48 protein-coding genes (2 of these 48 cut by a window edge) are annotated in these 57,671 nt (G+C 70.1%); 16 read left to right on the forward strand and 32 right to left on the reverse strand.

What is annotated here, in order from left to right; all coding sequences use genetic code 11:
- The 12 genes from CLV67_RS16470 to CLV67_RS16525 all read right to left on the reverse strand — a co-directional run.
- A protein-coding gene (locus tag CLV67_RS16470) for a hypothetical protein (RefSeq protein ID WP_106319223.1) crosses the window boundary here: on the reverse strand, positions 1-54 show its beginning. Its footprint begins 960 nt before the window's first position; 54 of the gene's 1,014 nt are visible here — the first part of the coding sequence; it begins with the start codon at positions 52-54; its stop codon lies beyond the left edge, outside the window.
- Complete coding sequence (locus CLV67_RS16475) at positions 51-1,937, reverse strand: hypothetical protein (protein ID WP_239166927.1); 1,887 nt, start codon at positions 1,935-1,937, stop codon at positions 51-53. The genes CLV67_RS16470 and CLV67_RS16475 overlap by 4 nt, the downstream gene beginning before the upstream one ends.
- 20 nt (positions 1,938-1,957) lie before the next feature.
- Positions 1,958-3,052, reverse strand: a complete 1,095-nt coding sequence (locus CLV67_RS16480) for a glycosyltransferase family 4 protein (RefSeq protein WP_106319225.1) — start codon at positions 3,050-3,052, stop codon at positions 1,958-1,960.
- Positions 3,049-3,909, reverse strand: coding sequence for a glycosyltransferase family 2 protein (locus CLV67_RS16485; RefSeq protein ID WP_106319227.1), 861 nt, complete (start codon positions 3,907-3,909; stop codon positions 3,049-3,051). The genes CLV67_RS16480 and CLV67_RS16485 overlap by 4 nt, the downstream gene beginning before the upstream one ends.
- A 93-nt stretch (positions 3,910-4,002) precedes the next feature.
- Positions 4,003-4,689, reverse strand: coding sequence for an L-type lectin-domain containing protein (locus tag CLV67_RS16490; RefSeq protein ID WP_249037952.1), 687 nt, complete (start codon positions 4,687-4,689; stop codon positions 4,003-4,005).
- A 154-nt stretch (positions 4,690-4,843) separates the two neighbouring features.
- Positions 4,844-5,962: an aromatic ring-hydroxylating oxygenase subunit alpha gene (locus CLV67_RS16495; protein WP_106319830.1), complete on the reverse strand. Its 1,119-nt coding sequence runs from the start codon at positions 5,960-5,962 to the stop codon at positions 4,844-4,846.
- Between the two features lie 5 nt (positions 5,963-5,967).
- A complete protein-coding gene (gene solA, locus CLV67_RS16500; protein ID WP_106319231.1) occupies positions 5,968-7,110 on the reverse strand; it encodes an N-methyl-L-tryptophan oxidase in 1,143 nt (380 codons plus the stop codon).
- A gap of 20 nt (positions 7,111-7,130) precedes the next feature.
- Complete coding sequence (locus CLV67_RS16505; protein ID WP_106319832.1) at positions 7,131-9,449, reverse strand: GcvT family protein; 2,319 nt, start codon at positions 9,447-9,449, stop codon at positions 7,131-7,133.
- A gap of 2 nt (positions 9,450-9,451) precedes the next feature.
- A complete protein-coding gene (locus CLV67_RS16510; protein ID WP_106319233.1) occupies positions 9,452-10,408 on the reverse strand; it encodes an ABC transporter substrate-binding protein in 957 nt (318 codons plus the stop codon).
- Complete coding sequence (locus CLV67_RS16515) at positions 10,405-12,282, reverse strand: ABC transporter permease (protein WP_239166925.1); 1,878 nt, start codon at positions 12,280-12,282, stop codon at positions 10,405-10,407. Before CLV67_RS16515 ends, CLV67_RS16510 begins: the two co-directional genes overlap by 4 nt.
- On the reverse strand, positions 12,279-13,325 hold the full coding sequence (locus CLV67_RS16520; RefSeq protein ID WP_106319235.1) for a quaternary amine ABC transporter ATP-binding protein: 1,047 nt from the start codon (positions 13,323-13,325) through the stop codon (positions 12,279-12,281). Before CLV67_RS16520 ends, CLV67_RS16515 begins: the two co-directional genes overlap by 4 nt.
- The gene (locus CLV67_RS16525) at positions 13,322-14,809 is read right to left on the reverse strand and encodes a GMC family oxidoreductase (protein WP_106319237.1); all 1,488 of its coding nucleotides are present in this window, start codon (positions 14,807-14,809) and stop codon (positions 13,322-13,324) included. Before CLV67_RS16525 ends, CLV67_RS16520 begins: the two co-directional genes overlap by 4 nt.
- Before the next feature lie 144 nt (positions 14,810-14,953).
- On the opposite strand from CLV67_RS16525, the gene CLV67_RS16530 reads away from it, so the two are divergent.
- The 5 genes from CLV67_RS16530 to CLV67_RS16550 all read left to right on the forward strand — a co-directional run bounded on the left by CLV67_RS16530 (position 14,954) and on the right by CLV67_RS16550 (position 23,673).
- The gene (locus CLV67_RS16530; protein WP_239166924.1) at positions 14,954-15,874 is read left to right on the forward strand and encodes a glycerophosphodiester phosphodiesterase family protein; all 921 of its coding nucleotides are present in this window, start codon (positions 14,954-14,956) and stop codon (positions 15,872-15,874) included.
- Positions 15,875-16,136: 262 nt separating this feature from the next.
- Positions 16,137-17,567, forward strand: a complete 1,431-nt coding sequence (locus tag CLV67_RS54750; protein ID WP_106319241.1) for a hypothetical protein — start codon at positions 16,137-16,139, stop codon at positions 17,565-17,567.
- 2,413 nt (positions 17,568-19,980) lie between these two features.
- Complete coding sequence (locus CLV67_RS16540; protein ID WP_106319243.1) at positions 19,981-20,814, forward strand: siderophore-interacting protein; 834 nt, start codon at positions 19,981-19,983, stop codon at positions 20,812-20,814.
- 47 nt (positions 20,815-20,861) lie between these two features.
- Positions 20,862-22,043 (forward strand): CynX/NimT family MFS transporter, encoded by a 1,182-nt coding sequence (locus tag CLV67_RS16545; protein WP_239165939.1) that lies wholly within the window; start codon positions 20,862-20,864, stop codon positions 22,041-22,043.
- 157 nt (positions 22,044-22,200) lie between these two features.
- Positions 22,201-23,673: a glycosyltransferase family 39 protein gene (locus CLV67_RS16550; RefSeq protein ID WP_106319247.1), complete on the forward strand. Its 1,473-nt coding sequence runs from the start codon at positions 22,201-22,203 to the stop codon at positions 23,671-23,673.
- A 6-nt stretch (positions 23,674-23,679) separates the two neighbouring features.
- On the opposite strand, the gene CLV67_RS16555 is transcribed toward CLV67_RS16550, so the two are convergent.
- Both CLV67_RS16555 and CLV67_RS16560 read right to left on the reverse strand, forming a co-directional pair.
- Entirely contained in the window at positions 23,680-24,318 is a 639-nt protein-coding gene (locus CLV67_RS16555; RefSeq protein ID WP_106319249.1) for a 4'-phosphopantetheinyl transferase family protein, read from the reverse strand.
- A 48-nt stretch (positions 24,319-24,366) separates the two neighbouring features.
- A complete protein-coding gene (locus CLV67_RS16560; RefSeq protein WP_106319251.1) occupies positions 24,367-24,546 on the reverse strand; it encodes a hypothetical protein in 180 nt (59 codons plus the stop codon).
- A 17-nt stretch (positions 24,547-24,563) separates the two neighbouring features.
- Here CLV67_RS16560 and CLV67_RS16565 point away from each other — a divergent pair, with 17 nt between their 5' ends.
- The 4 genes from CLV67_RS16565 (at position 24,564) to CLV67_RS16580 (ending at position 28,384) form a co-directional block, all read left to right on the forward strand.
- Positions 24,564-24,713, forward strand: a complete 150-nt coding sequence (locus tag CLV67_RS16565; protein WP_203736834.1) for a LuxR C-terminal-related transcriptional regulator — start codon at positions 24,564-24,566, stop codon at positions 24,711-24,713.
- A 3-nt stretch (positions 24,714-24,716) separates the two neighbouring features.
- Positions 24,717-25,169 (forward strand): SRPBCC family protein, encoded by a 453-nt coding sequence (locus CLV67_RS16570; protein ID WP_239165940.1) that lies wholly within the window; start codon positions 24,717-24,719, stop codon positions 25,167-25,169.
- 59 nt (positions 25,170-25,228) lie between these two features.
- Entirely contained in the window at positions 25,229-27,667 is a 2,439-nt protein-coding gene (locus CLV67_RS16575) for a glycogen/starch/alpha-glucan phosphorylase (protein WP_106319255.1), read from the forward strand.
- A 102-nt stretch (positions 27,668-27,769) separates the two neighbouring features.
- The gene (locus tag CLV67_RS16580) at positions 27,770-28,384 is read left to right on the forward strand and encodes an AAA family ATPase (RefSeq protein WP_239165941.1); all 615 of its coding nucleotides are present in this window, start codon (positions 27,770-27,772) and stop codon (positions 28,382-28,384) included.
- A 382-nt stretch (positions 28,385-28,766) separates the two neighbouring features.
- Here the strand turns inward: CLV67_RS16580 and CLV67_RS16585 are convergent, their stop codons facing one another.
- Both CLV67_RS16585 and CLV67_RS16590 read right to left on the reverse strand, forming a co-directional pair.
- On the reverse strand, positions 28,767-29,528 hold the full coding sequence (locus CLV67_RS16585; protein ID WP_106319259.1) for a sulfite exporter TauE/SafE family protein: 762 nt from the start codon (positions 29,526-29,528) through the stop codon (positions 28,767-28,769).
- Positions 29,529-29,538: 10 nt separating this feature from the next.
- Positions 29,539-30,795: an SGNH/GDSL hydrolase family protein gene (locus CLV67_RS16590; protein ID WP_106319261.1), complete on the reverse strand. Its 1,257-nt coding sequence runs from the start codon at positions 30,793-30,795 to the stop codon at positions 29,539-29,541.
- Between the two features lie 124 nt (positions 30,796-30,919).
- Here CLV67_RS16590 and CLV67_RS16595 point away from each other — a divergent pair, with 124 nt between their 5' ends.
- Together CLV67_RS16595 and CLV67_RS16600 are read left to right on the forward strand one after the other, a co-directional pair.
- Complete coding sequence (locus tag CLV67_RS16595; protein WP_106319837.1) at positions 30,920-31,420, forward strand: SigE family RNA polymerase sigma factor; 501 nt, start codon at positions 30,920-30,922, stop codon at positions 31,418-31,420.
- Positions 31,417-32,214, forward strand: coding sequence for a hypothetical protein (locus CLV67_RS16600; RefSeq protein ID WP_106319263.1), 798 nt, complete (start codon positions 31,417-31,419; stop codon positions 32,212-32,214). Before CLV67_RS16595 ends, CLV67_RS16600 begins: the two co-directional genes overlap by 4 nt.
- A 25-nt stretch (positions 32,215-32,239) precedes the next feature.
- Here the strand turns inward: CLV67_RS16600 and CLV67_RS16605 are convergent, their stop codons facing one another.
- The 7 genes from CLV67_RS16605 to CLV67_RS16635 form a co-directional block, all read right to left on the reverse strand.
- Positions 32,240-33,823, reverse strand: coding sequence for an RICIN domain-containing protein (locus tag CLV67_RS16605; protein WP_106319265.1), 1,584 nt, complete (start codon positions 33,821-33,823; stop codon positions 32,240-32,242).
- Positions 33,820-34,416, reverse strand: coding sequence for a pilus assembly FimT family protein (locus CLV67_RS16610; protein ID WP_106319267.1), 597 nt, complete (start codon positions 34,414-34,416; stop codon positions 33,820-33,822). The genes CLV67_RS16605 and CLV67_RS16610 overlap by 4 nt, the downstream gene beginning before the upstream one ends.
- Positions 34,416-35,825, reverse strand: a complete 1,410-nt coding sequence (locus tag CLV67_RS16615) for an Ig domain-containing protein (RefSeq protein WP_106319269.1) — start codon at positions 35,823-35,825, stop codon at positions 34,416-34,418. Before CLV67_RS16615 ends, CLV67_RS16610 begins: the two co-directional genes overlap by 1 nt.
- Complete coding sequence (locus CLV67_RS16620) at positions 35,815-37,359, reverse strand: RICIN domain-containing protein (protein ID WP_106319271.1); 1,545 nt, start codon at positions 37,357-37,359, stop codon at positions 35,815-35,817. The genes CLV67_RS16615 and CLV67_RS16620 overlap by 11 nt, the downstream gene beginning before the upstream one ends.
- Positions 37,356-38,018, reverse strand: a complete 663-nt coding sequence (locus CLV67_RS52690) for a PulJ/GspJ family protein (RefSeq protein ID WP_203736835.1) — start codon at positions 38,016-38,018, stop codon at positions 37,356-37,358. Before CLV67_RS52690 ends, CLV67_RS16620 begins: the two co-directional genes overlap by 4 nt.
- Positions 38,019-38,041: 23 nt before the next feature.
- A complete protein-coding gene (locus CLV67_RS16630; RefSeq protein WP_106319273.1) occupies positions 38,042-39,733 on the reverse strand; it encodes a putative Ig domain-containing protein in 1,692 nt (563 codons plus the stop codon).
- A 75-nt stretch (positions 39,734-39,808) separates the two neighbouring features.
- On the reverse strand, positions 39,809-40,807 hold the full coding sequence (locus CLV67_RS16635) for a polyprenyl synthetase family protein (RefSeq protein WP_106319275.1): 999 nt from the start codon (positions 40,805-40,807) through the stop codon (positions 39,809-39,811).
- Positions 40,808-40,873: 66 nt separating this feature from the next.
- Between CLV67_RS16635 and CLV67_RS16640 the strand changes: the two genes are divergently transcribed.
- Positions 40,874-42,040, forward strand: a complete 1,167-nt coding sequence (locus tag CLV67_RS16640; protein WP_106319277.1) for an acyl-CoA dehydrogenase family protein — start codon at positions 40,874-40,876, stop codon at positions 42,038-42,040.
- 23 nt (positions 42,041-42,063) lie between these two features.
- Here CLV67_RS16640 and CLV67_RS16645 read toward each other — a convergent pair whose 3' ends face one another.
- The 3 genes from CLV67_RS16645 to CLV67_RS16655 are packed head-to-tail and all read right to left on the reverse strand — an operon-like array spanning position 42,064 to position 45,814.
- A complete protein-coding gene (locus CLV67_RS16645; protein ID WP_106319279.1) occupies positions 42,064-43,698 on the reverse strand; it encodes a VWA domain-containing protein in 1,635 nt (544 codons plus the stop codon).
- A complete protein-coding gene (locus tag CLV67_RS16650; RefSeq protein ID WP_146169192.1) occupies positions 43,695-44,765 on the reverse strand; it encodes a hypothetical protein in 1,071 nt (356 codons plus the stop codon). The genes CLV67_RS16645 and CLV67_RS16650 overlap by 4 nt, the downstream gene beginning before the upstream one ends.
- Complete coding sequence (locus CLV67_RS16655) at positions 44,762-45,814, reverse strand: serine/threonine-protein kinase (RefSeq protein WP_170153897.1); 1,053 nt, start codon at positions 45,812-45,814, stop codon at positions 44,762-44,764. Before CLV67_RS16655 ends, CLV67_RS16650 begins: the two co-directional genes overlap by 4 nt.
- A 192-nt stretch (positions 45,815-46,006) precedes the next feature.
- Between CLV67_RS16655 and CLV67_RS16660 the strand changes: the two genes are divergently transcribed.
- Together CLV67_RS16660 and CLV67_RS16665 are read left to right on the forward strand one after the other, a co-directional pair.
- Positions 46,007-47,251 carry a VWA domain-containing protein gene (locus CLV67_RS16660; protein WP_106319285.1) on the forward strand — a complete coding sequence of 415 codons (1,245 nt, stop codon included), beginning with the start codon at positions 46,007-46,009 and terminating at the stop codon, positions 47,249-47,251.
- A 2-nt stretch (positions 47,252-47,253) separates the two neighbouring features.
- Positions 47,254-47,973 (forward strand): peptidase, encoded by a 720-nt coding sequence (locus CLV67_RS16665; RefSeq protein ID WP_106319287.1) that lies wholly within the window; start codon positions 47,254-47,256, stop codon positions 47,971-47,973.
- Positions 47,974-48,015: 42 nt separating this feature from the next.
- Here the strand turns inward: CLV67_RS16665 and CLV67_RS16670 are convergent, their stop codons facing one another.
- Together CLV67_RS16670 and CLV67_RS16675 are read right to left on the reverse strand one after the other, a co-directional pair.
- Positions 48,016-49,404, reverse strand: coding sequence for an Nramp family divalent metal transporter (locus CLV67_RS16670; RefSeq protein ID WP_146169196.1), 1,389 nt, complete (start codon positions 49,402-49,404; stop codon positions 48,016-48,018).
- Positions 49,382-50,221, reverse strand: coding sequence for a shikimate dehydrogenase (locus CLV67_RS16675; protein WP_106319291.1), 840 nt, complete (start codon positions 50,219-50,221; stop codon positions 49,382-49,384). Before CLV67_RS16675 ends, CLV67_RS16670 begins: the two co-directional genes overlap by 23 nt.
- A gap of 88 nt (positions 50,222-50,309) precedes the next feature.
- Between CLV67_RS16675 and CLV67_RS16680 the strand changes: the two genes are divergently transcribed.
- Both CLV67_RS16680 and CLV67_RS16685 read left to right on the forward strand, forming a co-directional pair.
- The gene (locus CLV67_RS16680) at positions 50,310-50,963 is read left to right on the forward strand and encodes a TetR/AcrR family transcriptional regulator (protein ID WP_106319293.1); all 654 of its coding nucleotides are present in this window, start codon (positions 50,310-50,312) and stop codon (positions 50,961-50,963) included.
- 7 nt (positions 50,964-50,970) lie between these two features.
- A complete protein-coding gene (locus tag CLV67_RS16685; RefSeq protein WP_106319295.1) occupies positions 50,971-52,800 on the forward strand; it encodes a bifunctional sugar phosphate isomerase/epimerase/4-hydroxyphenylpyruvate dioxygenase family protein in 1,830 nt (609 codons plus the stop codon).
- A 1,094-nt stretch (positions 52,801-53,894) separates the two neighbouring features.
- Here CLV67_RS16685 and CLV67_RS16690 read toward each other — a convergent pair.
- The 4 genes in view from CLV67_RS16690 to CLV67_RS16705 are tightly spaced (each overlapping or abutting the next) and all read right to left on the reverse strand, a layout consistent with a single transcriptional unit that may run on beyond the window.
- On the reverse strand, positions 53,895-54,992 hold the full coding sequence (locus CLV67_RS16690) for a VWA domain-containing protein (protein ID WP_106319297.1): 1,098 nt from the start codon (positions 54,990-54,992) through the stop codon (positions 53,895-53,897).
- Positions 54,992-55,954: a VWA domain-containing protein gene (locus CLV67_RS16695; RefSeq protein WP_106319299.1), complete on the reverse strand. Its 963-nt coding sequence runs from the start codon at positions 55,952-55,954 to the stop codon at positions 54,992-54,994. The genes CLV67_RS16690 and CLV67_RS16695 overlap by 1 nt, the downstream gene beginning before the upstream one ends.
- A complete protein-coding gene (locus CLV67_RS16700) occupies positions 55,951-56,835 on the reverse strand; it encodes a DUF58 domain-containing protein (protein WP_106319301.1) in 885 nt (294 codons plus the stop codon). Before CLV67_RS16700 ends, CLV67_RS16695 begins: the two co-directional genes overlap by 4 nt.
- Positions 56,836-57,671, reverse strand: the 3' portion of a protein-coding gene (locus CLV67_RS16705; protein WP_106319303.1) for an AAA family ATPase. 157 nt of this gene lie beyond the right edge of the window; 836 of the gene's 993 nt are visible here — the last part of the coding sequence; the start codon falls outside the window, past its right edge; the stop codon is at positions 56,836-56,838.

Raw genomic sequence — 57,671 nt, forward strand, 5'->3', positions numbered from 1 at the left:
GGGGAGGACGCCGGCCAGTCCGACGTAGGCGACCAGCAACAGCCGGTAGGTCATCGGGCTCCCATGCGGATGCGCTGCCCGAGGCTGTCGAAGTCGAAGCGGTAGATCGCGATGTGCGGTCCGTCGTAGACCTTGATCAGCCAGGGCAGGGTGTCGAACTTGGTCAGCTGGGCCCGGGTGAAACCGGGCCGGCCGTCGTGCGGGATCGGCTCGTTCGTCTCGAAATAGATCTTGATCTCGGGGACCTGTTCGGCCATCCGGCGGTCCACCACCAGGTATTCGAAGCGCCAGTCGCGCAGCTGTGCGAGCAGCGCCGGTGGCATCGGCCGTCCAGGTTTCGCCAGATAGAGGTCGTACGTGGGGAAGCTCTCCGAGCCGGTGGTCGGCTCCTGCTCCCCGTAGGACCCGAAGATCAGTCCTGAGTAGCGGTCAGCGACCAGGCGGGCCCCGCGACCGTGGGTCTCGCGCAGCCAGTCGGAGGCGGCGAGCAGCTCCGGTGTGGCGGCCCGGGTGTCGGCGCCGAAGACCGGCGGGCCGGGAAAACGGTACGACGGGTTCATCCCGGCCGCCGTGTTCCCGACCATGACCAGCGCACACGCGGCGAGAAGAAGTGCACCTGATCCGCTGATCCGCCGACGCGAACGCTCCAGCAATGCGATGATCAACGGGGCGGTCGCCACGGCGATGCCGAGGTAGCTGAACGCCCAGGACCGGCGTGCGCCCTCGGCTCCGCTCGGCGTGAGGATGAGCAGCGTCGCCGGGAAGTAGAGGGCGCCGAGCAGCAGCATCGCGCCCGAACACGCCCGGGTGACAGGATCGGTGACGCTCCGTCGGCGCCACCACAGCACGGCCGCGCCGGCGGTGGCGATCAGAGCCGCCCCGGGAGCGGCGAAGGCGGCGTACTGCTCCCACCACGGAGCGACTGACTGGCTGAACAGGGTGCGGCTTCCGGAACTGCCGCCGGCCAGGCCGCTGAACTGGCCCAGCGCCCGGCCCAGGTAGGGCTCGAGGTAACTGCCGGTACGCGGTGAGACGGCGGCCATCCAGGTCGCGACCGAGACACCGGCCAGCGCGGTCAGCACCCACGCGGTCCGGGCGGGCGCCTTCAGGACCGTGCAGGCGATCGCGACGAGCCCGAGCATCCCGGTCAGCCAGAGCGCGGTCAGGTGGTGCGTCGCGGTGATCGCCACAGTGAGCAGCAGCATCACGGCCGACCACCCGGCCCGGGCGCGGGTGCCCGTGGACCGGACGGCACCTAGTGCGGCGGCCAGCGCCCAGACCATCACGCCGATGGCCAGCGACTCGTAGCCGAACTGGGTGTCGAAGTAGAGGAACGAGCTGTTCAGGCTGTAGACGATCGCGGCAGCGGCGGCGATCCGCGGGTCCGGCCACAACTGCCCGGCCAGGACGGCGACACCGAGGGTGAGCAGCACGTGCGCCAGGATCAGCACGAACAGTGCGGCGTGCCAGACGGTGACGCCGGTCAGCGTGGCCAGCGAGGCGACGGTCGCGTGCAGACCGGGGTAGTCGCCGATCACCCGGATGATCGGGTTCTGCTGGAAGAGCACCCCGTCGAGGACGATGTCCTGACTCTGTCCCCAGTGGGCGTACTCGTCGTGGTACAGCGGGCCGGCCGGGTTGCGCAACAGCTTCGGCAGGTACGTGAAACACGCATAGCCGATCAGGACGGCGAGGCGCAGCCGGGCGCTGGAGTCGCGCCGGACCGCCCAGTAGGCGGCCGGCAGGCTGAAGACCAGCATCCCGGCCCAGAACCAGGTGAAGGCGCCGTCCTGCCCCCATTCGGCCTGCCGGTAGGCGACCGCCAGGGCGGTGGCCCCGGCGGCACCGGTGATCGTGAGAGCGATCCCGGCGGCGACCGGCCCGGTCCAGGCACGTGGCGCCGGTCCGGGATCCCGGCCGTCCTGCTGCTCGATCATGGGACTGGTCGTGGCAGCGCTCATCGGGCGCCGGCGCTCGCGCCGACGGTGCGGCGGGCCACCGCGGCGTAGACGTTGCGCGTCGCACCGACCACGTCCGGCCAGGTCGGCAGCATGGCCGGGCGGGTCCGCCCGAGCGCGGCAGCGTCCTTGAGCGCGGCGGCCAGGGCGCTCTCGTCGTCCGGGTCGGCGAACCGGAGCCATGCGCTGTCCCCGGCCAGCCCGGCGACCTCGCGGTGTGCCGGGATCGGCGTGGCCACGGTGGGCAGCCCGGCGGCGAGCGCGTCGGCGACGGCCATGCCGAAGGCCTCGTGCTCGGAGGCGGAGACGGCCGCCGAGGCCTGCGCGAGGCAGGAGTCGAAGGCGGCGTCGTCGAGGCGGCCGTGGAAGACGACCTTGCCGGCCAGCCCCAGGTTGGCGGCGAGCTGGCGCAGGCGGTCACCGGCCGGGCCGGTGCCGACCACATCGAGACGGTGCTCGGGGCCGAGCCGGGTCATCGCCCGGATCACCCGGTCGACGCGTTTGTACTGCTCCAGGCGTCCGACGCAGAGGATGCGGCGGGTACGCGGAGACGAGCCGCCGCGGGCCGGGCGCGGGTCGGTGCCGTTCGGGATGACCACGGCCCGGGTGCCGACCCCGGGGAAGTCGCGCAGCACGAGCTCGCGTTCGGCCGAGGTGACGCAGACGACGGCGGAGGCCCGGTTCATGATGGTCCGGCCGAGCGGCCGGTAGAGCGGGTGCAACGCGGCCCGGAACCGGGTGTGCCCGGTGCCGTGGTAGTGCGGCGTGAACACCAGCGGGGCACGGTTGCCCAGGGCGGCGCAGAGCGCGGCGAGGGCGTGGTAACTGTGCGCGTGCAGGACGTCGTATTCGCCGGCGTGGGCGCGCAGCCAGCGCCACAGCGGCACGGACAGCCGGTAGTTGCCGGCCGGGACGGTGAGGGGGAAACGGCGGACGAGCACGCCGTCGACGGCCTCCACGGACCGGACGGCGTGCTGGGTGATCACCTCGACCTCGTCGCCGGCCGCGATGAGGCCGGCGCAGAGCCGCTTGACGTGGGTCTCCACCCCGCCGATGTCGGGGTGGTAGGCGTTCGAGACGATGCCGATCCTCATCGGGCCTGCCGTTCCGCGACCCGCCGGCTGCCGGCCTTGCGGGGCCGCCATTCGCGGGCGATGGTACGCAGCACGCGGACCCCGTCGGTGAGGGCGTTGAGGTTGCTGACGCCGTGGATCCGGTTGTGCTCGAAGCTGGCGACCTCGGTGATCTTCAGGTCGGCGCGGGCCGCGCGCAGGTTGAGCAGGGTCTCGATCTCGAACCCGTCACCCCAGAGCCGCCCGTCCGCGTTGTCCGGGGCCGGTGACGTGCTGTCCAGGTCGAAGACGTCCAGGCAGTGTGCCCAGAAGGCGTTGTAGCCGTAGCAGAGGTCGCTGTAGCGGGTCCGGAACAGGACGTTGACCAGCATGCTCAGGCACTTGTTGCCGGCCCGCCGCAGACGGGTGATGTCGGCACTGCCGCCGGTCGGCTGGAACCGGGATCCCTTGGCGAAGTCCGCGCCCTCGCGCAGCGCTTCGATGAAGCGCGGGATCTCCAGCGGATCGGTCGAACCGTCGGCGTCGATCATGACGATGATGTCCCCGGTCGCCTCGGCGAACCCGCAGGCCAGGGCATTGCCCTTGCCCTTGCGGTTCTGCACGACCACGCGGATGTCGGGGCGCAGCCGCCGGGCCACCGCCACGGTGTCGTCGGTGGAGCCGCCGTCGACCAGGACGATCTCGTCGACCTGCGGCAGCCGGGCGAAGACGTGCGGCAGGTTCTGCGCCTCGTTGAGCGCCGGGACGATGACGCTGATCCTCGGTTCCGGTTCGGCGCCGTCCTCAGGGTCGTCCGGGAGGTCGGGGATAGCCGGGATGACCGAGATGTCGATGACGGCGTCGGTCTCGTCGGGAAGCACACGGTCGACCGTGGGCATGTCGTTCTCCGATCGGGCATGGTGGCCCGGTCCGGGCCGGGCCGGAGCGTGGGAAGGTGCCGGGGCGCTGGCCCCCCGGCGGATGGCGGGTACTCACGCCTGGGGCGTGGTGACCGTCCACTCGTAGACGTCCTGGCGCGCGGTGAGATGTCCGGTGGAACCGGTGAAGCCGATCCAGCCGCTGCTCGCGCCGGTCCGGTTGGCGAGGGCGACCTTCTGGTCGAGCATCAGTTCCTCGGGAGCGCCGGGGGTGAGGGCACGCACGAAGACCTGCAGCCGCCAGTTGTCGGCGTCGTAACGGACCCGGACCTGGAACGGCTTGCCGTACAGCGGGATCGAGGACTCGGCGGCCGAGTCGTACCGGTCGGGGTTTCCGCCGAGCGAGACCGCGAGATGGTTGCTGCTGGGGTCGGGCTGGTTCTGGTAGATGTCGAACTCGACGGCCACGCTGTCACGGATCCCGCGGTAGCCGAGACCGCCACCCCAGCCGCCGAGAGCGCGGGGACTCTGGCTCTGCGCCACGAACGCGATGCCGTCGGCGCCACCGTGGCCGCCGCGCAGGTGGGCGGTGAACCGGGTCTCGAACGACTCGGTCAGGTCGATCTGCTGCATGCTCCACGCCGAGCCGGTCTGGCGGTAGCCACCGTCGGTCAGACGGATGACCCGCTCGTCGTCGCCGGCTCGCCACATCAGCGAAGCGGTGCCGTTGAGAGCCAGCGGCGGCGTGTACGGAGGCTCACTGTCGGCCGCGAACGCTCCCGGCGAGTTGACCGCGGCCACGATGGAGAGCATGGCGGAGGCCCAGAGACCGCCCCTCGCGACTCTGGACGAGCGGAAACAGCGCACGACTCACTCCACTTCATACGGGTTTGCCCGACTTAGACCTGGCCTAAGCTAGGGCAGTCCGCGCAGCCGTGTGAGCGAGTCCCGTTATTTACCCCCGAGGGTTTTCGTTTCCGAGGCGATCCCGGACCCACCCGTGGAAGGCGGAGATGTGGTGCTCGCTCGGCACCAGCACCCCGCCCGCGGCGTACGCCCGCGACGCCATCCCGGGCTGGCACGCCTCACACGCCTCGAAGTCCTGCCGGTTCACCCGGTCGAAGAGTTCCACCGACGGATCGAGATCCACTCCCGAGTCGATCACATCCGGGCGGAACAGCCAGTCGCACTCCACGATCGTGTGATCAGCCGCGAGCGGGAACATCCGGTGCAGGATGACGTGATCCGGCACCAGGTTGATGAAGACCTGGGGTTTCACGGTGATCGCGTAGTAGCGCCGATCCTGCTCGGTGCTGATCGTCTCGATGGTAGTCACACCGGGGCCACCGTCGACGGTGAATCCCGAGATGTCCGGTCCGAATTCGGCACCGTGACCCACGTAGTACTGCGCCGCGTACCCGCCGGCGAACTCCGGCAGCACGCGGACCAGCTCGGGATGGATCGTCGCGCAGTGATAGCACTCCATGAAGTTCTCGATGATCAGCTTCCAGTTGGCCCGGACGTCGTAGCGGATCCGCCGGCCGACGTGCAGTTCGGACAGCCGGTACCGGTCGATCGCGTCGAGGTCGCCCAGCCGTTCGACGCAGGCGCCCATCACGTCCTCCTCGAAGGAGGGCGGATCGTCGGCCAGGCATACCCACACGTAACCGAGCCACTCCCGGACCTGCAGCGGGCGCAGGCCGAACTCCACCCGGTCGACGTCCGGCATCTTCACCAGGTTCGGCGCCGCGACGAGACGACCATCGAGGTCGTACGCCCACGCGTGGTACATGCAGCGGAAGGTCCGCTTCACCGAACCCGCCTCGTCGCCGCACAACCGGGCCCCGCGGTGGCGGCACACGTTGAGGAACGCCCGGGCGGCGCCGTCACGGGACCGCGTGACCAGCACGCTCTCCCTCCCCACAGTCACCGTGCGGTACTGGCCGGGGTTCGCCACGTCCGAGCCGCGGACGACGCAGAACCACATCCGTTCGAAGATCAGTTCCTGCTCGGCGCTGAAGATCGCGGGGTCGGTGTAGTAGTGGCCGGGGAGGGTGGGCAGCAGCGACGACATCGGCATCACTCCGTCAGGCGCGAGGGGTGGAACAGGTCGATCGGGTGGCGGGTGGAACCGGTGGTCGCCAGATCCGCGACGATCTCGCCGACCACCGGCACGAACTTGAAGCCGTGCCCGGAGAAGCCGCAGGCCACGGTGACCGCCTCGTGGGCCGGGTGCCGGCTGATCACGAAGTGCTCGTCCGGGGTGGTGCTGTACAGGCAGGGCTCGCCGCGCAGCCACTGTCCCGGCAGGTCGGGCAGGATCCGGGCGGCGCCCGCGGCCATCTCGGCGATCTCGTCCGGATGCACGGCGGTGTCCAGACCCTCGGGAGTCGTCTCGGTGCCGCGCCGGAAGAACGCGATCTTGGCGCCGCCGCCGGGGCCGTCGATCGCCGGGAAGCCGTACATCTGATGCCCCTCAGCCGGCTCCCAGATGTAGATCGGGTGACGGTCGGCGAGGAACGGCTCGACCCCGCCGCGCGGCGTGAACCAGTGCTGCACCTGCCGCTCGATCCGGACCGGCACACCCAGGTCGGCCAGCAGCCGCGGCGCCCACGGTCCGGGAGTGATCACCAGCTGGCCGGCCGTGTACTCGCCGGCCGCGGTCCGCACCCGGACACCGCCGCCGGTGTCCGGCGACCATGACTCCATCGGCTCGTCGAAGTGCAGCTCGGCGCCGTGCCGGGCGGCCAGGTCGAGTTGCGCCACCACGGTGCGCTCAGGGCGTACGAAACCCGCCTTGGCCTCGTAGAGAGCGACCTCGTCGTCGTGCGGCGCCATGGTCGGGAACCGTCGGCGCAGCTCGGCCGCGTCGAGCAACTCGTGCTCCAGGCCGTGTGCCCGGGCGCTCTCCAGAGCGCCGGCGACGGTACGGCAGCCGGGCCGCCCCACCATCACACCACCGGTAAGCGTGATCACGTCCTGCCCGGAGTCGGCCGCCAGCCGGTCGAACAGCTCGTACGCCCGGAGCAGCAGCGGAACGTACTCCGACCCCTCGAAGTAGGACTGCCGGGTGATCCGCGACCCGCCGTGACTGGCCCCGCGATCGTGCCCGGGCCCGAACCGCTCCAGCCCGAGAACCCGGTGCCCGCGGGCGGCCAGCTGGTGAACGGTGGCGCTGCCCATGCCACCGAGTCCGACGACGATCACATCGAATGCGGCCATACCGGCTCCCTCGGGTCTGCTCAGCGCCGGAGGCGCTCGTGTTTCGGATCGAACAGCGGCTCGGCCGCCACGGTGGCGAGGAGCAGCCGGTCGAAGTATCCGATCTCCACCTGCGTTCCGGGCTCGGACAGCGCGGACGGCAGCCAGGCGTAGGCGATCGGGGCGCCCACCGACCAGCCGTACGCCGCGCTGGTCACGTGTCCGACCGGGAACCCACCGGCGTAGACCGGTTCGCGCCCGAGCGGCACGTCCCCGGTGTCGGCGAGGATCAGGCAGGTGAGCCGGCGATCCGGCTCACGATCGCCGGGCGGCAGCAGCCCTGCCTGGTACGGGTCGTCCTCGGCCGTCATGTCCCGGCCCCAGGAGCGGTAGCCCTTCTCCAGGCGCAGGCTGTCGAACGCGACCCGCCCGGCCGCGATCAGCTGGTGCTCCCGGCCGGCCTCCCAGAGTGTGTCCCACAGCCGCAGCCCGTACTGGGCCTCGGTGTAGATCTCCCAGCCCAGCTCACCCACATAGGAGAGCCGCAACATGGTGACCGGGACCGTGCCGATGTGCCCGAGCCGGCACTGGAAGTACTTGAACGCCTCGGCCGACACGTCGACGTCGGTGAGCGGGGCGACCAGTTCCCGGGCCGCCGGACCCCACAGGCCGACCCCGCAGGTACCGCCGGTGACGTCGCGCACCGAGACCCCGGGGGTGGCGTGCCTCCGCAGCCAGTCGACGTCGAGCGGACCGTTGCCGCCGACCTGCCAGCGGTTCTCGGCGAGACGGGCCACGGTGATGTCGCTGCGCACGCCGCCCGCCGCGTCGAGCAGGAAGGTGTAGACCACGCTGCCGACCTTGCGGTCGATGTTGCCGGCGACCAGCCCGGCCAGGAACGAGACCGGGCCGGTCACCTCGATCCGGGTCAGCGGGGTCATGTCGTACAGGGCGACCCGCCGGCGGGTGAGCCGGGCCTCGGTCTCGGCGATCGGGGAGAAGTGCCGTGACGACCATTCGTCGCGGGGGCGCGGCGCGTCCGGGGCCGGGTTGGAGGCGTACCAGAGGGGTCGCTCCCACCCGGCAGCCTCACCGAAGACCGCGCCGAGCTCGACCTGCCGGGGGTGGAACGGGCTGACCCGTACGTTGCGCACCGACGGCGGGTCGGCCGGGTGGATGATGTCGTAGACCTCGATGAAGCTGCGGATCGAGCGTTTCCGCACGTAGTCGGGGGCGAGCTGGGCCGCGTCGAAACGATTGAGGTCGCACTCGTGCAGGTCGATGGCGGGCCGCCCGTCGACCATCCACTCGGCGACGGCCTTCGCGGCGCCGGCCGAGTGGGTGACCCAGACGGCCTCGGCGGTCCAGAAGCCGCGCAGCGCGGCCGACTCGCCGAGCAGCGGGAAGCCGTCGGCGGTGAACGAGAAGACGCCGTTGAACGCGTCCTCCAGGGTGGCGCCGCGCAGCGCCGGGATCAGCTCGCCGGCCGCCGACCAGGACGTCTTGAAGGCGTCCGGGGTGAACGGCAGTTTCGACGGGTGGGCGTCGCCGGGCAGGTCGGCCAGGTCGACCGGCATCGGGTCGTGCAGGTAGGAACCGACGCCCAGCCGGTCACCGTGGGCCCGGAAGTAGAGGTCACGGTCCTGGTGGCGCAGGATCGGCAGCGTGTCGGCCGCGCCCGCCGGGGTGCTCCGGACGTACTGATGGGCCATCGGCAGCAGCGGGATCGGGACGCCGGCCATGGCGCCGATCGCGGGGCCCCAGAAGCCGGCGCAGCTGACCACCATGTCCGCTTTGTAACGGTCATCCGCGGTCACGACTCCGGTGACTCGACCGCCCTGCGATGTGATCGCGACGACCTCACTGTTACCGACGAATCTGGCGCCACGTGAGGTCGCCCGCTCCGCCTGGGACGAGGCAGCGCGCACCGCCGAGGCAAGCCCGTCGGACGGCACATAAAGCCCGCCGGTAATTAACGATTTGTCCAATAATGGGAATAGGGAGAAGCAGGCGTCCGGATCCAGGACGGAGGACGGGACTCCCCAGGACTGCCCGTAGCCGAAACGGCGATGCAGTTCGGCGAGGCGAGCCGGAGTCGTCGCGACTTCCAGACTGCCCACCGCCGAGAAGCACCCCAGCTCGGAGAACTTCTCGACGGTGTAGCGGGCGAGCCTGGCCATGGTCCGCGACGGATTGGTCTGGAAGACCAGTCCGGGCGCGTGCGAGCTGGACCCGCCGGTCTCGAACAGAGGCCCCTGTTCCAGGACGGTGACGTCGGTCCAGCCACGCCCGGTGAGCTCGTCGGCGAGCGCACAGCCGACGATCCCGGCGCCGATGATCACGACCGCGGGTCCGGGCATCGTCAGCTCCCGGCCGGAATCCAGGGCTTCCAGGTCGCCTCGTGCTCGGCCACCCACTTCTCGGCGGCCTTCTCAGCGCTCAGACCCTGGTTGGTGATGTAGTCGGAGACCAGGTTCTGGTCGTCGTTGGTCCACTTGAAGTTCTTGACCAGCTCGTACGCGGCCCCGCCGGTATCGGCGAACTTCTTGCTGACCACCTTGTCGAGCACGTAGTCCGGGTAGTCGCAGGCGACCTTCTTCGGGTCGGCGTCACAGCCGGCCTTGTACTCCGGCAGCTTCACCCGGGCGTACTTCTCCTTCGCGAACAGCCACTGCGGCTCGTAGAAGTAGAAGAGCAGCGGCTTCTTCTGCGCGTTGGCCTGCTGGGCGGCCTTGATGATGGCCGCCTCGCTGCCGGAGAAGACCACCTTGTAATTCAGCTTCAGGTTGGCGATCAACGCCTCGTCGTTGGTGACGAACGACGGGTCGCCGGCCAGGAACTGCCCCTTGCCGCCCGACTCGGAGGTCTTGAACAGGTCGGCGTACTTGTTCAAGTTGTTCCAGTCGGTGATGTCCGGATACTGGTCGGCCATCCACTGCGGGACGTACCAGCCGATCGTGCCGGTGTTGCCGGTCGGCCCGGCGTCGACCGCGACCTTCTTCTCGGTGATGTAGGTCTTCTTCAGGTCGTCGTGGCCCCAGTTCTCCACGATCGCGTCGACCTCACCGGTCTCGAACCCCTGCCAGGAGATCTCCTCCTTGAGGTTCTTGGTCTCGACCGTGTAGCCCAGCTTCGTCTCGAGCAGGTGCTCGATCACGGCGGCGTTCGCCTCGTACCCCACCCAGGGGTTGATCGCGAGTTTGACCGTGCCCTTGTTCGCGGGGGCACTCGGCGGGGGTGTGCCGCCCGCATCAGAGGTGGCGCCCTGGCAGCCGCCCAGGAGCAGCCCCAGAACCACGATTACCGGAATCTTCTTCACACTTCAGCCTTTCGGGGGGTTAGACGGTCGAGCAGGATGCCGAGGAGGACGATCGCGAAGCCGGCGGCCAGGCCACGCCCGAAGTCCTCGCGTTGCGAGAAGCCGGCGACCACGTCGTATCCGAGCGCACCGGCCCCGACCAGGCCACCGACCACGACCATGCCGAGGACCATGACGATCCCCTGGTTCGCGGCGAGCAGCAGGCCCGGACGGGCGAGCGGCAGCTGCACCTTCCACAGCAGCTGGCGTGGGGTGGATCCGGACGAGACCGCGGCCTCGACCACAGGGGACGGCACGTCGCGGATGCCGCGCTCGACGAGCCGGACCACGGGCGGCACCGCGAAGATCACGGCCGCGACGATCGCGGTGAACCGGCTGGCGCCGAAGAGGGCGACGGCCGGGAGCAGGTAGACGAACGACGGCATGGTCTGCGCCGCGTCCAGCAGCGGGCGGACCGCTGTGGCCAGCCGGTCATGCCGGGCGCAGAGCACTCCGGCCCAGGCGCCGATCAGCAGTGTCAGCGCGGTCCCGACCAGCACCGTGGCCAGCGTCTGCATGGCATGCGCCCAGAGTCCGAGTCCGGCGATCCCGGCGGACGCGGCACCGGCGATCAGCGCGGCCCGCCAGCCCGCCGCGAGGAACCCGATCGCGACCACCACCAGCGTGAACAGCCACCACGGGGTGGTCGTCAGCACGGTCTCGAGGGGGTTCAGCAGGACGGTGCTGACCGTGTTGCGCAGCCATTCGGTCGCGTCGTACCAGTGCAGTTCGACCCAGGCGGTGATCTCGTTGACGGGCTCGGCGGCACTCCATCGCGGCACCGCGTCGCCGATCGGCAGCAGAGCCACCACCGCGGCGGCCGCCAGCACCGGCACCGACACCCGCCAGCCGATCGGACTGCGGCGGGACGCGGCCGTGGTCACCCGGTCCAGCACCACCGCCATGATCACGATCGCCAGGCCGGCGTCGAAAGCCGCGCCCACGTTGACCCGCTCCAGCGCGCGGATGATGTTCTCGCCGAGACCCGGGGCGTCGATCAGGGCGGTCACCACCACCATGGACAGCGCCATCATGATCGTCTGGTTGACCGCGAGCACGAGCACCGGGCGGGCCATCGGCAGGCGTACCTTCACGAGCAGCTGCCACCGGGTCGAACCCTGCGCCGCCGCCGCCTCCACCGCCGTCGGCGACACCCCGGCGATGCCCAGCTCGGTGATCCGGATCGTCACCGGCACCGCGTAGATCAGGGTCGCGACCACGGCGGCCGGCGAGCCGATCAGGAACAGCAGCGTCATCGGTGCCAGGTAGGCGAACGCCGGCAGGATCTGCATGACGTCGAGCACCGGCCGGATCGCGGCACCGAACCAGCGGACCCGCGCGGCCAGCACCCCGAGCGGCACCCCGATCAGCACCGACAGCAGCACCGCCGACAGCGTCAGGGACAGGGTGGCCACACTCTCGGTCCACAGTCCGAGCACCGCGAAACTCAGGAAACCGGCCACCGCGAGCAGCGCGTACCGCCAGCCGGCCAGCACGAACGACACAGCCCCGGCGACCGCCACCAGCCCGGCGAACCCGAGCCCGGTCAGCGCCGCGCTCACCGACTCGGTCAGCAGCCGCACACCGAGCCGCAGGTAGTTCATCCCGAACAGGAACGCCGGATGGGTGTCACGGTTCTCGTCCACCCAGTCCCGCACATCGGTGAAGAGCCGGAAGGCGGCGGCATCCGTGTTCTCCGCCGCCGGCTCTCCGCGGAACACCAGATAGGCGACGGTCGCGGCGGCGATCAGGACCAATGCGATCGTACGGGTGAGCCACGGTCCCCTCTGTTGTTCCAGGGAACGGACCGGAGCCCGGGTCAGTACGGCGGTCACACCGGCACCTGACGCCGGTGGCCGAGAAGCGCGGGCAGCAGTCGTTCCGCGTCGACGACACCGATCGATCGCCCGTCCTCGGTGACCGGAATCGGTCGTCCGGCCGTCAGCACCCGGGACACCGCGTCCCGGATCACCGTGTCGTGCGGCAGGGGCGTGTCCTCGTGCTCCTCACCGGCCGTGGGCGGCCGGACGATCCAGCGCAGCGTCAGCACGTCGGCCCGCGGCACGTCCCGGACGAAGTCCGCCACGTAGTCGTCCGCGGGCGCCCCGACCAGCTGCTCCGGAGTACCGACCTGCACCAGCTCGCCGTCACGCAGCACCGCGATCCGGTCGCCGAGGGTCAGCGCCTCGGCCAGATCGTGGGTGATGAAGAGCATCGTCTTGCCGACTTCGGCGTGCAGCCTGCGCACCTCGGCCTGCATGTCCCGGCGGATCAGCGGGTCGAGCGCGCTGAACGGCTCGTCGAAGAGCAGCACCTCGGGGTCGGTGGCCAGCGCCCGCGCCAGGCCGACGCGCTGCTGCATGCCGCCGGAGAGCTGCTCCGGCAGCTGCCGCTCGTGCCCGGTGAGGCCGACCAGCTCCAGCATCTCGGCCGCGCGGCGGTGCCGCTCGGCCCGGCCGGCACCCTGGATCTCCAGCCCGTAGGCGACGTTGTCCAGCACCCGGCGGTGCGGCAGCAGGCCGAAGTGCTGGAACACCATGGCGACCCGGTGCCGGCGCAGGTCGCGCAGCCGTTTCGCGGACATGGCGCCGACCGGCTCGCCGTCGATCCGGACCTCCCCGCTGGTCGGTTCGACGAGCCGGGTCAGGCAGCGGACCAGCGTGGACTTGCCACTGCCGGACAGTCCCATCACGACGAAGACCTCGTTGCGGGCCACCTCGAAACTGATGTCCCGCAGCGCGACCAGACAGCCGGCCTTCTCCCGCAGCTCGGCCGCGGACAGGTCGGCCAGCGGCGAGCCCGGCACCCTTTGCGCGCGTGGCCCGAACACCTTCCACAACCGATCGACCGCGATCGTCGCCTCTGGGTCGTCGCTCACCCGTTCGGCCCCCGCCCGATCAGGTCGGCGGCACGTTCGCCGATCATGAGCACCGCGACCATCGGGTTCACCGAGGTCATCGTCGGCAGGACCGAGGCGTCGGCGATCCGTACGTTCGGGAAGCCGATCAACCGCAGTTCCGGGTCGACCACCGACTCCGGGCTGCCGGCCGCGCCCATCCGGCAGGTGCCCGCCGGGTGGTAGACCGTGTGATGGGCGGCGCGGCCGTACGCCGACAGCTCCTCGTCGGTGCGCAGCGCCGGGCCGGGCGCGATCTCCCGCTTGATCCACGAGGCGAACGGCTCCGTGGCCGCGACCTCGCGGGCCAGCCTCAGGCCGTCCACGATGGTGCGCTCGTCGTACCCCTCCGGGTCGGTGAAGTAGCCGAAGTCCAGCAGAGGCTTGACCGTCGGATCGGCCGAGGCCAGCCGGAGACGTCCGGAGCTGCGCGGCCGGGGCACGTTCGGCGTCATGCCGAAGCCGTGTTCCGGCACGTCGTAGCCGAGGCGCTCGGTGTTGAACGTGAACGGGATCTGATAGAGGTGGAACATCAGGTCCGGGCGGGTGGCCTCCGGGTCGCGCCGGACGAAGAGCCCGGCGTCGGAGTCCATCGCCGACATCGGCGGGATCGGCCGGCTCGCCTCCCAGAGGATCAGCGACTCCGGGTGGTCCAGCAGATGCTCGCCCACCGGCAGGTCGGCACGCACCGGAATGCCGAGTTCCGCCAGGTCGGCGGCCGGTCCGATACCGGAGAGCAGCAGCAGGCGCGGGGTGTCGATCGCACCGGCGGCCAGCACGTACTCACGGGCGGCCCGGATCAGCTTGACGCCTTCGGCGTCGCGCACGGTCACCCCACGATCAGGATCGAGGTGGTACGCCCAGGTCTCGGTCCTGATGGTCAGATTCGGTCGATCCAGGTACGGGTGCAGGTACGCCACCGACGCGGACGAGCGGATGCCGCTCTCCGGGTGGTAGCCGACCGGGAAGAAGCCCGTCCCGTCGGCGAACGGCCCCGCGTTGAAGTCCTCGTGCACCGGCACACCGAGCGCCGTGTGACAGGCAGCGACGAAGTCGGCGGTCAGCGGGTTGCGGTCGGCCTCACCGACCGGACTGATATTGATCGCCAGCCGTTTCCAGTAGGGCAGCATCTCGTCGTACGACCAGCCGGTCGCCCCGGCCGCCACCCAGTCGGCGAAGTCCTCCGGCGGCGGCAGAAAACTGATCATGGTGTTGTGCGAGGAACAGCCGCCCAGCACCCGCGCGCGCGAGTGACGGATATGTGAGTTCCCGCGCGGCTGCTCCACGATCGGATAGTCGTAGTCGTATTCGGTCTCGAGCAGATTCAGCCAGTTGCGCAGCCTAAGAACCCGCTCGTCGCCGACATCCGAAGGACCGCCTTCGATCACACAGATCCGCAGGTCGGGGTCGGCCGAGAGCCGTGACGCCACCACCGACCCGGCGGTGCCGCCTCCGATGATCACCACGTCGTACTCGAAAGTCTCCAGCTTCGCGCCCCTTCCGTGAGGCCGCGGTCACACTGCGCGGACAATGATCTTCATCGCTGCGGCCACGGTCAATGCCTTCGGACTTCTTTTACTTCAGTGCAACAAGCCCGGCATACTGCCCTGGTGAATCTTTTTCACCGCGGCGAAGGACATCGGACCTGGTACAGGCCGATGAAGCCGCCGCCACCGGCCCCGGGCCGGGCTGAAAAAGATTCTTCGGACCGTTACTCCCCCGACTCCGACCGCCCTGGGCCGCCGGCTCGCGTCCCCAGCCGCCCCGGTCCTCCCGCTCGCTTCCTCGACCAGCCCGGACCGCTCGCCTTCGCCCACCGCGGCGGGGCGGCCGAGGGCGACGAGAACACCGCCGAGGCGTTCCGGCGGGCGATCGACATGGGATACCGGTACGTCGAGACCGACGTGCACGCCACCAGGGACGGCGTTCCGGTCGTCATCCACGACGCGCGCCTCGACCGGGTGGCCGGGCAGTCGGCCCGGGTCGCCGACCTGAGCTGGGCCGACCTGTCGACGGTGCGGGTCGGCGGCGCGGCCGCGGTGCCCCGCCTCGACGAGGTCCTCGACGCCTGGCCCGAGGTCCGCTTCAACATCGACGTGAAATCCGACCCGGCCGCCGAGCCCACGGTCGCCGCGGTCCGCGCGGCCGACGCCGAGGACCGGGTGCTGCTCGGCTCGTTCAGCGACGCCCGCCTGACCCGGATCCGCGCCCTGGCCGGGCCACGGGTAGCCACCTCGCTCGCCATGCGCGCCATCGCCCGGTTGCGCGTCGCCTCCACGGCCGGCGTCCGGATCCGGCTGCCGCAGTCGGCGGTGGCCGCCCAGATCCCGGTCCGGCACGGGCGATTCACCGTGCTCACGCCGCGATTCCTCGCCTATCTGCACCGGCTCGGATTAGCGGTCCACGTGTGGACGATCGACGATCCCGATGAAATGAATGACCTTCTCGACATGGGTGTCGACGGCATCATGACGGATCGCATTGAAGTACTCCGCGACGTCTATACGGCGCGCGGTTTCTGGTCGCTCTGAGCATCCGGTCGCTCACAGAGTCGTACGCTACTCTCCCCGCTCAGCAACGTGCGCCCAAGATCGCATGAACTCCGGACATCATCCGTTCGGAGGATGCTTGGGGTTCGAGGGCCGTTCCATATTTTTTCTTTAAGTGGGCTGCAGAGAATCTTCAAACAAAGTTCCGGAATTGCTTTCTGTGAGGCGCGCCCCTAACGTCTGGGCGTCGGCGCCGGATGCGGCACCGACCGACTGCGAAATCTGGGGAAAAGAAGGTCTCGTCATGCGAAGCTCGGGTCAACGACGCACCCGGCTACTAGCCGCCGGCGCCGTGCTCACCGCCCTAGGCGGGGTCATCGGGTTCACCCAGTTCGCCTCAGCCGCGGACACCGACAACAGCACGCGGGCCGGCGAGAGCGGGCGCGGCAAGGTTGTCGGCAACAACCTGACCATCCTCACCGACACCTGCGTGGACAGCCAGCTGCAGGCACACGACGGCTTCCAGCGCGGCGACCGATGCGTGTCCACCGAGTTCGGCGAGGTCGGGGTGGCGGCCAACAACCCCACCCTGCTGATCACCCAGGCTCCGCGCGACGTCACCGTCGGCGCGCCGTTCCAGCTGCGGATCAGCACCCGCAACCTGATCAGGGACCGCTTCCTCGCGGCCGGTCAGGGCGGCTACTACGTGGAGAGCAGCGTTCTCCAGAACGGCCTGGTCCGCGGCCACTTCCACACCGCCTGCCGCATGCTGACCAGCACGAACGAGGCGCCCGAATCCGCGCCGGTGCCGGCGTTCTTCGTAGCCACCGAGGACAGCCGCGGCGGCGCCGACCCGGACACCGTGACCATCCAGGTGCCCGGCCTGCCCCAGGAGGGCACCGCCCAGTGCTCGTCCTGGGCGGGCGACGGTTCGCACCGGATCCCGATGATGGAGCGCGCCAACCAGACGCCGGCCCTCGACTCCGTCCGCATCACCGTCCGGGCCGCCGGTAACAACGGTGGCGGCCAGAACGGTGGCGGTCAGAACGGTGGCGGTCAGAACGGCGGCGGCCAGAACGGTGGCGGCAACAACGGCGGTGGCCAGAACGGTGGCGGCAACAACGGCGGTGGCCAGAACGGTGGCGGCAACAACGGCGGTGGCCAGAACGGTGGCGGCAACGACACCAACAGCGGTGAGGTCACACCGACGCCCACGGCGACCGCTACCGGCAAGCCCGCCTCGACGAAGCCGGCGACCGCGAAGCCGAACAACACCACGGTGACCGCGACCCCGCGTGCCACCGTGACCACGACGGACCGCGAGGACGAGGAGGAGGCGACCACCTCCGGCAAGACCTCGACCCCGAAGGCGACCGCGACTGCCCGGCCGACCAAGACGTCCGATTCTTCAGAGTCTGAGGAATCGGCCACCGAGTCCGAAACCACCGCACCGGCCACGAAGACGACCAAGAAGTCGACCACCAACACCGAGTTCGACCAGCCCGACCCCGAGGCCACCGACACGGACGGTCCGGCTCTGGCCAACGACCCCGGCGACGGTGCCCCCGACCCGGAGAGCACCGGCGACACGCTGGCCGAACCGCCGGCCCAGGCGGGCCCGACCAGCCTGATCAGCAGCAACCTCGCCTGGATCGGCGGCGGCGCGGTGACGGTCCTGATCGGCCTCCTGATCGCGGCCTTCCTCCGGACGCGGCCCCGGAACAACTGGCGCTGACGCGCTCCGCTCCACTGAAAGCGGGCAGGACCTGACGGTCCTGCCCGCTTTCACGTTCCGTTCCCACTGCCCCACCTTGCCGTTGCGCCTCACCGACCGGCCTCGCCACACGTCGCCTCGCCGCCCGACCTCGCCACACGTCGCCTCACCGCCCGACCTCGCCACACGTCGCCTCACCGCCCGACCTCGCCACACGTCGCCTCACCGCCCGACCTCGCCACACGTCGCCTCACCGCCCTGCCACGCCACGCCTTACGCCACGCTCCAACTGCATCGCCCTGCTTCGCCGCCCTGCTTCGCCGCCTCCGCATTTGATTCGCGTCGCCTCAGCCCGTACAGCCGTGGTGGGGTCACCCAAGCGTCGGCCGCGGTCGCGCTTCAGCCGTCGCTCGTCCGCGGTCAGCGACGACTCAACTCCTGCGATCGACGAGGCGCTGATCGAGAAATGAGATGGGTCCGACGTCTCCATAGCCGCACCATTCCTGACCTGGGTGATCATCTCGGACCGTTTTCCAGAGGCCGCATATGCACTACGGCTGCTTCCCAGGCCGGGAACTGTGAACTAGAGAGCTTTCGCGGTTGAGGTTCCCGGCCCGTCAGCCGCATCCGTCTGAGCCGTGATGGCGCTCGGCCGGCTGATGGCCTGGCGTCACCGTCGTGGGCTCCGGAATCGCGGGGTCGGTTACCGCCACGACCCGGTGCTGGACGATCAACTACGGCCGTTTTCGGAGCCCGGCTCCGGGATATCGCTGCCTCCGGCCCGGTAAAGGATTCGCCGGGCACGGCTGGGCGATCAGGCGGCCTGGGGAAGGGTTCGCCGGCCACGGCTGGGCGATCAACAACCCGGGGAAGGGTTCGCCGGGCACGGCCGGGCGATCAGGCGGCCTGGGGAAGGGTTCACCGGCCACGGCTGGGCGATCAACAACCCGGGGAAGGGTTCGCCGGGCACGGCCGGGCGATCAGGCGGCCTGGGGAAGGGTTCACCGGCCACGGCTGGGCGATCAACAACCCGGGGAAGGGTTCGCCGGGCACGGCCGGGCGATCAGGCGGCCTGGGGAAGGGTTCACCGGCCACGGCTGGGCGATCAACAACCCGGGGAAGGGTTCACCGGCCACGGCCGGGCGATCAGGCGGCCTGGGGAAGGGTTCACCGGGCACGGCTGGGCGATCAACAGCCCGGGGAAGGGTTCACCGCCCACGGCTGGGCGATCAGGTGGTCCGGGACATGGCTATCCCCACCAGCCTCAGACCCTGACCGTAAAAGGTGTCTAGTACGGCTGCCACCGTTCGTGATCACGGTTGGGGCCGGAGGCTGAGATGGCCCGGTAGTGCGATCGTCGGTGTGCTGCCGCCGCTACTGTCGGGCTTTCCGGATGCGGTCGGGCGCACGCTGATGCTTTCCGTGTGCGCATGACGTCGTGGACGGCGACGGCAGGAGCACACGCTGTGGACCCGTGGACGCGCACTGCCGTCCTGGCCACAACCGAAGCGCACGATGCCACTGAGTGTGCGCCCGCAGTTGCCTGTGCGCCGGTCGCTGCACAATCCCGGTGCCCCTATCGCAGGCACCATCCGTCACGGGAATCGCCGGCACCACCCGCCATGGACTCGCCAGGCACCACCCGCTACGGAACGGCCGGACGGGCGCACCGCCGTGCACATCAACCGGCCAGTTCCGCCCCTGCCTGGCACCGGCACCGGCACCGGCACCGACACCGACACCGACACCGACACCGACAGACGATCATGCGGTATCCGAACCACGAACCTAGGAACTCAGCTCAGATCACGAACGGCGGCTGCCGTGCCAGGCACGGCTGGGATCAGATCCAGTCTCGCGACTTCCCGGCCTCCGGACGACGGCCGGACGGCGTGAAGCGACGAACGCCGTAAAGCTACGAACGGCGTGAAGCGGCGTGGGGCGTGAAGCAGCGTGGGGCGTGAAGCGGCGGGCCGAGGGGCCACGAGCCACGTATCCACGCGGCCGGGATGGGGAGCCGTCATCGGCGACGACGGGTGACAGTGTCTGGGCGACGACGTGCGGGCCGTGTGGGAGCTCGTCGCTTTCTTCGGGAGCGGACGGGCGGAGATCCGCGCTCGGTGGGGCGCGCAGGCGTACCGGACAAGGCTTCAAAGCGGGAGGGCACAGGTTGCGGAAGTCGGCCGCATCGGGTGACGGCTACCGAGCGGAGCGAGGCTTGGAGGGCTTCGCACCCGGTGGAGAGGGACGCTGAGCGGCGGGGATCGCTTTTCCGGCCCCGGAGGGCCGAATACGCTGCGTATCCACTGAACGCGTGCCACAGTTGGCCGTAGGTTGAGAAATTTGCAGGAACGCAGAGGCGGGGCGGTAGATCGCCGGAAATAAGGGTAGCCTTACCTGCCGAGATCGTCCCACCGGCAGTGAGGTGCAGCCCATGGCGAACAGACCCGCGCGACCGGCCCACGAGGGTGTGGTCATCCGGGTGGAGCAGCTGACCCCGCACATGGTGCGCGTCGTGGTCGGCGGTGAGGCTCTGACCCGTATCGAGGCCGGGCAGTTCACCGACCATTACATCAAGGTGCTGTTCCCTCCGCCCGGTGTCGTCTATCCGGAGCCGTTCGACCAGGCCGCCATCCGGGAGAGCCTGCCGCGCGAGCAGTGGCCTTGCACCCGCACCTACACGGTTCGCAAGTGGCTGCCCGAGGCCGGCGAGATGTGGGTCGACTTCGTGGTTCATGGCGACGAGGGCATTGCCGGTCCGTGGGCGGCGCGGGCCCGGCCCGGTGATCCGTTCCGGTTCATGGGGCCCGGTGGTGGCTACGCGCCCAGCGCCGACGCCGGATGGCATCTGATCGCCGGTGACGAGAGTGCCATCCCGGCCATCGCCGCCTCGCTCGAGGCGATGCCCGAGGGCGCTACCGTGCGGGCGTTCATCGAGGTCTCGGGCCCCGACGAGGAGCAGAAGATCGAGACCGACGCCGAGATCACCTGGCTGCACCGGGGGGACCGGCCGGTCGGCGAGCTGCTGGTGTCGGCGGTCCGCACGCTGGAGTTCCCGGACGGTGAGGTTCAGGCGTTCGTCCACGGTGAGGCCAACTTCGTGAAGGCGCTGCGTGGGTTCCTGCGCGTCGAGCTGGGCCTTCCGATGAGCCAGTTGTCGATCTCCGGCTACTGGCGCCGCGGCATGAACGAGGACGGCTGGCAGTCCAGCAAGCGCGAATGGAACGAGCAGACCGAGCGCGAGCAGGAGTCCACCGCCGCCGTGTGAACGACGGTGTAAGGAGTGTTACGCCGATCACCCAATACCATGGGTCTGTGGTGATCGACGAGAAGACGCGTACCGGCGGGCTGCTGGCGCTGGTAGCCCTGCTGCTGGCCGCGGTCAACCTGCGGCTCGCGGTCACCAGCATCGGCCCGGTTCTCACCGAGATCCGGGACGGTCTCGGCATGAGCGCCACCGTCGCCGGCCTGCTCACCTCGGTGCCGGTGCTCTGCTTCGCCTCGATCGGCCTGGCCGCGCCCCGGCTCGCCCAGCGCCTCGGGGCCGCCCGGGTCATCCTGATCGGCCTGGCGCTGCTCACCCTCGGACTCGTGATCCGGCCCTACACGGGCGGGTCGGTCCTGTTCCTGCTGTTCAGTGCGGTCGCCCTGGCCGGTATCGCGGTGGTCAACGTGCTGCTGCCGTCGATCGTCAAGGAACGCTTCCCGGACCGGGTCGGCACGGTGACCGGCCTGTACTCGGTGGCACTCAACATCGGCGCCACCACGGCCGCCGCCGCGACCGTGCCCATCACCGACGCCTTCGGCGGCGACTGGCGACTCGGCCTGGCGTGCTGGTCACTCGCCGCGGTGGTCGCCCTTCCACCGTGGTTGCTGCTGGCGCGATCGCGCGGCGTCGCCGGTGGCCCGGCTTCGTCAGACCATGCCGCGGTACGGGTGAGCAGGCACCCGGTGGCCTGGGCCCTGGCCGTGTACTTCGGCATGCAGTCGACCTCCGCCTACGTGATCATCGGCTGGCTCCCGGAGATCTACCGCGACGCCGGGCTCTCCCCGTCCCTGGCCGGCGTGCTCTTCGCGGTCACGTCCCTGCTCGGCGTGCCGCTGTCGTTCCTGCTCTCCGCGTACGCGGGCAGACTCCGCTCGCAGAGCGGCATCGCGCTGGTGCTCGGACTGTTCGGGATAGCCGGGTGGGCCGGACTGTGGGCCTCCCCCGCAGCCGCGCCCTGGCTGTGGGCCGTCCTCCTGGGCGTCGTCAACGCCGCGTTCCCGCTGGCCCTGACCATGATCGCTCTCCGCGGACGTACGCCCGCCACGGTCGTCCGGCTGTCCGCGTTCGCCCAGAGCGTCGGCTACCTGTTCGCGATCCCGGGGCCGATCCTGGTCGGCGCGCTGCACGACGCCTCCGGCGGGTGGCGGGTGCCGCTGGCGTTGATGGCGGTTCTGATGGTCCCGCAGATCGCGGCGGGGATGGCCGCGGGGCGGAACCGCCAGATCTGACCGCGGAGTCGCCGGCTCGCCATGGACATCGACGTTCTTCGCCGGACCTCCTGACGGCACCGAGGCTCCGCCCATTGTGGGGCCGGACGGGGAGCGGTGACATTGCTACGGTGGGACCGTGGTCGATGCGCTCAGTGATGTGACCGAGACACAGCGTATGGATTCAGCCCGCCAACCTATCGCCTGGTGGCCGGTCGGCCTGATCGCCGCCGGCACCACGCTTCTGCTTCTGATCACCGCGAACGGATACGGCTACCACCGCGACGAGTTGTACTTCCGGCTTCTCGGCCAGCATCCGCAATGGGGATACGCCGACCAGCCGCCGTTCACGCCGATGCTGGTCCGGCTCGGCATCGAGACGTTCGGCGACAATCTCTGGGCGATCCGGGTGCCGGTCGCCGTGCTGCTCGGGATCACCGCGATCGTGGCGGCGGCCATCGCCCGGGAGGCCGGGGGCGGCTCGATCGCCCAGTCACTGGCCGCGACCGGGGTGCTCGGCGCGTTCCCGCTGTCAGCGGCACACGTCACCGCGACCGCCGCGACCGACCTGCTGGTCTGGCTGGGTGTGCTGTTCTTCGCGACGCGGGCGCTGCTCTGGCGGCGGCCGCGGGCCTGGGCCGGCGCCGGGATCGTGGCCGGGCTCGGACTCTGGAACAAACATCTGGTGGTGATCCTGTTGCTGTGCCTCCTCGTGGCACTGCTGCTGGCCGGGCCGCGCGGGGAACTGCGTACTCGGCACCTGTGGATCGGCGCGGGACTGGCATTCGCGATCGGCTCACCGAACCTGATCTACCAGGTGGTGAACGGGTTCCCGCAGGCCGAGATGGCGGCGGCGATCGCCGAGGACAAGGGCGGCGAGTCCCGGGTCATGCTGCTGCCACTGCAGTTCGCCATGCTCGCGCTGCCTCCGGTGTGGATCGCCGGGATGGTCACACTGGTACGCGATCCCCGGCTCCGACGACTCCGGGCGCTCGCTGTGGCGTACCCGCTGATGTTGGTCCTGGTGTTCGTGACCGCCGGGCAGCCGTACTACACGATGGGTCTGCTCGTCGGCCTGTACGCGATCGGCGCCGTGCCGGTGGAACGGTGGGTCACCGGGCGGGGCGGACGCCTGGCGCTGCTCGCCGGTGCCGTGGCGGTCACCTCGGTGGCCGCGGTGGTCTCCGCGCTGCCGGTGATCCCGGAGAAGGACCTGGCCGGATCGCTGCCGGCCGCGGTGAACCAGACGATTCCGGAGCAGGTCGGCTGGCGCGGGTACGTGTGGCAGATCGGTGGGGTCTACGCCGACCTGCCGCGCACCGACCAGCAGCGGGCGGTGCTGTTCACCGGCAACTACGGTGAGGCCGGGGCACTCGACCGGTACGGACCGTCGCTGCGGCTGCCGCCGGTCTACAGCGGACACAACGAACTTCATCGGTACGGACCGCCGCCGGACTCCGCGACCATCGCCGTGGCCGTGCTGGACGCGTCGCCGGAACGGGCGAGCCGGATGCTCGGCTCGTGCGCGCCGAAGGCGGTGCTCCGCAACGCGGCCGGGGTCGACAACGAGGAGAACGGCGTCCGTGTCTACGTCTGCCGGCTGTCCGAGCCGTGGTCGGTGATCTGGCCGCGTCTCCAGCACTACTCCTGACCCGCGCTACTCCCGGATCGACACCGCGGCCAGCACGAGCCCGTTCGTGACCAGGTAGCGGCCGTGCAGAGCGGCCCACGGCGCGTCCACCCGCAGACGCGCCGTGAACGTCCGCGCGTGCGGGTCGACGGTCAGCGCCGCCTCCTCGAAGCCGAGCCAGCGGCCGGTCAGCGGATACCACGCCTTGTAGACGGCCTCCTTGGCGGAGAACAGCAGCCGGTCCCAGTGCACCGACGGATCCCGGGCGGCGAGTTCGGCGAGGTGCTCGACGTCGCCGGGCGCGGTCACCGCCGGGATCACCCGGGGTGGCAGCGGGGCGTGCGTCTCGGCGTCGATGCCGATGCTCGCGACGTCCGAGGTGCGCACCACGGCGGCCGCCCGGTAGCCGGTGCAGTGCGTGATGCTGCCGGCCACCCCGTCCGGCCAGATCGGCTCGCGGCGCGGGCCGGGCCGGATCGCCACGGGCGCGAACCCCAGCCCGGACAGGGCCTCGCGGGCGCAGCGGCGGGCGGTGACGAACTCCCTGCGGCGGGTCGCCACGGCGGTGGCGATCAGGTCCTCCTCGCCGGGGAAGGACGGCTCGTCCGGGTCGTCGCCGAACGCCTCGGCGGTTATCACTGAAGGCGGCAGCAACGATCCCAGCACCGCTGAAGTCTCGCACCCGCGTTCCTCCAGCTGTCGCGCACCGCTGCCTCAGTTGTGCTGAGACAGCGGCGAGCCGATCCCGGCCTCGGCGAACAGCCCCGGCAGCCGGTGGCCGAGCCGGACGTCACGGCCCGCCACGATGAACGCGCCGAGGAACACCCGGCGCCACTCGCCCACCACCGGCAACGGCGGTTCCACGGCGACCGTACGCATGTCGTAGCCCTGCACGACGAGCCATCCGCCCGGTGCCGTCCACTCCCACATCCGGCTGGCGGGCGCGGGGCACCGGCCGGCTGACGCTGAGCCGCCGGACCGTGGAGACGCACCTGGCACACGCCTACCGGAAACTGGAGATCCGCTCCCGCGCCGAGCTGTCCGGTGTCCTGCCAGAATGACGCATGCCGATCGACCGGTTCAGCATGACGTACGCCGTCGACGCCCCGCCCGACGAGGTGTGGGCGCATCTCACCGACCCGCAGAGCTACGTCGGGCTGTCGCCGCTCGTGGTGACCGTCCGCGACGTCCGCCCGGTCCGCGACGACCAGGGCCGGGAGGCGGTCCGGTACGTGGCGGTCGAGCGGTTCCGCTGGGGGCCGCTGCGCTGGGACAACCCGATCCGGGTCACCATGACGACCCCCACCGGACGCCGGATCGTCAGCAGCGTGGTCAGTCCCGGCGCGGTCCGTCTCGACTCGACCGTCGATCTGGCCCAGCACGGGACCGGCACCGAGGTCACCGAGACGATCGAGGTCCGGTCACCGAGCCTGCTGCGCGGCTTCGTGACCGGCAAGGCCCGCTCGGTGCAGACCGAACGGGCCGGTGAGCTGACACGGCGGATGAGCCGGGCGTGAGGCGACCGGCGTTCAACGAAGGGGGGCCATCGGAAACGTCGGAGAGGCACAATGGCGGCATGGATCTTCGACAGGGCACCGGTCTACGCAAACTGGGCAAGACCGCTGATGAGTTCCAGCAGGACCTGTTGAGCAACCTCTTCTACCGGCGCGGTACGACAGTGGAGTCGGCCAGCGCGCGGGACGCGTACGAGACGCTGTCCCTGACCGTCCGCGACCGCCTCGCCGAGCGCCGGGCCCGGACCGCCGCCGCGCACTACGCCAGCAACCCCCGCTGGGTCTACTACCTCTCCGCGGAGTACCTGCTCGGCGCTCAGCTCGAACAGAACCTGCTGTACTCCGGCACCGGCGATCTCGCCGCCGAGGCGGTCAAGGCCCTCGGCTTCAGCCTGGAGGACCTGGAGGACCTCGACGTCGAACCGGGTCTCGGCAACGGCGGCCTGGGCCGGCTCGCGGCCTGCCTGGTCGACTCGCTGGCCACCCGGGACATCCCGGCGGTCGGCTACGGCATCCGTTACGACCTCGGCATCTTCCGGCAGATCATCACCGAGAACGGGCAGACCGAGCTGCCCGACGACTGGGCGTTCCACGGCAACCCGTGGGAGTTCCCGGCCCCCGACGACCGGCAGGCCGTCGGCTTCTACGGCCACACCGAGCCGATCCCCGGCTCGGAGACCCGCAAGATCTGGGTGCCCGGCGAGATCGTCCTGGGCGAGCCGAGCCACATGCTGGTCCCCGGCTACGGCACCGAGACGGTCAATATCGTACGGCTGTGGAGCGCCAAGGCCAGCGAGGCGTCGTTCGACCTGAGCCGCTTCTCGGCCGGGCAGTACGCCGAGGCCGTGCAGGAGGCGGTCCGCGCCGAGAACATCAGCAAGGTGCTGTATCCCGACGACAGCACCGAGCTGGGCCGGGAACTGCGGCTCAAGCAGCAGTACTTCCTGGTCTCCTGCTCGCTGCGAGACATCGTGCGGCGCTTCCGCCTGCGCAACGAGGGCTGGGACACGTTCGCCGAGAAGACGGTCATCCAGCTCAACGACACGCACCCGACGATCGCGATCCCCGAGCTGATGCGACTGCTCGTCGACGAGTACGAGCTGGAGTGGGACCGGGCCTGGGAGATCACCCGCAAGACGTTCGCCTACACCTGCCACACCCTGCTGCCGGAGGCACTGGAGACGTGGCCGGTGCGGATGTTCGAGAAGCTCCTGCCCCGGCATCTGGAGATCATCTACCTGATCAACATGCTGTTCCTGCGCGAGGTCGAGGCCCGGTTCCCCGGCGACCACGACCGCCTCCGCCGGATGTCGATCATCGGCGAGGAGGGCGAACGACGGGTCCGGATGGCACACCTCGCGGTGGTCGGCACCGAGGCCGTCAACGGCGTGGCCGAGCTGCACTCCAAGCTGTTGCGCGAGACCGTCCTCGACGACTTCGCCGAACTGTGGCCGGCCAAGTTCCAGAACGTCACGAACGGCGTCTCACCGCGCCGCTTCATCAAGATCGCGAACCCGCGGCTGTCCGACCTGATCACCGAGGGTCTCGGCGGCGAGGGCTGGCTCCGCGACCTGGACCGCCTCGCCGAGCTGGAACACCTCGCGGGTGACGCCTCGTTCGCCGAGCGCTGGCAGTCGATCAAGCGGGCCAACAAGGTCGACCTCGGGCTCGGCGACCCGGACTCGCTGACCGATGTGATGATCAAGCGGTTCCACGAGTACAAGCGGCAGCAGCTCAAACTGCTCCACGTCATCACGCTCTACCACAGGATCCGGGCCAATCCGGGCGGCGACTGGATCCCGCGCACGATCCTGTTCGCGGGGAAGGCAGCGCCCGCCTATCACGCCGCGAAGGACATCATCCGGCTCATCGCCACGGTCGCGGCCCGGATCGAGGCGGACCCGGTCGTCTCGCCGTACCTCAAGGTGGTCTTCCCCTCGAACTACAACGTCACCCTGGCCGAGCGGATCATCCCGGCCGCCGACCTGTCCGAGCAGATCTCGCTCGCCGGCAAGGAGGCGTCCGGCACCGGCAACATGAAGCTCGCCCTCAACGGCGCCATCACCATCGGCACCCTGGACGGCGCCAACATCGAGATCCGGGCGCGGGTGGGCGCCGAGAACTTTTTCCTCTTCGGCATGGACGCCTACCAGGCCGCTCAGACCCGGATCAACGGGTACGACCCGCGGCATTTCTACGAGCACGACGCGGAACTGCGGGCCGCCCTCGACACCCTGGCATCCGGCATCTTCGGCGACGTCGGCCATCGGGTCGCCGGCAGCCTGCTCGGCTGGGACGAATACCTGACACTCGCCGACTACCGCGGGTACATCGAGGCGCAGGAGGAGGTCGAACGCGCCTGGCGCGAACCGGCCCGCTGGACCCGGATGTCCATTCTGAACACCGCCCACAGCGGTTTCTTCAGCGCCGACCGCACGGTCGCCGACTACGCGGCCCGCATCTGGCGGGTCGCGCCTGTCCCCGTACAACACGAGGACTGACCGCTGTTCATCAGGGCGATCAGGCTGGACGGGACACCCCGTACCGGCTATCCGTTCGAGCTCCCCGTCGTCCGCGCGCTCGCGGATGGCGGGGAGCTGCGGTTGTCCGCGCCCGTGACGCTGCTCAGCGGCGACAACGGGAGCGGCAAGTCGACGCTGATCGAAGCGATCGCGGTGGCGGCCGGGTTCAACCCGGAGGGCGGGACCACGTCGTTCAACTTCGCGACACGGGCCACCGAATCGTCGCTGGGCGGGCATCTCACGCTCGTGCGGACGCCCGGCCGCAAGCCGCGCACCGGGTTCTTCCTGCGCGCCGAGTCCTACTACAACGTGGCGACCGAGATCGAACGGCTGGGCGTCACCGGCTCGTACGGCGGTGTCTCCCCACACCAGCGGTCGCACGGCGAGTCCTTCCTGGACCTGGTCGCGCACCGGTTCGGGCCCGGCGGTCTCTACCTGCTCGACGAGCCGGAGGCGGCGCTGTCCGTCCAGGGTTGCCTCGCGCTGCTGCTGCGGATCGCCGACCTGGTGGCGGACGGCAGCCAGTTCGTGATCGCCACGCACTCGCCGATCCTGCTGGCCTGTCCGGGCGCGACGATCCTGGAGATCGGTCCGGGCGGCGGCATCGAGCCGGTGAGCTTCGACCAGGCCGAGCCGGTCGTCATGACCCGCGCCTTCCTCGCCGACCCGGCCCGTTTCCTCGGCCGCCTCACCTGACGCCGCGCCCCCACCCGCAACGTGGTGACCCGCGCCCACCGGCGAGCCGCATGTCACCACACCAAACGCTGCGGCCCGCAACGTGGCGACCCGCGCCCACCCGCGAGCCACACATCACCACACCAAACGCTGCCACCCGCAACGTGGCGACCTGCGCCCACCGGCGAGCCACACATCACCACACCAAACGCTGCCACCCGCAACGTGGCGACCCGCGCCCACCCGCGAGCCACACATCACCACACCAAACGCTGCCACCCGCAACGTGGCGACCCGCGCCCACCCGCGAGCCACACATCACCACGTAGGGGCCGGTTGGGGCGCTGCGGGCCGGGCGGACTGGCGCCGGGGCGGACAGTGGCGGGAACCGCGAGAGTCGAGCTCATGGGAGAGGCAGGTAGGAGACGGCCAGGCCGATGGCCAGGGCGCCGAGCAGGAAACGCAGCGCCGCCTCCGGGATGCGCCGCTGCAGGCGCGCCCCCAGATACCCGCCGATCAGGCCGCCGAGGCCGCAGAGCAGGCCGAGCACCCAGTGCGGGGCGATCTCACCCTCGCCGGTGACCAGGGCGATCAGCCCGAACGTAGCGGCGCCGGCAATCGAGGTGACGAACGTCGACGCGAGCGCGGCCGGGGCGACCGTGGCCATCGGGATGCCGCTGCCCGCCAGGATCGGCCCGAGCAGCGATCCGCCGCCGATGCCGTAGATTCCGCCGATCACGCCCACGCCGACCCCGAGCGGGACGATCGGGAGGTTGCGCCGCACGATGCGGGCAGGTCGCAGCGCCCGGAAACACAGCCAGCATCCGAGCGGGAGCAGCACGGCGGCCACGATGATCCGGAACACCTCCGGGCCGGGCAGGGCGAACACCCGGACGAACGCACCGAGGATCACGCCGGGGAGAGTTCCGAGGATCAAGTGCCTGGTCAGCGTACGATCGAAGCCGCCCTGCCGAAGGTATCGCAGGAGCGCGCCGGGCCCGGCCACGACGTTGTAAAGCAGGTTGGTCGGGGTGACCGCCGGGTTGGGCACGTGCAGCACGCTGAGCTGAACCGGCAGCAGGAAGACCGCGCCGGAGACTCCCACCGGCGCGGTCACGATCGAGATGAGGAAGCCGGCCACGAATCCGGCAATCCCTATTTCCATGATCGATAAACTAGCCTATGGTGATCGCGCCGCTCCCCGACCGGACGCAGCTGACCTCCCGTGCGGCGGTGGACGCCGCGCCGGTCAGGCAGGTGGCCAGCACACCGTGGCCGGCCGCGTTCGGGTGCCACGACTCCTGGCAGGTCTGGTAATAGGTGACGCAGGTGTTGGCGAACCGCTGGATCGCGATCTTGTCGTAGCCGTCCAGATCCTGGATGAAGACACCGGTCGTGCCGTCCTGCACCCGGATCGGGGTGGCCAGGGTCGCGGCCGGGTTGGTGGTCGTCTCACAGAGCCGGGCCCCGTCGAACGCCCGCTGCACGTTCAGCTTCACCAGTTGCGGGAAGTCGGCCTTGAGCGAGTTGTGCACCGAGGTCACCAGCCCGCCGAGCGCCGTGGAGAAGGTGTGCCCGGCCGGCAGGCTGGCCCGGTGGATGGGACAGCCCGCCCGGTAGCGCTCCGCGCCGAGCGCCCGGAACTTGTCCCGGTCGTCCTGGCGGTTGTCCTCCTCTACGAGGCTCTGCAGCACGTCCGTGGCCAGCGGGTTGGTGTAGTCCTGCAGTACCACCCGGTGCTGGCCGTCCGGGTCGATCTGCTCCAGGACGGTGAGCAGCTCCCGTACCGCAGCGGTGGTCTCGGTCGTGGCAGTCTGCAGTTGAGCGGCCGTGGCCAGGTCGTCCGCCGCGCACGGCTGCTGCGGGACCGGGCCGTTGATGTAGGCCCAGAACTCCCACCACCCGGTCCAGGCGTCGGCGATGAACCGGTTGGCGCACTTGATCGCGACGTCGCCGAAGGTGAACGAGCTGTTGTTCGACCCGATTCCGAGCAGCACCAGATCGATGTCGTGGGTCTGCGCCACGGCCCTCAGCTGGTCGATCTGCGAGGCGACCTGCCGGCCGCCGGTGCGGGTACTGGAGGCCGAGGCGATGTCGTACGGCCGGCCGCCCGAACAGGCGAGGTTGAACCGGGCCGCGATGCCGGGCAGCTCGGCCCGGAAGATCGACGCGTTGGCCGAGCGGTGACAGAAGTAGGCGTTGGCGTTGGCGGCGGACCATCCGGGGAACCCCTGGGCGACCCCGTTGGCGTCGGGGACGGGCTGATAGGCGCCGGCCCCCTCACCGCTGATGAAGCTGTCACCGAGCGCCACGGCGGCGGAGGGTAGCGCGGCGCCCGCCGGGGAAGCGGGCATGAACAGGACGAATGCGGCGAGGACGGCGGTCAGGACATGGAAAGTGAACGATTTCCGGGCCATGTCGAATCTGAACATCCACTCCGGATCGACGTCAATATTGCCCATCGGGAAAGTAGGTGCGCCCCGAACAGCCCTTGCCGAGAACCTGACAAGATCTCTAACGTCGTCCGGTCCGATCGACGCGGGAAGGGGTGTGGCGGTGCGCGACGACGCGTTCCACGCGTACTTCGAGCGGCATCATGCCTCGCTGTCCCGCCTGGCCTATCTGATGACCGGCGAGTCCGAGGTCGCCGACGATCTGGCCGCCGACGCGCTGACCGAGGTGTGGCGGCACTGGGACCGGGTGAACGCCGCCGACGACCCGGTCGCCTACGGGCACGGCATCGTGATGAACCTGGCCCGCAACTGGGTGCGCCGTCGCGGCCGGGAGCGGCTGCTGTCGTTCGAGTCGCTGCGCCGCGGCCGTGACCCCGATGTGCCGGCCGTCCTCGACGTGCGCGGCGCGCTGCGCCGGCTGCCGCACCGCAGGCGTGCCTGCGTGGTTCTGCGTTACGCGTTCGACCTGCCGGAACGCGAGGTGGCGGCGATACTCGGGATCTCCGTGGGCGCGGTGAAGAGCGCGACGTCCCGCGGGGCGAAGCAGCTGGCCGAACTACTGGGAGACCACGTCCGCATCGACGGCTGGGAGGCGGCACGATGAAATTCTCCGACGACCAGCTACGGTCCGCGCTCCGGTCCGAGGCGGCCACGCACCGCCCCGACCGCGACGCCATGCTGGATCGGATCACCACGGCCGCCATGCAGGACACCGGCCACCGCCGGCGGGGCCCGCGTGTCCGGGTGGCCGCCGCGGTGGCCGCCGTGGTGGTCGTCTTCGGCGGCGGCGGGGTCGGGACCTGGGCGCTGGCCGGTGGCGACGACCGTGAGGAGGCCGCCCCGGCACCCACCGCGGCACCGGTGACGACCGCTCCCAGCCCGGTCAACACCGACCCGGTCAGCCTCACCCCGACGACGCCGGCCACCACGAAGCCGACGCCGGCCCGGACCACGCCGTCGTCCCGGCCGACCACCGCGAAGCCGTCACCCACGCCGACACGGGGGCGGCCCGGGAACACCCGGGTCGAACAGGGACCGCTGTGGTCCGACGGGTCGGTCGATCCGGACAGTGGTGACACTCAGGGCGCGAGCATCGTCACGCTCAAGACCACCGCGGAGCTGACGTCGCTCGAGGTGGTGATCCGGGTGGCCCGCACCGACGGCCTGGCCTCCCGGGGAGGCACGAAACAGACACCGGGCGCAAGCGTCACCACCAGGGTCGACGAGGAACCCGGCGCCTACCTGTATCGCTTCACGCTCTCCTCGGCGGACACGCTGGCTCCGGGGACGTACACGTTCACGGCGAAGTACACGTACCCGTCCGGTGGCCGCGACGCCGGCGGCGACACCTATGAGGCCACCGCCGGCCCGCTGAACGTCTACGGCAACTTCTACTGATCCGGCTCTGTCAGCCGGATCGGTTTCAGTCGGTCTCCTTGACGTCCTTGAGGGCCAGCGCTGCGATGACGTTCTGGTCGGCGTTCCACTTCTGCAGGGTGGAACCGCTGCACTCGGCCACGTAGATCTTGCTGATCCTGTCGGTGTCCGGGTGGTACAGGTCGGCGCCCGCGGGGTCCTTCGGATCGCGGGGCTGCAGGCAGTACTTCCCGGTGCCGTCGACGATCTGGTAGCTGGTGGCGTACTTGTCGGTCTCGCCGTACACGGTCCACTTCTGGTTGGCGTTGCCGGTGCAGGTCCTCGTCTGCACGTACTGGCCGAGCCCCGTGGCGGACGGGCTGGTCAGGCAGTACGGGGTGCCGCTGTACGTGGTGCTGATCGTTCCGGAGGCGTGGTTGGCCCTGTCACCGGCCAGCGCCGGATCGAGCGCGGGCAGCGCGTACCGCTGGTTCCAGGTGACGTTGGCCGGGTTCGGGTTCTGCTTGCAGGGCCAGGCGATCAGATAGCCGAAGCCGACCTTCTGCTCGGTGACGTCGAGACAGCGGCCGAACTGGTTGTAGTTGACCAGCTGACCGACGGCCCGTCCCTCGGCGGATCCCGCCTTGCCGGCGCCGACCGCCGCGTCCGGTGACCACCGCCGCGCGTTGACCGAGCCGGTGTTGCAGTAACTCGACCCGACGATCAGGGCCAGCTTGCTGTTCGCGGCCGCGTCGGTGACCCGGTAGAAGCACGACCAGTCCCACCCGGTGCCGGCGGTGAGCTCGGAACCGACGAGTTGCGCGCTGTCGTTGAAGCTCCACTGCTGCCGGTACAGCGACGGCCTGGTGCCCTGGCAGGGCTGCAGCTTGACGATGTTGCCGGCGGTGTGGGTGGTGCCGGCGTCCAGGCACAGGCCCCGCGGCCGGGACGGCTTCTGCGACGCGACCAGGACGATCTGCAGGGTGTCGGTGTACGCCCACGTCTGCGCGACCGCACCGGCGCTGCACAGCTGCATGGTGACCTCGGTGTCCGGTTCCGGGTCGCCGGAGCCCGCGTCGATGCAGTGGTCCTTGACGCTGCCGCTGGTCCGGTAGGCGTGGATGAGCCCGCCGTAGATGTTGGCGTTCGTCGTGTGCAGCACGTAGGTGCCGCTGAGGGTCCGGGTGGCGGTCCGGCCACCGGCCACGGCCTTGCCGACCGACGTGAACCGGGCGTAGGCGGGGACGTACTGCGGCCCGTTGACGGTCACGCAGGAGATCGCGTTGTCCGTGAGCCAGTTCGCGTCCTTGCCCTGCGGGTCGGTGCGGTAGTACGAGACCGCCACCGTGTACGAGGAGGCATTGCCGGCCCCGACCGTGCCGGAGAGCGGAGTGCACGGCAGCGCGGCGCGGGCGCCCTCCTCCTCACCGGTGCTGCCGTTGATCCGTACCGCGCCGCGCACCTGGCCCAGGCCGACGTCGAGCCCGGCCTGGGCGGCGTGCAGCGCCAGCACCCGGCGCGAGTTCAGGTTCGAGTTCGCGATCGCGTTGACCACCATGTTGGTCAGCAGGCCGCTCAGGCTGACCCCGACCAGCGTGATCAGGACGGCGATGGGGAGCGATCCGTCGTCCCCTCTACGCCACCTCCTCATGAATCCACTCCCCTGGCTTCCGTGCAGGTTTTCGCGTTGTCGTCGGCGGTGGCGTTGAGCGCCGTGAAGGTGATGTCGCTGACGCGGCTGGAGGCCGACTCGCCGAGGCCGGCCTTCGACGTGAAGGTGACGCGCAGCCGCTGGTAGCGGAACGCGTCCAGGGCGTTGGCGTCGGCCGCGCTGACCTGGAACGGCTTCGGCGAGGTGGTCAGTGACGCCAGGGTGGTCCAGCTCGTGGGTGACAGCGGGACCGCGTTCTTGACCCACTGGCGGCGCTGCAGCTCGCTGGTCGACGTCCGCAGCCGCAGCTGGACACACGTGTCCACGTCGTCGAGGTTCACCAGGTACTCGACGTAGTGGTCGCCGTCGACCACGCCCTCGTCGCTCACGCTCCGCGCGTACCGGATCTCCTTGTCGAGGGTCCGGAAGGCGGTGGAGACCTGGTTCTGTGCCTCGATCTCGGCGTCGGTGGAGTTGAACGAGCGGTAGATCTGCACGATCGCGACGGTGGTGACCGCCGTGACCACCCCCATCAGGGTGGTCGCGACGATCAGCTCCGCCAGGGTGTAACCCTCGTCGTCCCGCCGGCGCATCACGTCACCTTCCAGGTGGCGCTCTTGTTGACGATGGCGCCGGCCGAGTCGGTCACCCGGACCGCCACGGTCCAGCTGCCGGTCGCGGCCGGTGTTCCGCTGACCACACCGGTCGAGCCGTCCATGGTCAGGCCGGTCGGCAGGTTGGTGGCCACGTACGTGTAGGGCTTGAAACCGCCGGACGCCGCGATCGTGATCGTGGCCGCCGTACCGGCCGTCAGGGTCTGCCCGGCCACGCTCATCGCCAGAGCCGGCACCGAGAAGGTGAACGTCTTCGACGCGGCCTGCTGGTAGCTGTCCGTGACGGTGATCGTCGTGCTGTAGGTGCCCAGTTTCGCCGGGGTGCCGGAGACCACGCCGGTGGCTGGCGCGATGCCGAGCCCGGGAGGCAGGCCCGTGGCGGTCCAGACCAGCGCCGGTGATCCGCCGGTGGCCGCGAACGTCCTCGTGTACGCGGTCCCGCCCGCCGCGGTCAGCGTCGCGGTGTTGCTCGTGCTGATCACCGGCAGCGCCCTGATGTTCCAGGTCCAGGCGACGTAGTCCTGCTGGTCGTAGACGTCGGTGACGACCACGCGGGTCGCGTAGGTGCCGGCCGCCGCCGTGGTGGGCGTGCCGCTGACCGTCCCGGTCGAGGAGTCGATCGAGACGCCGGGCGGCAGGTTGACCGCCGACCACTTGAGGTCGCCGGTGCCGCCGGAGGACTGGAACTCCAGCGTGACCGGCAGGGTGACGTCGTTGTAGAGGGTCGCGGCCATCACGGTGGTCAGGTCGAGCTCACCGGCGTCGGTGTTGGTGTTGAAGACCGGCTCCTCGGTCTTGCTGCCGATCAGGGACGAGCTGACGTACGCGCACTCGCCGCCCTCACAGAGCAGGCCGGGCCAGGTGACCGCCGTGACGACCCGGTAGAACGGGATCACGTCGCTCCGCCCGGCACCCCCCGCGGCGGCCGTCGAGACGCACTCGGAGGTGGTCCCGGCCGGCCGCACGCACGTACCGATGTAGAAGTGCTGCCGGTAGGTGAGCCCGTTGAGGGTCACCGGGAGCGGCTCGGTGGGCAGCACCGCGGAGGCGCCGTCCCCACCGGCCGCGTCGGCGTCGTACGCCAGGTCGGTGTAGCCGCTCGCGAGCATGCCACCGACCGCTTCCAGCGGACTGTTCCACTGCGCCCGCACACTGTTCTCGTCGCGGCCGGTCAGGAGCGCGGCCACCTTGAGGGCGTGCACGCGCTCCATCGCGTCGTCGGCGAGCTGGATGGCGATCTGCCGGTCACCGTGCAGGTGGGTGAGCCGGGTGGTGCTGACGAACAGACCGGTCAGCGACGCCGTCACCACGAGGACGACGACGATCGCCACCGCGGTCTCCACCAGGGTGAAGCCCGCTTCCGGGTCGGTCCGTACGTTACTTCTCATTGACGTCGGTGATCGGCGTCAGCTTGTTGATGTTGGCAGGGGCGTTCCACTTCTGCAGCTCGGAGCTGTTGCACTTCTCGACCTTCACCTTGCTGGTGCCGTCGCTGTGCGTGTCCTTGGGGGTGGCGTTGAGATCGGTCGGCTGCAGGCACAGCTTCCCGGTGGTGTCGACGATCCGGTAGCTCGTGGCGTAGCTGTCAGTGGCGTAGTACACGGTCCACAGCAGCTCCTTCGCCAGCGTGGTGGAGTTCGGGTTGCAGGACACCGTCGTCACGTAGACCTTGGCGCCGTCGCTCTGCGGCGACTTGAGGCAGAAGTAGGCGCGGTCCGCCTCCGCCTTGGTGATGTCCCTGGTGACGGCGAGCGGGCCGGTCTTGCTGGTCGCGGGCGCCACCGGGATCGGCTGCTTCCAGATCTGGTTCCAGTCGACAGCGCCCTTCGGGCTCTGCTTGCAGAACCACGCGATCATGTACGACTGGTTCGTGTCCTGGTTGGTGACGTCCAGGCAGCGGCTGAACTGGCGGTAGTTGACCAGCTGGTTGGTCCGCGCCCCGGCCATGCCGGCGCCGACACCCGCGTCCGAGCGCCAGATGACCAGCGTGCTGTCGCTCCCGCAGCCGTTGAGAATGATCGCGGAGCCCACGGTGCTCGCGGCCTTCATGTTGATGCAGTAGCTCTCGATCCCCTGCGAGGGGCTGGTCGAGTGGAACCGGCTGCTGCCGTCCAGGCTCCACTGGAACTCGGTCGAGTTGGACGCGGTGGGACAGTTCTTGAACGCGACGGCGAGGCCGTTGGCGCGCTTCGTCTCGGCCGGGGCGAGGCACATGCCGTAGCCCCCGTTCGCCGTGTTCTCCGAGTTGATCAGCTTCAGGTACAGGTCGGGCGTGTAGCCGAACTGCTGGGTGGCGCTGCCGTTGCACAGCTTGGCGGTCAGGGCGGCACCGGCGGCCGGCTTGTTCGAGCCGGCGTCGAAGCAGAGGCTGCCGACGCTGGACGACGCGATCTTGATGGCGCCGCCGGGGATGTTGTTGTTACTGGTGGAGAAGACGTAGGTGGCGCTCAGCGTCCGCGACCCGGCGGACTGACGGGTCGGGTCGGTGGAGTCGGCGTACTGGGGTGACAGGCCCTCCGAGGTCACCGTGGCGGTCGCCGGCACCTTGGACAGCGGGCAATCGATCTTGTTGCCCTCCTGGTCGAAGTACTTGATCGTCACCTTGTACTTCAGCTTCTCGCCGGTGCCGTCGACACCGGCGTCACCGGTGACCGTGCACTGCGGCATGTCCTCCAGCTGGCCCTCCGGAATGCCGTCACCGTTCTCGTCGACGGACGCGGCGCGGACCCGGGCCATCACGACGTCCAGCCCGACCTGGGCGCCGTTGAGGGCGGTGTTGCGGTCGACGATGCCCCGGGTGGTCTTGATCTGCTGGAGGATGACCGGCAGGAGCATGGCCGACATGACGATGCCGACGGTCACGACCATCACCGCCATCGGCAGCGAGCCCCGGTCGTCCCGGGAGAAACGAAGCGAGATCATGTGGTCGGCCTTCCCTTGCTGCAGTCGCTCGTCAGCGATCCGCTGGTGATCCTCTTCGCGAGGTCGCGGTCGATGTTCTGGGTGGTGTAGATGCTGTCGAACGGCAGCGTGACCTTGCCGGAGTTGACGGTGAACCGGAGCCGGATCTGCACGTACTGGGCCTCGAACGCGGTGCCCACGCCGACCGGGTTGGAGCCGGACAGGGCGTACGACTTGTCCTCCGGCATGTAGATCTCGACCGGGCCCTTCGTGGCGTCCGCGGTCACCCCCTCGGCGATGATGAACGGGGTGCCGGGGGTGGTCGACGGCTGGTTCCAGGACGCCATGGTCAGCACGCCCTTGTTGAGGACGACCTGCCGGCACGGGTACTGCCGCACGTTGTTGCTGTCGGTCACCGGCGGCAGCGCGTACTCGAAGTACCAGCGGCCGTTCACCGCCTTGGCGTCGGAGATCCACGTGGCGTACCGCAGCTCCTTGTCGAGCCGCCGGAAGCTGACGTCGATCCGATCGCGCACGGTGACCGTCTCCTCGGCCCGGTTGACGCCCGAGTAGATCTGGATGATCGCGGTCAGTGTCACGGCCGTGACCACGGCCATGAGACTCGCCGCCACCATGACTTCCACGAGGGAATAGCCCCCGTCCTCGCGACGGCGTCGCATCCGGTTCTCCTTTCCGATGAGATTCACGCGATGGTCCAGACGAACGTGGTGATGGCGGTCGAGATCGGCTTGGTGCTGACCGCGGTCACGGTGACCAGGTAGGTGCCGGCCACGGTCGGGGTGCCGACGAAGGCCTCCTTGCCGTTGTTGTAGGTGACGCCCGGGGGCAGCCCGACCGCCGTGATCTTCACGTTCTTCGCGTCGATGTTCGTGACGACCGGCACGGACACCGGCTGGTTGAGCGTCGAGGCCACGGCCGGTCCGGGCGCCGCGAAGTTCACGTCGGTCAGAAGGCCGTTGACGTCCAGCTCGAACCGGGTGCTGACGGCCATGCCCAGGCTGTCGGTCACCTTGACCGTCGGCAGGTACCGGCCGGCCGTGAGCGCGATTCCGGTGATCTTGCCGGTGGAGGCGTTGATCGAGAGCCCGGCCGGCAGATCGGTCACGGTGTAGGTGTAGGCGCCGTACCCGCCCGAGGCGGACACCGTGATGTTGGCGGCGGCGGCGACGTTCACCGACTGGGTGGGCGGCGCCGGAAGCTCGAGCTTCGGGTAGACGGTGTGCGTGAAGGTGGTCTGACCGGCGACCTTGTTGACGTCGGTGGCCAGCACGGTCGCCGTGTAGGTGATGAGCGCGGACCCGGTGATCGCACCGGTGGCCGGGTCGAGCGTCATCTCGGCCGGCAGCCCGGTGGCGGAGAACGTGTACTTCGGGGTGCCCGTGGTGTCGCCGCCGGTGGCCGCCGCCTGGATGGTGATCGACTGTCCGACGGAGCTCCGCGGTGCGGCCGGCGACAGGGTCACGACCGGCGGGTTGACCACCCGGATGGTGATGTTCGACAGCTTGTGCGAACGGCCCTGGGCGTCGGTGACCTCCGCGGTCGCGTTGGTGACGGTGCCCGCGGTGGTGGGCTTGCCGGAGATCAGGCCGGCCGAGTTGCCGGTCAGTCCGGCGGGCAGGCCGGTGAACTTCCACGTGTTCGGCAGCGAGCCACCGGTGGCCTTGAACGTGTACGACTGCGTGTCGAGGCCAACGTAGAAGACGGACATCGGGTTGAGGGTGGTGTCCCGGATGACGGGCGAGGGGCGCTGGAAGTTGAAGATCGGCTCACTGGCGCGGGAGACCAGGGTCGAGGCGATGTACGCGCAGCGCCCACCGGTGTCGGCGCAGCTCTTGTGCGGCCAGGTCTCCAGCACGACGACCCGGAAGTACCGCAGGACCGTGGTGGCGTCCGCGGGCTTCTTGGTGGCCGTGTCCGGGTTGACGCAGTCGTCGGTCCACTCGAAGTAGACCTCGCAGCCGCCGACGATGACGGTCTGCTTGAATTCGATGCCACCGAGCGTCAGCGTCTTCGTCTCGGTGGGAAGCGCGGCTTCGGCACCGGCCGAGGCGTCGACCTTCGCGTCGGACTCCATCTTCATGCTGTCGAGGTACGGCTTGAGCCGGCTCTTGAACGGGCTGTCCTGAAGTGCGGTCTTCCACTGATCGGCGGTGGCGGTCGTGCCCCGGCCGAGCAACAGCGCCTTGCCCTCCAGCGCGCGGATCTGCTCCAGCGCGGTGGCCGCGATCTGTGACGCCTGACGCTCATCGCGTTGCTGTGACACCGCGGACGTGCCGTTCACGAAGAACACGCCGATGCCGGCCATGGCAACACTCAGAACCGCCAAGGCCACGATGAGCTCGACGACGGTAAAGCCCTCGTCTTCGCTTTTCATCTCACTCCCAGCTGTGCACTTCCCAGAGAATTGGCACAGCGTCCATCGGCACTGGGCCGAGGGAGTGAAGGATTCTCAGCCGGTGCGATCCGCGATGTATTCGCAGAGCTGCTCGAGCGCCCGGCGGGCCGGGCCGGCGGGCAGGCTGCGGGCACTGGTGCGGGCCGCTTCGGCGTAACCGTGCACGGTCTCCCGCGCCTGCTTCAGCGCCGCCGACTCGCGCAGCAGGCCGAGCGCCTCGGCGTGCTCCTCATCGTCGGTGAGGGGGCCCTTCGACAGGAGTTCGCGCAGACGGGGGCTGCCGGCCGAAGGGTCGGACAACGCGTAGAGCATCGGCAGGGTGGGCACGCCCTCACGCAGGTCGGTGCCGGGGGTCTTGCCGGACTGGGCGGTCTCCGAGGCGATGTCGAGCAGGTCGTCGGAGAGCTGGAAGGCGATGCCGATCGCGGTGCCGTACTCGGCCAGCGTCTCGACGTGGTGTGCCGGCAGGCCGGAGAAGAGGCCGCCGAACCGGGCCGAGGTGGCGATCAGCGAGGCGGTCTTGTCCTCGACGGCGCCCAGGTGGTGACGGATCGGGTCACCGCCGCGCGGACCGACGGTCTCGGCCAGCTGCCCGCGGACCAGCTGGGCGAGGGTCCGCGCCTGCAGCCGGACCGCCTCGTCGCCCAGGCCGGCGGCCATCTGCGCGGCCCGGGCCAGCAGGAAGTCACCGACATACACGGCTATTCGGTTGCTCCACCGCGAGTTGGCGCTGGCCGCGCCCCGCCGCAGCGGCGCCTCGTCCATCACGTCGTCGTGGTAGAGGGTCGCCAGGTGGGTCAACTCCATGAGCACCGCGGCCGACAGCAGCTCGGGCCGGGTCGGGTCGCCGAGCTGGGCGCAGAGCGAGACGGTCAGCGGGCGGAAGCGCTTGCCGCCGGCTCGCACCAGATGCGCCGCGGCCTCGTCGATCAGCGGGTCGGGGCTCGTCACGGCGGCCCGCAGCTCGGTCTCCACGTCCGTCAGGAAGGCCGCGACCGCGTCGCGGACGCCGGGATCGACGAGGTCGCTGAGTCCAGGTATCGAGGCCGCCATGATCAAGAGGCTAGATCATGGCCTCTGAGAGAACGCTGACGAGCCCGGCGGTGCAGAATCAGGGGCATGACCATCACCGATCCGCTCGATCTGCTCGACTTCGACAGCCTGCTCAGCGACGAGGAGCGGCAGATCCGCGAGACGGTGGCGCGGTTCGTGACCGAGCATGTGCGGCCGCACCTCGCCGACTGGTTCGAGGCCGGCACGTTCCCCCGCGAGCTCGCTCCTGAGCTGGGCAGGCTCGGCGTTCTCGGCATGCACCTGGAGGGCTACGGCTGCGCCGGGACCAGCGCGGTGGCGTACGGCCTGGCCTGTCTGGAACTGGAGGCCGGTGACTCGGGGCTGCGCAGCTTCGTGTCGGTGCAGGGCTCTCTCGCGATGTTCTCGATCTGGAAGTACGGGTCGGAGGAGCAGAAGCTCCAGTGGCTGCCGCGGATGGCGGCCGGCGAGGCGATCGGGTGCTTCGGTCTCACCGAGCCCGACTTCGGCAGCGACCCGGCGAACATGCGCACCCGGGCGGTTCGCGACGGCGGCGACTGGATCCTGAACGGCTCCAAGATGTGGATCACCAACGGCAGCATCGCGGACGTGGCGACCGTCTGGGCCCGTACCGATGAGGGGATCCGGGGTTTTCTGGTCCCCAAGGACACACCCGGGTTCACCACCCGCACCATCAAGCGCAAGCTGTCCCTGCGCGCCTCGATCACCGGTGAGCTGTCGCTCGACGACGTCCGGCTGCCGGCATCCGCGCAACTGCCCGGCGCACAGGGGCTCGGTGCGCCGCTGAGCTGCCTGAGCGAGGCCCGGTTCGGCATCGTCTTCGGCTCCACCGGCGCCGCGCTGGACTCGCTGCGCGCCGCGATCGGCTACGCGAACGCCCGCGTCCAGTTCGGCAAGCCGATCGCCGCCTTCCAGCTCACCCAGCAGAAACTGGCCGACATGGCGGTCGACCTGAACACCGCGGCGCTGCTCGCCCTGCACCTGGGACGCCTCAAGGACGCCGGTGGCGTCAAGCCGCACCAGATCAGCGTCGGCAAGCTGAACAACGTGCGCCGGGCGCTGGCCATCGCCCGTGAGTGCCGCACCATCCTCGGCGGCAGCGGCATCACGCTGGAGTACTCACCGCTGCGCCACGCCAACAACCTCGAGTCGGTGCTCACCTACGAGGGCACCTCGGAGATCCACACCCTCGTGATCGGCCAGACCCTCACCGGCCACGCCGCCTACCGCTGAAGATCAAGTCCGGCTGGGTTTTGCTACTGGTAGCCGCGGATCTGGCAGAACGTCTTCGTGAGGTCGCCGCCGCGCCGGGCGTCCCACAGTTCGCCGCCGCTGACGGTGGCGACCCGGCGCATCTGCCCCTCGGCGGCCTCGCCGAACAGCACCGGGAACACCGGGACCGGCTCGGCCGTGGCCGGGCGCTGCCGCACCTGCTTCTCGAAATCGGCGAGGACCCGGCCGCGGTTGCTCTCCCCGTCGGTCATCAGCACGATGCTGGCGAACCGGTTGCGGTCGGCGGCGCCGTCGATCTCCCGGTAGGCGGCGAGCAGCGAGTCGTAGACCGCGGTGTCGCCACCGGCCCGCAGTCTGCCGGCCGCGGCGCGCAGCAGGTCGCGGGACGGCTGCGGTGCGGCAGCGTCGACGGTGTACCGCTGCGGTGCCGCGGGTCGCGAACTGAACGGCAGCAGGATCACCTCCTCACGGCTGCGGAACCGGCAGTGCTCCCCGGTCAATGACGTGTTCACCCCGGTCAGGCCTTCGAGGGCGGCCTTGAGCTGCTTGAGCCGGCCGTCCTTCGCCATCGAGCCGGACACGTCCAGCACATAGACGGTCCGCGACGGCCGCCGCAGCCGGTCCTGATAGGCGGTCAGCAGCGCCTCGATCGCCGCACGGGTGTCCGGGAAGGACAGTTCCACCGGCGCGGCCGGCAGATCGGACGGCAGCGCGACCCCTGTGGTGCCCGGCCGCCGCCAGGTCCGCGCCACGATCTGCTCCTGCGCCACACGCCCGCGCAGATAGGCGGTGAGCCGCTCGTGCGCGTCACGCGCCCCGGTCGGCGCCGAGGTCAGCAGGGTCAGCGGATAGTCGGCGCTGACCACGCCGTCGCCCGGCCGGATCACCGTGAGCTGCTCGGACAGCTTGCCGGACGAGTTCAGTTCCAGCAGCGACGCCTCGTAGGTGATCAGCCCGTCCACCGCCGGACCCGGATCGGTGCCCGCCATCCGCCCGAGGAACGCGTCGGTGAGCCAGCCGGACGACCCGGCGGTGATCCGCTGTCCACTGAAGAATCCGGTGAGCGGGGCGGCCACCCGGTCGATCGCTGCCGCGTCGAGCGCCCGGCCGCTGCCGTCGAGTGCCGAGGCGACCGCCACGAGCGCCGAGAAACCGGTGTTGGAGGTGGCCGGGTCGGTCATCGCGAAGGTCAGCTCGCCCCTGCCGGCGGCGGCCGCGATGTCCTTCCAGGTGGCCGTGCCGGCGGTCCAGCCGAGCCGCTGGGCGGTGGCCGGACGGACGCCGAGCACCACCGGCGAGCCCATGATCCGGGTCGCGTTGCCGAGCCGCTGCTTCGCCTCGGGCAGTGTCTCCAGGTAGCGGTTGGAGGAGAACCACAGTGCGTCGTACTTCCCGTCGGCGCCGCCGGTGGCGACCCGCTCGGCGCCCTCCAGGCTGCCGATCAGGTCCAGTTGCACGGTGACGCCGGTGGCCTTGGCCGCCTCGTCGAGGATCGGCTGCATGTCGGCCAGCTCGCTGCCCGCGAGCACCCGCAACGTCGTGGCCGGCCCGGAGACCACCGGGGCCGGGCCGGTCGGCGGGGTCCTCGGCGGCTCGGGCGACGCGGTGCAACCGGCCAGCAGCACGGTCGTGGACAGGACGGCCAGGAGTCGTCTCACTTCGGGCACCGGGCGGCCTTCCGCTGGTCGGCCAGCGCGTCGAGCATCTCCTCGAGCACCTGGTAGTCGGGCGGTTCGACGACGACCGGCGGGTTCGGGCGGTCGTCGAGGCGGCGGCCCTGCGGACGGAAGCCGTACTCGACGGCGATGTCCTTGAGCGTGTCGTCGTCGCGCAGCAGCCTGCCGATCTCGCCACCGGCCGGGGTCAGCGGCACGAGGGTGTGCCAGGCGTAGACCGTCGGGTTCGGGAACAGCAGCACGTTCTCGCCGCCGGCCGGCACCTTCTGGTCGGAGACCGAGTCGAGGAACTGCGACTCGTAGATCAGCGCCATCGGGATGCGTTCCGCGCCGCCGGTCAGGTACTCCTCGAACAGCACGCCGCTGGTGTTCGGTTTGGTGCCCTGGTCGAGGACGAGCCGGCACAGGTCGGGCATCAGCTTCGGCACGGCGTCCGCCCCGCCGACCGGGCGGCCGTCGTTGAGCGCCGCCGACGCGATCGACAGGAACATGATCGCCGAGTTGGAGTCGGCCGGGTCCGTGGTACGCAGCATCACGACGTTGCCGTTCGGGGAGCCCTCGTTGATCGCCTTCCAGGTGACACCGGCCCGGCTCATCTCGACCAGCTTCGCGATCGAGACGACATCACGCCCCTTGACCGTCTCCACCACGTTCTTCCTGCGCAGCACCTCGACGGTCGGCTTGAAGGTGGCCACCACCATCACCGACGAGAACGGCTTGTACGACTCGGTGACGTTGCGGCCTCGCATGATCTTCTCGGCCGTCGGGGTGCTGGACGGGAACGCGAAGTCGTAACCGGTGGCGACCCGCTCCGCCATGTCCCGGGAGCCGTCCGCGTCGATCCGCAGCGTGAACCCGGCGCACCCGAGAGCCTCGACGACCCGCGCGTCGGACAGGAACGCCTCCTTCTCCGAGCCGACGATGCCGCTGACCTCGGTCCGGGTCGTGGCGCAGTCGCCGGCCACCGCGTCGTCGTCGCGGGTCACCTGCCAGACCACGACGAGGATCAGCAGTACGGCCACCACGACGGCGAGCAACCGGAGTCTCATCGGGTCGCTCCTCGGTCGATCATGCGAGTGGAGTCGTCGGCACCCGCCGCGGCGGGCCGGACACCCCAGCCGAGGAAGGCGCCGGCCGCGGCGAGGGCCGGCAGTGCCCACAGCACCGACGTCGCGTCGAGCAGGCCGGCCGAGACCAGCGCCACCCCGGCCCCTGCCCCGAGCACGCCGCCGCCGGCCGGCCAGGCCACATCGCGGGGCAGCCGGGACGGCGTCGCCGCTCCCGGGTTCAGGGCCGCCCACGCCTCCTCGCCGAAGTCTGCCGCGCTGGCGTACCGCTGATCGGGTTCTTTGGCCAGGCCCTTCTCGACCACCCGGCGCAGCTCCGGCGGAACCGACGGCGGCAGGGCCCGCGGCGGGTCGAAGAGGTGCGCGCGTAGTGGGAACGGCATGCCGGTGTCGCCGAACGGCAGCTTGCCGGTCAGCGCCTGGTAGAGGACGACGGCCAGTGAGTAGATGTCGGCGCGGTGGTCGGACTGCGTGCCCAGGAGGCGTTCCGGGGCGATGTACGACGGGGTGCCGACGATCTGGCCGCCCCGGGTGATCTCCGGGTCGGCCGTGTCGATGCGGTGCGCGATGCCCCAGTCGAAGAGGTACGCGTGATCGTGTCCCTGCCGGTGCCCGCGCTCCAGCATGATGTTCGACGGTTTGACGTCACGGTGTCGCAGGCCCTTGGCATGCGCGGCGGCCAGCGCGGACGCGATCTGCTGCACGATGTCGACGGCCCGCGCCGGGTTCAGCGGGGCGGTGCGGATCTCCTCGGCCAGGGTGATGCCACGGATCAGGCGCATCGCGATGTACGGCTGGGGCGTCGCCGCGAAGTCGTAGACGGCGATCACGTACGGGTTCTCGATCTCGGCGGCCAGACGCATCTCGCGCAGGAAGCGTTCACGCAGCTCGGGGTCGAGAAGGGCGGCGGAGGTGAGCAGCTTGAGAGCGACGGTACGGCCGGTGTGGCCGTCGACGGCCTCCCACACCTCACCCATCCCGCCCTTTCCCAGCAGCGTGATCTTCTGATAGCGGCCGCTCTGCTCGGGCATTTCCACTCCGGACGGCATCGAGGTGCTCGGGACCGGATAGTACGACCGCCCGGCCTGCCAGATATCCGCTGAAATCAGTGCCAAAGCGCACGGCGGAGAGAGCTGTTCATCGATCGTTCATCCTTGCGTCGCACCGCCCGAGGGGCCGCCCCTGCGAGCCGTACGCGTGACGCATGTTTATGATCTTGCCGCGTGATCCACAGAAAACTGTCCATAGTGGCAGCACTAGGATTGATCGCGGTCGCCGTTCCCGGCGCCTCCCCCGCACACGCCGAACCCGGCGCCGAGGCCGAGCCGCCCGTGGTGGAACTCGTCCTCGACGTCAGCGGATCGATGAAGGCCGCCGACATCGACGGCGAGACCCGGATGGCGGTCGCCAAACGTGCCTTCAACGACGTCGTCGACGCCTTGCCGGAGACCACCCAGCTGGGCATCCGGGTGCTCGGCGCCACGTACGGCGGCGAGAACAAGAAGCAGGGCTGCAAGGACACCCAGCAGATCGTCGAGGTCGGCCCGGTCAACCGGGTCGCTGCCAAGAACGCCATCGCCACCCTGAAGCCGACCGGGTTCACCCCGATCGGCCTGGCCCTGCGTGAGGCGGCCAAGGACCTCGACGGCGCCGGTGCGGCCCGCCGGATCGTCCTGATCACCGACGGTGAGGACACCTGCACACCGCCCGACCCGTGCGACGTCGCCCGCGACCTCGCCGCGCAGGGCACCGACCTGGTCGTCGACACACTCGGCCTGGCGCCCGACGAGAAGACCCGCAAGCAGCTGGTCTGCATCTCGCAGGCGACCGGAGGCACGTACGCCTCGGCGCAGAGCGAGGAGGAGCTGACCGACCGGATAAAGCAGCTCGTCGATCGCGCCGCGCTGCCGCCGCCGGTCACCCCGGCCGTGGTCGCCGGCGCGAAGAACTGCGAGGGAGCTCCGCTGCTGGCCGCCGGTGTCTACAGCGACCGGGAGCTGATCGGTGAGCACCGCTTCTACCGGGTCGCCGTCTCCGAGGGTGACGAGCTGCGGGCGTCGGTCAGCATCGCGCTGGACCGGCCGCTCAACCGCGACTACGGGGTGCTGATCAAGGCGGCCACCGTGGACGGTCGTGAGCTGGTCCGCGGCCTGGACGCGGGCAGCGGTCGCGCCGACGTGATCTCGGCGGGCCTGCGCTGGTCCGGTGACGAGGAACCGGCCCTCTCCGCGATCTCGGAGATCTGCCTGATCGTCAGCAACTCGCTCGCCTCGGCCACCGCGGCCGGTGCTCCCGGTATGCCGGTCGAGCTGACCATCGGCCTGGCACCCGCTTCGGAGACTCCGGACGCGCCCGGTCTGGGCCGCGGCTTCCTGCTGCTGCTCGTGCTCGTGATCGCCGGACTGATCGCCGGTGTGCTGGCCGGCTGGCTGACCCGCTGGTGGGTCGCCAAGTGGAAGGAGAACTGACCATGAAGCTCGTTCTTGCGGCGGCCCTTCTTCTCGCCGATCCGACCCCCCTCACGGGCACCGCCGGCACCAGCTATCTGACGGCGGTGGCGATCACGCCGGAGCAGCCGGTGGCGGTGAAGGCCGTCCTCGGCGACTACCTCTACTGGCAGTTCCCCGCGTCCGCCGGGCAGCGGCCGGAGCTGGCCGTCGACGTCGCTCTTCCGGATTCGGGCCGGACCGGGCCGCAGTCGTGGACCGTCGAGGTCTTCGACGGGCTGCGTCGCCGTCAGGCCTGCGTCGGCGGCGAACAGAGCCCGGTGGCCGCCGCTTCGGACACGTCGGTGAAGCTCGGCTGCCGTCTGCGGCAGGTCCGCTCGTGGGCCGAGCCGTGGGACGGTGACCCGCTGCCGGGCACCTACTACGTGCGGCTGTCCAGCACCGAACTGCCGGAGAAGGATCTCGGCCTGCCGGTCGAGGTGAGTCTCGCGCTCACCGCGCCGACCGGTGACACCGGCGCCGACCAGGGCGAGCTCGCCACCCCGCTGGTCCCCGTGAACCAGCCCGGCAAGGTCCTCACGACTCCCGCTCCGACCGGCTCGGCGGCGCCGGAGGAGGACTCGCTCTCGCTGGACTGGCTGCCGGACTTCTCGTCCCGCTGGATCTGGACGGCCGGAGGCGGTGTGCTGGCCGCGATCGCCGGCCTCATCGGCTTCTCCTGGACCCGCAGGCGCCGGGTCTGACTCGTTCCCGGCCCGGGGCACGAGCCCCGGGCCGGGACGTCGTCACAGCTTGTCGAGCTGGGTCACGACCATCGCGATGGCGAAGAAGCCGTAGAAGCCGATCGCCACGAGCATGCCGCCCAGACGCCAGCCCCTCATCCGTACCGGCGCCGGAAGGTCCCTGGTGTTGAGCCGGACCAGCAGGATCGAATAGAGCAGCGTCACCACCGAGGCCGCGCAGGTCGACACGATCAGCAGACCGAGCGGCTGGGTGAAACCGGCCAGCAGGATGGCCGAGCCGAGGATGATCTCCGCCCACACCACGGTCAGGTAGATCCGCGGCTCGGTCCAGCGCGCCGAGTCGGCGAGGTAGTTGCGGCGCAGGAAGTCCGACGCGACCCGGCCGATGATGTCGAGCAGGCCCATCGCGGCCGCCCACAGCGAGACCGCCGCGACCGCCAGGAACAGCAGCTTGAGCCAGGTGCCCACCTCGGCCGCGAAGATGTCGCCCTGGATCCGCAGGAACGACGGGTCCGACTTGAGGTCGTCACGGCCGAAGAGGGTCTCGTACGCCAGCAGGCTCATCACGCCGATCGTGACGAAGCAGACCGCCACGAACGTGACCAGGTGCTCGGCGTTGGCCCGCTTCCACCACAGGTTCCAGCGGCTCAGCGAGGCCTCGTCCAGCGGGAACGAATACCGGTCGGCGCCACCGGCCGCCTCCTCCTGGCCGTTGATCGGGGAGATCAGCCGGGGGACGTGCGCGCCCATCCCGTACCGCTTGTCCCGGATCCAGTTGCTCAGCACCAGGTTGTGCACACCGCCGGCGCCGGCCGCACCGATCGCGCTGAGCAGCATGGTGAACGTGATGCCGTCCGGGATCTGCCCGAACTCGGTGACCGTGGCCTTGGCGCCCTCGCCCCAGGTGCTCAGCGAGATCACGAAGACGACCACGACCAGCAGGAAGAACAGCGTGAGGGCGACCTTGACGACCTCGACCCGCTCGACGGTCTTGTAGACGACCTTGGACAGCGACAGCAGCACGCCGATGGCGAACAGAGTGCCGACCGTGATCCAGACCGGGTCACCGCCGCCGACCAGGTACGTGAAGACGGTGGAGCCGCTGGTCGCCCAGCCGGGCCAGACGTACTGGAAGGCGCCGGCCAGGCAGATCAGGATGCCCCAGCCCTTCCACCAGCGGGAGAAGCCGGCCACCACGGTCTGGCCGGTGGCCAGCGTGTAGCGCTCGATCTCCATGTTGATGACGAACTGCACGGCCAGCGTGGTGAACGCCAGCCAGAGCAGGCCGAGTCCGCCGAGAGCGGTGAGGTACGGCCAGAGGATGATCTCCCCGGCCGCCATACCGATGCCGACGGCGACGACGCCGGGTCCGATCATCCGGCGTAGCGAGGGGGGTTCGGGGAGTTCTTTAGTGGTGGTCTCGGTCAGCATTGCCGCGCTCCAGAAGGTGGGAGAGGTTACGCAACATCCGCGCGATATCGGGGGTACGCCCGGTGAACAGCTCGAACGCGGCGGCGGCCTGGAAAGCGCACATCGCCGTGCCGCCGATCGCCCGCAGGCCGGCGGACCGGGCCGCGCGCAGCAGCTCCGTCTCCACGGGCATGTAAACGATGTCGACGACCCACAGGCCACGGTGGAGTGACTCCGCGGGCAGCGGGATACCGGGGTGGTGGTGCATGCCGATCGGACTGGTGTTGACCAGCCCGTCGGCGTCGGTGAGCAGCTCCGGACCGGCCTCGCGGACGTGAGCCGCGCCGAGGCGATCGGCCAGCTCACCGCCCCGGCCGGGGTCCGGGTCGACGATGGTGAGGCGTTCGACGCCGAGCCCGCGCAGCGCATGGCCGCAGGCGGCCCCGGCGCCGCCCGCACCCAGCTGCACGACGTGACCGGTGGCGGCTCCGTCGAGCTGGAAGCGGAAGGACTCGGCGAATCCGTAGGCGTCGGTGTTGTGGCCGTACCGCCGCCCGTTCTTGAAGACCACGGTGTTGACCGCGCCGATGGCCCGGGCGTTCGGTGACAGGTCGTCGAGGTGCTTGATCACCTGCTGCTTGAAGGGGTGGGTGATGTTGACCCCGGCGAAGCCCGCGCGTTCGGCCTCGTCGAGGAGCCGTTCGAGGTCCGCCGGACTGCCCGTGTCGAACAGCGTGTAGGTGAGCCCGAGGTGGTGGTGGCTCCCCTCGGCCTCGTGCAGGGCGGGTGACAGCGACGCACCGATCCCGGTCCCGATCAGCCCGACGCATACCGCCATCTCGATCTCCGTTTCTAATGTACGAACTGGTACGTTAGTTATCGGGTGTGACGGCAGACACTGTCAAGGCCCACGGCAGACTGGGTTCATGACGCAGGAGAAAACAGTGCGGGCAGAGACGGGCGAACGGCGGCGCGACGCCGAGCGCACCCGCACCGAGCTGCTCGACGTGGCCACCGACGAGTTCGCGGACCGGGGCTACAGCGGGGCCAGAGTGGACGAGATCGCCGCCCGGACCAGGACCACGAAACGGATGATCTACTACTACTTCGGCGGCAAGGAACAGCTCTACCTGGCCGTTCTCGAACGGGCCTACTCGGAGATCCGCGCCGCCGAGCGGACCGCCGACGTCGACCACCTCGACCCCACGGCAGCGGTCCGCCGGCTCGCCGAGGTCACCTTCGACCACCACGAGGCACACCCCGCGTTCATCAAGCTCGTCGGCGTCGAGAACGCGCAGCAGGCCAAGCACATGAACCACGTGGCCCGGCTCGTCGACCTGAACAGCTCCGCGGTCGACCTGCTCGCCGGCGTGCTGGCCCGCGGCGTCGCCGACGGCCTGTTCCGCGACGACGTCGACGCCCTCGACGTCCACATGATGATCAGCTCGTTCTGCTTCTTCCGCGTCGCCAACCGTCACACGTGGGGCGCCCTCTTCGACCGGGACCTGCTGGCCCCGGACCGCCGGGAGCACTACCGCACGATGCTGGGCGACCTGGTAACAGGATATTTACGGAAATGAGGTAATAATGCGGCGGTCGATCGCCACTGTCTGCATCTCCGGAACCCTCGACGACAAGCTGACCGCAGCGGCGGCGGCCGGATTCGACGGCATCGAACTGTTCGAGAACGATCTCGTGGTCTCCCCGTGGTCCCCGTCGGAGGTCCGTTCCCGGTGCGCCGACCTCGGCCTGAGCATCGACCTCTACCAGCCGTTCCGCGACTTCGAGGCGGTCGGCCCTTCACTACTGCGACGGAATCTGGACCGCGCAGCCAGAAAGTTCGACGTGATGGCTTCACTGGGCGTCGACACCGTGCTGGTCTGCTCGTCGGTGTCACCGGACAGTGTCGACGACGACGAACTGGCCGCCTCCCAGCTTGCCGCTCTGGCCGACCGCGCCGGGGAACGGGGCATGCGGATCGCCTACGAGGCCCTCGCCTGGGGCCGGCACGTCTCCACTTGGGACCACTCGTGGCGCATCGTCCAGCTCGCCGACCATCCCGCGCTGGGACTCTGCCTCGACTCGTTCCACGTACTGTCGCGTGAGGTGAGCCCCGACGGGATCGCCGGCATCACCCCCGGCAAGATCTTCTTCCTGCAGCTGGCCGACGCGCCACACCTGCGGATGGACGTGCTGCAGTGGAGCCGCCACCACCGCCTCTTCCCGGGTCAGGGCGCCTTCGACCTACCCCGTTTCGTTGAGCTGGTGCTCGCTGCCGGTTACGACGGACCGCTGTCCCTCGAGGTCTTCAACGACGTGTTCCGCCAGGCCGACCCGGCCCGTACCGCGGTCGACGCGATGCGCTCGCTGACAGCCCTGGAGGACCGGCTCGGCTCACGCCGCCTCCCACCAGCTCCGGACCTGACCGGTCACGCGTTCACCGAGTTCGCCGTCGACGGCCACTCCGGCCCGGAACTGCGCTCGGCGCTGCGCGGCCTGGGCTTCGCCCACACCGGCCAGCACCGCACCAAGCCCGTCGAACTATGGGAACAGGCCGCCTGCCGCATCGTCCTGAACAGTGCCGTCACCCATCCCGGCCCGGCCATGATCAGCGCTTTCGCGGTCACCTCGTCCGACCCGCTGCGCTCGCTGGCCCGCGCCGAGGCACTGTCGGCACCCGCCCACCCCAACGTCCGCGAACCCGGCGAGGCCGAACTGGCCGCCATCACCGCCCCCGACGGCACCAGCGTCTTCGTCACCCACCCCGGCGACGACTGGCGCTCCGACTTCCTCCCGACCGGCGGCACTGCCAGTGGCGATGCCGGGCTGCTCACGGTCGATCACCTGGGCCTGGCCCAGCCGTTCGACCACTTCGACGAGGCCGGGCTCTTCTACCAGTCGGTGCTCGGCCTCGAGCATCTCGCCACCGAGGAGTACGCGGCCCCGTACGGCCTGATGCGCTCACGAGCCATGTCGAACCCGTCCCGCGCGGTCCGCCTGGCCCTCACGGTGGCCGTGCTGCGCCGCGGTGAGTGGGCCCCCGCCGTGGCCGACCCGCAGCACGTGGCGTTCACCACCGCCGACATCGTCGCCACGGCCGCCGCCCTGACCCTGCCGAAGCTGCGGATCCCCGACAACTACTACGACGACCTGGCCGCCCGTTTCGCCCTGCCGGACGACTTCATCACCACCCTGAGCAGGCACGGAATCCTCTACGACCGCGACCCGTCCGGCAGCGAACTGCTGCACCTCTACACCCCGGTCTTCGGCGGCCGCGTCTTCTTCGAGATCATCGAGCGCCGCCACGGCTACGACCGCTCCGGCGAACCCAACGCCCCGGTCCGCATGGCCGCCCAGCGTCACCGGCGCCTAACAACCTCAAACCACCCATATGGTACGAGCCAAGCAGTCCCGTAAGCCACCCAGTCCCGGACTACAACGCGACGCAGGCCTACCGTCCCGGCCCCAACGCGCCCGCCGGGGCTGAGGGCGGCCCCTCAGACCCCGCTTCACCGCCCGCCGGCCCCCGCTCGCCGGCCCCTGCCCGCCGGGCCTGCTGCCTGCGGTCCCTGCCGCTCGCTCGGCCGCATGGTGACCTCGCCCATACGCACGCCACAGATCACCACGCAATCGGAAGGAGCGGTCATCACTCAGCGCAGCATCAAGCCCGCGGAGATTCCGCTCCCGGCTACCGGTGTCAATCGGCAAGCCCGGAGACACGACGCTCCCTTGCCCGGGAGAGCGGTGTTGTGGAGGGCCGACACTACGGCGGCAGGGTCACACGTAGCGGCTGCATAAGACCCTCCCACCGCGATGGCACGGCCAGTCCCCGCAGCGGTGAGGTCACACGTAACGGCTCCGCGCGACCCTCCCGTCGCGATGGCGACGGTGGGCGTCCACGACCCTGCAGTGTGGGACTTCACCGTCGTTGCCTGCGACGTCCGAAGCACACGCGAAGCCCGGGCGTGTGCCCCGCGGCATGCGGGCGGGCGGCGGCACGCGGAACCGCCCGTCGTGATCGTCCGGCGGCCCGGGGTTGCGCGGAACCCGCGAGCAGCGGGGACCCACAGGCAGCAGACACGGCAGCGGGCGAACGACAGGAACCCACAGGCAGAGCAGGCACGGCGGGCGAGCGGCAGGGACCCACGGGCAGAGGACACGGCAGCGAGCGAACGACAGGAACCCACAGGCAGCAGACACGGCGGACAGGGCTGGTGGGCGGCGCTGGCGGGCGGGCGGCGCTGGCGGGCGGGCGGCGCTGGCGGGCGGGCGGCGAAGCGGGGGATCGGAAGGCGCCGCTGCCACCCGCCGTGTCGCGCTTCCGGACAAATCGCCGCCCCGGCCGACGGCGTGCCAGAGACGGCGTGCCAGAGACGGCGTGCCGGGGACACCCGGTGCTGGGCGTGGTAAGACGGTGAGCAGGGATTCAGCCCGAAAGGCGCGCTGATGGGCCGGAGTCTCGCCCTCGTCGCGTCGTAGTGCGGGACGTCATCGATGCGTCCGGAAATTGCCTAGGGCGTACCGCCGGAGGGTCTTTTGATCGCCGGACCTCGATTCCACCAGAGCGAGAGCGTGACGCCCGCCGTGACCAGCAGTGTTCCGAGGAGCAGGAACCAGACGCTGACCTCGACGTTCTGCTTGGTGAGGCCGAACTCGCGGGGCAGGTCGGCGAGGACGTCGGTGAGCTGTTCGGCGTCCTCGGCCTTGAAGTAGCGACCGCCGGTCAGGTCGGCGACCCGGGTCAGGGCCTCCTCGTCGATCTCGCGGTTGCCGCCGCCGCGTCCGCCGCCGCCGAAGCCGCCGCCGCCGAAACCGCCGCCGCCCATGAAGGCGGAGTCGCCGCTGACCTGGTTGGCGGTGCAGACCATCTGCTGCGGGTTGGTGGTGCCGAAGCCGATCGTGTAGACGCGCAAGCGCCGGGCCGCGGCCTGTTCGGCGGCGGTGACCGGGTCGACGCCGGTGGTGTTGGAGCCGTCGGTGAGCACCACGATCGTGTCGGCGTGATAGTCGACCGGGGTGCCGTCGGGGGTGGTGGCGTTGAGTTCGACGCCGGTGCCGGCCACCTCGGGGTTGATCTCGGCGATCGCGTCGATCGAGGTCAGGATGGCCTGGCCGATGGCGGTGCCGCGGGCGGTCTTGAGGTTCTCGATGGCCTCCAGCAGGGGCTTCTTGTCGCTGGTCGGCGGGACGAGCAGGCCGGCGATGCCGGAGAAGGCGACCAGGCCGATCCGGGTGTCGCCCTCCTGTGCGTCGACGAACTCGCGGGCCGCTTCGACCGCTACGGCCAGCCTGTTCGGGGCGATGTCGGTGTTGCACATCGAGCCGGACACGTCGATGGCCAGCAGGATCGTGGTGTCGTTCGAGGGGACCGCGACCGACGCCTGTGGCCGGGCCACGCCGGTGGCCAGGGCCAGCAGGCCGATCAGGAACAGGTAGACGGGAATGCGCCGGCGCCAGGCGGTGCGGCCGGGCAGGGCGGCCCGGATCAGCGCGATGCTGGACACGGTGACGGCGGTGCGTTTGCGGCGGCGGTTGAACCACCAGCGGGCGAGCAGCAGCAGCGGCACCGCGAGGACCGCGGCCAGCGCCCAGGGCCAGCTCAGCGACATCAGACGATCCTTCCGTGCCAGCGGACGCCCAGCAGGCCGCCGAGGGTGAGCAGCAGCAGGGCCGCGGCCGCGAAGGGTGCGGTCAGCTCTATCGGTTCCTTCTCGGTGGTGAGCCGCAGGTCGATCGAGCCGGTGCTCGCGGCCAGGGCGGCGGCGTCGCCGGCCTGCTGGTACGAGCCACCGGTGACCTGGGCGACCGTGCTGAGCAGGGTCTCGTCGAGGGCGGTGCCGAGCTGGAAGCCGTCGACCTCGACGGTCGCGCCCTTGGCGGTGCCGACGCCGACGGTCTGGATCCGCACACCGGCGGCCGCGGCGAGTTCGGCGGCGGCCTGCACGTCGGGTCCGCCGGTCTCCTCGCCGTCGGAGAAGACGACGATGGTGGCCGACGGCCAGTAGCCGAGGTCCGGGGCGGCCGCCCCCTCGGCCGGGAGGCTCACGGGCTTGCCGGTGATGGTGCCGAGCGCGACCAGGATGGCCTGGCCCAGCGACGTGCCACCACCGGCCGAGGCCCGCCCGATCGCGGCGATCGCGGCGTTGTGGTCGTCGGTGGGCGCCTGGGTGAGCAGGGCCTGGTCACCGAAGACGAGGACGCCGACGTCGACGGTGTCCGGCTGGTCCTGGACGTACGCCTTCGCGGCCTCCTGGGCGGCGCCGAGCCGGGTCGGCGCCACGTCGTTCGCGGACATGCTGTTGGAGATGTCGAAGGCGAGCAGCACGGTGCCGGCGACGCGGGGCACGGCCACCTCGGCCTGCGGGCGGGCCAGGCCGACCAGCATCACCGGCAGGGCGGCCAGCAGCAGGGCGGTCGGGAGGTGCTTGCGTACGCCCCCGCCGCCCAGGCTCTTGAATCCGGCCGCCGCCAGGGCCGCCGACCGTCGCTTCTGCAGGGCCACGTATCCGGCCGTCGCGGCGGCGGTGAGCAGGACGGCGATCGCGATGACGGCCGGGTAGAGGAAGGTCACCGGCGCCTCCGTCCGGATCGGCGGACCATGTCGACCAGGGCGGCGAGCATGTCCTGGTCGGTGGTTATCCGGTGGGCGTCGACTCCGGCCCGGCGCATGCCGGCGGCCAGCTCCTCCTCGCGGTTGCCGACCTGCTCGGTGAGGCGGGCGCGCAGCAGCGGGTCGCTGGTGTCGACGAGGAGTTGTTCGCCGGTCTCGGCGTCCTCGACGAGGACGAGTCCGAGGTCCGGGAGTTCGAGTTCGGCGGGGTCGACGACGCGGATGACGACGACCTCGTGGCGGTGGGTGAGCTGGGCGAGCGGGCGGTCCCAGCCGGGGTCGCCGATGAAGTCGGACATGACGAAGACGAGGCTGCGCCGTTGTGCCGTCGTCGAGGCGGCAAGGCGGAGCATGGCGGCCAGATCCGTTGTCTTGTCCGACTTCTTCGTGACTTCTTTCGTCGCGTCGCGCGCGATCCGCAGGATCTGGTCTCTCCCGGTGCGCGGCGGGATGATCCGATGCGACTGATTGTCGAACAGAATCGCCCCCACCCGGTTTCCGCCCTGGGAGATCAGCCTGGCGATGGCGATCGCGAGTGACGAGGCGACCGACTCCTTGCCGTCACCACCACCGAAACGCATCGACGCCGACCGGTCGATCACCAGCCAGGCCGTCATCTCCCGGTCCTCGGTGTACTGCCGGACGAACGGCTCGTCGAGACGTGCCGTCACGTTCCAGTCGATGTGCCGGACGTCGTCCTCGGGCGTGTACGAGCGCAGGTCGGTGAAGTCGAGACCGGCACCGTGCCACACGGTCCGGTAGGACCCCTGCAGGCGCCCGTCGAGGCGGCGCCCGAGTTTCCACTCGAGGCGCCGCAGCAGGCGATCGGGGGCGGTGGACATCTAGCGACCCCGGCCGGCCGGCTCCGGGAACGACATGTTCGCCACGATCTTCGCGATGATCAGATCCGCGGTGACCTCGTCGGACAGCGCCTCGTAGGAGAGCACGAGCCGGTGCCGCAGAACATCAAGGGCGAGATCACCCAAATCCTCGGGTACGACGTACTCGCGCCCACGGATGTAGGCGAGCGCCCGCGCCGCGAGCACCAGACTGATCGACGACCGTGGGCTGGCGCCGAAGGTGACGTATCGGGCGAGGTCGGTGAGCCCGACCCGGCCCGGTTCGCGGGTGGCGTGTGCGAGGTTGACCGCGTACTCGATGAGCGACGGGTCGACGTAGACGCGGTCGGCCTCCTCCTGCAGGCCGGTGAGGACCGCCGGGTCGATGATCTTCTGGATCACCGCGGGCCGGGTCAGTGCCCGCTCGACAACCACGAACTCCTCGGTGACGCTCGGGTAGCCGACGACGACCTTCATCATGAACCGGTCGACCTGGGCCTCGGGCAGTGGATAGACGCCCTCGTTCTCGATCGGGTTCTGGGTGGCCATGACGAGGAACGGGTTCGGCAGCTTGTGCGTCTCGCGGCCGATGGTGACCTGGCGCTCCTGCATGGTCTCCAGCAGGGCGCTCTGCACCTTGGCCGGCGCCCGGTTGATCTCGTCGGCCAGCAGCAGGTTGGTGAAGACCGGGCCGAGCTGCACCTGGAACTCGCCGGTCGGCTGGTGGTAGACCCGGGTGCCGACGATGTCGGCAGGCACCAGGTCGGGCGTGAACTGCACCCGGTGGAAGTCGCCGCCGATCGCCCCGGCCAGCGACTTGACGGCCAGCGTCTTGGCCA

Origin of the sequence: Actinoplanes italicus, from assembly GCF_003001815.1 — a bacterium.
GTDB classification, from domain to species: domain Bacteria; phylum Actinomycetota; class Actinomycetes; order Mycobacteriales; family Micromonosporaceae; genus Actinoplanes; species Actinoplanes italicus.

Excerpts from the sequence above, each read along its gene's own strand:
- CLV67_RS16475 (WP_239166927.1), bottom strand. The coding sequence starts at position 1,937 with ATGATCGAGCAGCAGGACGGCCGGGATCCCGGACCGGCGCCACGTGCC.
- CLV67_RS16480 (WP_106319225.1), bottom strand. The coding sequence starts at position 3,052 with ATGAGGATCGGCATCGTCTCGAACGCCTACCACCCCGACATCGGCGGG.
- CLV67_RS16485 (WP_106319227.1), bottom strand. The coding sequence starts at position 3,909 with ATGCCCACGGTCGACCGTGTGCTTCCCGACGAGACCGACGCCGTCATC.
- CLV67_RS16495 (WP_106319830.1), bottom strand. The coding sequence starts at position 5,962 with ATGTCGTCGCTGCTGCCCACCCTCCCCGGCCACTACTACACCGACCCC.
- solA (WP_106319231.1), bottom strand. The coding sequence starts at position 7,110 with ATGGCCGCATTCGATGTGATCGTCGTCGGACTCGGTGGCATGGGCAGC.
- CLV67_RS16505 (WP_106319832.1), bottom strand. The coding sequence starts at position 9,449 with ATGCCCGGACCCGCGGTCGTGATCATCGGCGCCGGGATCGTCGGCTGT.
- CLV67_RS54750 (WP_106319241.1), top strand. The coding sequence starts at position 16,137 with ATGCGAAGCTCGGGTCAACGACGCACCCGGCTACTAGCCGCCGGCGCC.
- CLV67_RS16540 (WP_106319243.1), top strand. The coding sequence starts at position 19,981 with ATGGCGAACAGACCCGCGCGACCGGCCCACGAGGGTGTGGTCATCCGG.
- CLV67_RS16550 (WP_106319247.1), top strand. The coding sequence starts at position 22,201 with ATGGATTCAGCCCGCCAACCTATCGCCTGGTGGCCGGTCGGCCTGATC.
- CLV67_RS16570 (WP_239165940.1), top strand. The coding sequence starts at position 24,717 with ATGCCGATCGACCGGTTCAGCATGACGTACGCCGTCGACGCCCCGCCC.
- CLV67_RS16575 (WP_106319255.1), top strand. The coding sequence starts at position 25,229 with ATGGATCTTCGACAGGGCACCGGTCTACGCAAACTGGGCAAGACCGCT.
- CLV67_RS16585 (WP_106319259.1), bottom strand. The coding sequence starts at position 29,528 with ATGGAAATAGGGATTGCCGGATTCGTGGCCGGCTTCCTCATCTCGATC.
- CLV67_RS16590 (WP_106319261.1), bottom strand. The coding sequence starts at position 30,795 with ATGTTCAGATTCGACATGGCCCGGAAATCGTTCACTTTCCATGTCCTG.
- CLV67_RS16600 (WP_106319263.1), top strand. The coding sequence starts at position 31,417 with ATGAAATTCTCCGACGACCAGCTACGGTCCGCGCTCCGGTCCGAGGCG.
- CLV67_RS16605 (WP_106319265.1), bottom strand. The coding sequence starts at position 33,823 with ATGAGGAGGTGGCGTAGAGGGGACGACGGATCGCTCCCCATCGCCGTC.
- CLV67_RS16610 (WP_106319267.1), bottom strand. The coding sequence starts at position 34,416 with ATGCGCCGGCGGGACGACGAGGGTTACACCCTGGCGGAGCTGATCGTC.
- CLV67_RS16615 (WP_106319269.1), bottom strand. The coding sequence starts at position 35,825 with ATGAGAAGTAACGTACGGACCGACCCGGAAGCGGGCTTCACCCTGGTG.
- CLV67_RS16620 (WP_106319271.1), bottom strand. The coding sequence starts at position 37,359 with ATGATCTCGCTTCGTTTCTCCCGGGACGACCGGGGCTCGCTGCCGATG.
- CLV67_RS52690 (WP_203736835.1), bottom strand. The coding sequence starts at position 38,018 with ATGCGACGCCGTCGCGAGGACGGGGGCTATTCCCTCGTGGAAGTCATG.
- CLV67_RS16630 (WP_106319273.1), bottom strand. The coding sequence starts at position 39,733 with ATGAAAAGCGAAGACGAGGGCTTTACCGTCGTCGAGCTCATCGTGGCC.
- CLV67_RS16635 (WP_106319275.1), bottom strand. The coding sequence starts at position 40,807 with ATGGCGGCCTCGATACCTGGACTCAGCGACCTCGTCGATCCCGGCGTC.
- CLV67_RS16640 (WP_106319277.1), top strand. The coding sequence starts at position 40,874 with ATGACCATCACCGATCCGCTCGATCTGCTCGACTTCGACAGCCTGCTC.
- CLV67_RS16650 (WP_146169192.1), bottom strand. The coding sequence starts at position 44,765 with ATGAGACTCCGGTTGCTCGCCGTCGTGGTGGCCGTACTGCTGATCCTC.
- CLV67_RS16655 (WP_170153897.1), bottom strand. The coding sequence starts at position 45,814 with ATGCCCGAGCAGAGCGGCCGCTATCAGAAGATCACGCTGCTGGGAAAG.
- CLV67_RS16665 (WP_106319287.1), top strand. The coding sequence starts at position 47,254 with ATGAAGCTCGTTCTTGCGGCGGCCCTTCTTCTCGCCGATCCGACCCCC.
- CLV67_RS16670 (WP_146169196.1), bottom strand. The coding sequence starts at position 49,404 with ATGCTGACCGAGACCACCACTAAAGAACTCCCCGAACCCCCCTCGCTA.
- CLV67_RS16675 (WP_106319291.1), bottom strand. The coding sequence starts at position 50,221 with ATGGCGGTATGCGTCGGGCTGATCGGGACCGGGATCGGTGCGTCGCTG.
- CLV67_RS16680 (WP_106319293.1), top strand. The coding sequence starts at position 50,310 with ATGACGCAGGAGAAAACAGTGCGGGCAGAGACGGGCGAACGGCGGCGC.
- CLV67_RS16685 (WP_106319295.1), top strand. The coding sequence starts at position 50,971 with ATGCGGCGGTCGATCGCCACTGTCTGCATCTCCGGAACCCTCGACGAC.
- CLV67_RS16690 (WP_106319297.1), bottom strand. The coding sequence starts at position 54,992 with ATGTCGCTGAGCTGGCCCTGGGCGCTGGCCGCGGTCCTCGCGGTGCCG.
- CLV67_RS16700 (WP_106319301.1), bottom strand. The coding sequence starts at position 56,835 with ATGTCCACCGCCCCCGATCGCCTGCTGCGGCGCCTCGAGTGGAAACTC.